This is a genomic window from Pantoea sp. VS1, from assembly GCF_002207995.1.
Lineage (GTDB): Bacteria > Pseudomonadota > Gammaproteobacteria > Enterobacterales > Enterobacteriaceae > Pantoea > Pantoea dispersa.
The window spans coordinates 1-51319 of sequence record NZ_NHZE01000108.1 but is presented as its reverse complement, the minus strand read 5'-3'; the positions used below and the strand labels follow the sequence as shown (position 1 = coordinate 51319).

Genomic DNA, 51319 nt, shown 5'->3' with positions numbered 1-51319 from the left:
CAAGGGCCTGGCTGAGGAGCATAAAAAAATCCGTAATCATCCATGAGAGATTACGGATTTTCACACAGCGACCGGATCGTTCAACCGATCATTTTTGTCTTAACTGATCGGCATTAGGCTAAATCAGCCGCCTTTTTTATTACCGACGTTATTAGCGACGCTCGTGGGTTAACACGGTGCGCGGCTGGGTACGCCGACCGACACCACCGAGGACCGCCGCCAGCACCGCCTCGATCAGCATCATGAAGAAGGCAAACCAGCTGGCTTTCGCCGTTGCCGCCGCGGCTTTCTCTGCGGCTTCACGCGCTTTCTGCTCCGCTTCCTGCTTCAGGTGCTGATATTTCTGCATCGCCTGTTGATAGCTCTGCTCAGTCTGATTAACGATCTGCTCCGCTTCCTGATCGCTTTTTCCGGTCCGCGCTTTAATAATGTTTTTCAGCGCATCACGGTCTGCAGCCTGCAGCGTATCGGCATGACGACTCAGTACACCACGGATCCAATTGGCAATATCATTGTCGGCATTCTGTGGATTCTGTGCCGTCTGTTTCGCCTGGTTTTGCGCATTATTCGCTTCGCTATTTACATCCTGCTGTAAATTTTCCGGCTGCAGTTCCGGTTTGCCGGTCTGACGCAGCGTGGTTTGCAATTCATTTTGCAAATCATCCAGATTGATATTATTTTCCTGCAGCTTCTCTTTCGCCATATTGGTCACCGATGGCGCTACCGCAGAAATACCGTTCCCCAGGGCATTAAAACCGGAGCCTAAAATATTAAAGGCGCCGCCGATAATACCGCTGGCAAGTGAAATCGCCAGCCACAGCGTAATCAGGGTACTGACACCAAACATCAGCAGACCGTGCAGCGCACCTTCGCGCTGAGCCAGCCGTCCGGCAACGTAGCTACCGACCGCCAGCGCAATCAGCATGCTGGCCCCGGTCCAAATCAGCGCCCCGGTCCCCAGATGTTCCAGCGGATTTTGTTCCTGCTGGGGATCGATGGTCGTGGCGCCGATCGCGGTTCCCAGCAGCCCCAGTAAAATATGAATGATTAATGCCGCAATCACCCCTGCAAATACGGCACTCCAGGAAATGCGTTTCAACGGTAAACCGCCGTGCGTTTCCACCACCGTTTCCGTGCTGCCATTATTAGTCCAGGTTTCAGGCATATTTATTTCCTCACAAACATTGACGATAAAGAGTAACGCATATAAGAGCACACCCTGTCCTTTTTGATATTATCTAGCGTAGACAGAGAAAACTCTTTTCACCAGATCGTCGGGCAAGAGAAATTAAAGTCTGCGTCGCGGGCAAAAAAAACGCAGCATATTCAGGGAATATGCTGCGCTTATTTTTTAAAGCGTATTAATTAAAAAGGACGCAGACCGCCACCGAAGCCGGGCGTAGCACTGTGCCATAAAATAAAGCCGGCCAGCAGCAACAGCAGGCTGCCAGCCAGCATCACGGCCGGCAACAACCACTGCGCAGTCCCTCTGCTGCTGACCCTGCCGAGGCGCACCGCCAGCACGCGCGAGCGCTGCACCAGCAAACCCAGCAGCGACACGGTGAGCGCGGTGCCCAGCGCCATGGTCAGCGCCGAGGCCACGCCCCAGCCATATACGCCAATCACTTTGGCAAACAACAGCATCATGATGGCACCGGAACAGGGCCGCAGCCCCATCGACAGCACCACCAGCGCCTGGGTTCTGCCGCTCACCGCACCGGCCAGCTGTTGCGCGCTCGGCAGGTGGGCATGACCGCAGCCGCAGTCAGCATGATGCTGATGATGTGGCCGTACCGCGCGAATCTGGAGCCCGGTCGCCGGACGGAACGCGCGGCGTAACCCCTGCAGCGCGCGCCAGCCCACCCAGACGCCGAGCGCCATCACCAGCAAATAGCTACCTTTCTCCAGCCAGTAACTGGTGAGATGCAGCTGGCGCGACGAGGTTTGCAGCACCACCAGCATCAGCGTCACCAGAGCAATCGCCACCGTGCCCTGCAACAGCGCCGCCAGCAGCGTCAGCTTCATGCTGGTTTTCAGCTGCGCCGGATGGGTAGCGAGAAAGGTGCTGATCACCACTTTGCCGTGGCCCGGCCCCAGCGCATGCAGCACGCCGTAGGCAAGGCTAAACAGCATCAGCGTGACACCGGCCTGCTGCGGCTGCTGCGCCACCTGTTGCAGGAGCTGCGTCATCTCACGGTGCAGAACCTTCTGCCACAATACGCTTTGCAGCAGAATCTGCGGCCAGTGCAGCCACAGCATCCCGCCCGCAGAAATCAGCAGCGCAGCCAGCAGCCACAGCGGCCACCAGCGACGGGAAGCGCCAGGCAGTGAAATCAACGACATGTCAGGGTTACCGTCTGGGCAAACTGCTGGCCGAGATCCATATCCTCGGGCGGTGCGTCAGCTTTATCCAGCGACAGCGCGTACTGTTTTAGCGAGTCATCCGGTTTGGGCGTGTGTAAGTCAAACTGGCAATGGGCTTTCACGGTCTCATCCATGGTGATGGCTTGCGGATTGTCATAATACATATCAACAAAGTAACTGGGATCGAAGGTCTGGATGCGGTATTGCCTGGCGCTTAACGACTGCGGTTCGCCGAACGGCACAATGAACTCCAGCACCGCTTTATTGCCCTTGCGCGACAGCTGATACTCCTGCGGCAGGTTGAGAAATTTCACCCGATTTTTATCCTGCCACACTTCGGTAAAATAGTGCTGGCCCAGCACATTGGCCATTACCTGTGCCGCCAGCTTTTTCCACACCACCTCGCCGGGTTTGGCGTTGCCGGCATCGTACAGCAGATCGGCGGAGGTGATCTCGTCCATGGTCCATACCATCTTCATCGCGCTGAGATGATTGTCCTTACCGAGCAGTTCGGTCTGCATATCAATAAAGCTGTGTGGATGCGCCCACACGGCGCCGTTGAACAACAGCGTAAAGCTAACGAGCGCAATTTTCATATGTTATAAAGTAACAAATTTTAAAGTCAGAAGGATACCGGGCCAGAAAAAACTGTGACCCGCCCTGAAGCTCTGAACAAAAGTCATGACAAAGGCCAGGGTCAGCGCGTGGAGTTGGCTATTCTTAGCTGAAAAATGACCTGCGGATAACACGATTGATGAGTTCAGCGCATTCTACTGCTCCCCTCTTCAGCCGCGCCCAGCGTCGTTGCCATCTGCTGTTGCTGCTGTTTCTGCCTGCTCCCGCGTTAACGCTTGAAAAGCTCTGCCAGTTGAATGGCGTGGACCCTGTTGTCGCCCGACAGGATATCGCGGATGTCGGAGATGAGATACAGCGCTTTCACCAGCTGGAATTACACCAGATGGTGGATGGCAGCTTTCGCATTCATGGCACGGAACTGGACCGGCGTCTGTGCCTGCTGCACTGGCTGCGCCGCGCGCTGCGCCTGTCGCAGGATTTCGTCTGCACGCATTTTGCGCCGGCACTGCGCCAGCGGCTGAAGGTGCTGAAAATCGAGAAAGCACTGTGGGATGAAACCAATCTGCAGGCGCTGATCCAGCACTGCAGCCTGCGACTGGCGCGCGATTTCACGCCGCGCGACCGGCTGTTTCTGCAAATCTTCATGAAATATGCGCTGTGTCAGCGTCAGACGGCGCTGTTCAGCGAGCGCCAGCGCGCCTGGCTGGCGGCGAAGATTGAACGTAGCGCAGCGGATGACGTGATCCATCACTGGCAGAAACGTTGCCATCTGGCACCGGACGTCAGCGAAACCGATTTCTGGACGCTGCTGTTCAGCCTGATTCACGCGCCCGACGGCAGCCAGCTGGCGGACAGTCAGGCACACAAGCTGATGGCCGCGGTGGAAGCGCTGATTGCCCGCTTTGAGCAACTGGCGCAGACGCGCATCAAAAATCAGCAGCAGCTGAAGCTACAGCTCTATACTCACCTGGCGCAGGCGCTGGATCGCAGCCACTTTGCTATCGGCATTGATAACAGCGTGGCGCTGGACGTGGCGCGTCTCTATCCGCGCCTGCTGCGCACCACGGCGCGCGCGCTGCAGCACTTCAGCAGCGATTTCGGCACGCAGTTTAGCGCGGAAGAAGTGAGCCTGGTGGCGGTGCAGTTTGGTGGCTGGCTGATGCAGGAGAGCGCGCTACAGGAGAAACAGGTGCTGTTACTGACCGGCGCTGACGCGGCGCTGGAACAGCTGCTGGAGCAGCAGCTGCGGGAAATGATGCTGCTGCCGATCAATATTACCTATCAGGATATGCTGCACTTTCAGCGTGAAGGCGCACCGCGCGATGTGGCGCTGGTGGTGACGCCCTACGCCACCGCCCTGCCGCTCTACTCGCCGCCGCTGATCCACGCTGAGCTGCCGCTGAGCGATCACCAGCAGCAGCGCATTCGTCAGCTGCTGGAGTCTTAAGCCGCGCGTGGCCGCAGGAACAGCGCCGGCAGCGCCACCAGCGCCATCACCCAGAACAGCTGGCCGTGCAGGTGAGTAAACAGCACGCCGCAAACCATCGTCATCACCGCGATGCCGCCGCCCATTGCCAGCGCCGAATAGAGCGACTGCAGACGAATCACCTCTGCGCCTTTACGCGCGGCGATAAAGCGCATCGCCGCCAGATGGCAGACGGTAAAGCTGCCGCAGTGCAGAATCTGCGCCACAATCAACAGCGGTAGCGCTGTGCTGGCACCCAGCAGCGTCCAGCGCACCAGCGCGCATACGCCGGACAGCAGCAGCAGATCGCGCGCGCTCCAGCGGCGAAACAGCCGGTTACTCAGGGCAAAAATCACGATTTCGGCCACCACGCCCAGCGACCACAGGTAGCCCACGACCGACGCGGAGTAGCCCGCTTCCTGCCACCAGATAGCACTGAAGCTGTAATACGCGGCGTGCGCGCCCTGCATTAGCGTTACGCACAGCATGAAGCGCCAGACGCTGTTTTCGCGCAGCAGGTCGCGCCACGCCGCCCAGCCACCGCTCGCGCCCTGGCGTAGCTCACCCTGCGGTCGGGTTTGTGGCGGCAGCAGCATGCCGGACAGCATCGCCAGCGCGCCTGCGCTCAGCAGCAGCAGAATCACCTGCGATGACCAGGCGCTGACCAGCATACCGGTAAGCGCCGAGCTGATAACAAACGCCAGCGAGCCCCACAGCCGTACCGGACCATAGGCCAGCCCGATTTGCTGTGTCCAGGTGGCCGCCAGCGCATCACTCAGCGGCACCAACGGCGAGAAGAACAGGTTAAAACCAATCATCACCAGCAGCAGCCATAGCCACTGACTGCCGAGCCAGAAACCGAGCGCGAACAGACAGGTCGCCAGCGCCAGCAGGCGCAGCGCAACAATCAGCTGCGCTGGATTTTTCACCTGCGAAGCAATCAACAGGCTGCCGGCAAAGCGCGCCACCATGCCACAGCCGAGCAGCAGGCCAATTTTTTCCGCATCCAGCCCGTTGCCTTTCAGCCACACGCTCCAGAACGGCAGATAGATGCCATAGCAGAAAAAGTAGGTGAAGTAGCTCAGTCCCAGCCACCTTGCCGATCCGATGGTCATGTTTCCTCCTGTTGACGCTCCGCCGTGCGCGGAATGGCCGTTACTTTCTCAAAGCCGCCTGCGAAAGGGAATAAAAAAAGGATGGCTTGCGCCATCCTTCTTCACACTGCGGGTTTAGCGCTTATCAGGCATAAACCGGCAGACGGGCACAGATATCCAGCACTTTCTGTTTGGTGCGCTCGATAGTGGCTTCGTCGTTGATGTTGTCGAGAACGTCAGCGATCCAGCCCGCCAGCTCGCGCACTTCCGCTTCTTTGAAGCCGCGACGGGTCACTGCTGGCGTACCGATACGCACACCGGAGGTCACAAACGGGCTCTTCGGATCGTTAGGTACGCTGTTTTTGTTCACGGTGATGTTAGCGCGGCCCAGAGCGGCATCCGCCTCTTTACCGGTCAGACCTTTGCTCACCAGATCGATCAGGAACAGGTGGTTGTAAGTACCGCCTGAGACGATGTTGTAACCGCGCTCCAGCAGCACTTCCACCATCGCTTTGGCGTTCTTCGCGACCTGCTGCTGATAAGCCTTGAACTCCGGCTCCATGGCTTCTTTGAACGCGACGGCTTTACCGGCGATAACATGCATCAGTGGGCCGCCCTGACCACCCGGGAACACCGCGGAGTTCAGTTTCTTGTACAGCTCTTCGTCGCCGTTTTTCGCCAGGATCAGGCCACCGCGCGGGCCGGCCAGCGTTTTGTGCGTGGTCGAGGTCACGATGTGCGCGTGCGGTACCGGGTTCGGATACACATCAGCAGCGATCAGACCGGCAACGTGGGCCATATCAACAAACAGCCAGGCGCCGATGCTGTCGGCGATTTCACGCATTTTGGCCCAGTCGCACACGCCAGAGTAAGCAGAGAAGCCGCCCACGATCATTTTTGGCTTGTGGGTCTGCGCCAGTTCGGCCAGCTCTTCGTAATTGATTTTGCCGGTTTCATCGATGCCGTAAGGGATAACGTTGTACAGCTTACCGGACAGGTTGACCGGCGAACCGTGGGTCAGGTGACCACCGTGTGCCAGGTTCATGCCCAGAATGGTGTCGCCCGGCTGCAGCAGCGCGGTGTACACCGCGAAGTTAGCCTGGGAGCCGGAGTGCGGCTGCACGTTAGCGTAATCCGCGCCGAACAGCGCTTTGGCGCGATCGATCGCCAGCTGCTCAACGATATCCACATATTCACATCCGCCGTAGTAGCGTTTGCCCGGATAGCCTTCGGCATATTTGTTGGTGAGCTGTGAACCTTGCGCCTGCATAACGCGTGGGCTGGTGTAGTTTTCCGAAGCAATCAGTTCAATGTGCTCTTCCTGACGCACCTTCTCCTGCTCCATAGCCTGCCACAACTCGGCATCATAATCGGCAATGTTCATATCACGCTTTAACATCCGCATCTCCTGACTCAGCAACTTTTTAACGGCAGTTTAAGCCCCGGCTGGGGGCGAAGGCCAACAGTGTAAACGGTTTTGCCAGGTGACGATAGCGCCAATCCCCTCTTTTTACGCAAACGATTGGCAAGGCGCTGGCACGGGATTTTTACGCTTTTTAGCCGGGGAAGAAAACCGGAGATTTGTTCATCAGCAGCGGGAAAATTTTTCAGCTTTGCGCGCCCGCCAGCAGATTGACACTCGTCACCCCAGACAAAACGGGGGATTTACAGTGCGCGGCAACAGGCATAACATGCATTTAAAATACATGTTTAAAATTACTCTGAGGATCAGCCCATGCTTGACGCGCAAACCATCGCCACCGTGAAATCTACCCTGCCCGCGATTGCTCAACTCGGCCCGCAGCTGACCGGTCACTTTTATCAGCGGATGCTGACGCAGCATCCCGAGCTGAAGAACGTGTTTAACATGAACAACCAGCGCAGCGGCAATCAGCGTGAAGCGCTGTTTAACGCGATCTGCGCGTACGGCAGCAACCTGGAAAATCTTGCGGTGCTGCTGCCGGCGGTGGAGAAAATTGCACAGAAGCATGCCAGCCTGAATATTCAGCCGGCGCAGTACGCGATTGTCGGGGAAAACCTGCTGGCGACGATTAAAGAGCTGCTCAATCCAGGCGATGAAGTACTGGCGGCGTGGGGCAAAGCCTATGGCGTGCTGGCTGAGGTGTTTATCCAGCGTGAAGCAGCGATTTACCGTGCGTCGGAAGAAAAGGTCGGCGGCTGGCGCGGCGCGCGCGATTTTCGTATCCGTGCGATTACCGCGCAGAGCTCGGTGATCAAAAGCATTGAGCTGGTGCCGAATGATGGAGAGCCGGTGGCGGACTTCCTGCCCGGCCAGTATCTGACCCTCAGTCTGCGCCCGGCGGACAGCGACTACATTCAGCACCGCCAGTATTCGCTGACGCATCTGCCGGATGGCAAAGCCTATCGCATTGCAGTGAAGCACGAAGCGCAGGGCAGCGTCTCCGGCTGGCTGCATCAGCATGCGAAGGTTGGCGATATCGTGCAGTGCGCCGCGCCGGCCGGGGATTTCTTCCTGCAGGCAGCAGCGCAGACGCCGGTGACGCTGATCTCAGCCGGCGTCGGGCAAACGCCGCTGTTAGCCATGCTGGCCAGCCTGGCGGAGCAGCAGCATCCGGCCGCAGTATGCTGGCTGCACGCCGCCGAAAACGGCGCGCAGCACGCGTTTGCTGATGAGGTCGCGGCGCTGGGTGCGCAACTGCCGCGCTTTAGCCGCCACGTCTGGTATCGCCAGCCGCAAGCTGACGACGCGGGACGTTACGACGCGCAGGGTCTGATGGATTTAGCCACCGTCTCAACCGCACTGACCCAGCCCGAGGGTCAGTTCTGGATTTGCGGCCCGCTGGCATTCATGCAGTTTGTTGCGCGCCAGCTGACCGACGCCGGCATCAGCGCCGACCGCATTCACTACGAAGTGTTCGGTCCGCACAAAGTGCTGTAAATGAAAAAGCCTGCACGCGGCAGGCTTTGTGTCTGGTGAGGAGCGAAGGGCTCAGATGGCCTCTTCGTCTTCCTCGCCGGTACGAATACGCACGACGCGCGCCACGTCAAAGACAAAGATTTTGCCGTCGCCGATTTTACCGGTCTGCGCGGTTTTCATGATGGTTTCTACGCAGGTATCGACGATATCATCGCCCACCACCATCTCGATTTTCACTTTTGGCAGAAAATCGACCATGTATTCGGCACCGCGATACAGCTCGGTGTGGCCTTTCTGACGTCCGAAGCCTTTCACTTCGCTGACCGTCATCCCGGTGATGCCCACTTCTGCTAAGGCTTCACGCACATCATCGAGTTTGAATGGTTTGATAATTGCATCGATCTTTTTCATCACAGATCCTTTTTTCGCTCCCTCCATGATGGACGGGTAACTATGAGTATAAGTGTTCCTGACGCTGCCGCAGCAAGCTACTCTTTAAATTCGCTGGCGTCCAGTTCGTGGCGCGACAGCAGCTTATAAAACTCGGTACGGTTGCGTCCAGCCAGACGCGCCGCATGCGTCACATTACCTTTGGTCATCTGCAGCAGTTTGCGCAGATAGTTAAGCTCAAACTGGTTGCGTGCTTCGACAAAGGTCGGTAGCGCCGTGTTCTCGCCAGCCAGCGCCTGCTCTACCAGCGCGTCACCAATTACCGGCGACGTAGTAAGCGCCACGCACTGCTCAATCACGTTAACCAGCTGGCGCACATTTCCCGGCCAGCTGGCACTCACCAGCCGTTTCATCGCATCGACCGAGAAGCTGCGCACAAACGGTTTGTGGCGATCGGCCGACTGGCGCAGCAGATGGTTGGCCAGCAGCGGGATGTCTTCGGCGCGTTCGTGCAGTGCCGGGATCCTGAGATTCACCACGTTGAGACGATAGTAGAGATCTTCGCGGAAGCTTTTCTTCTCCATCGCCTTCGGCAGATCGCGGTGCGTGGCAGAGATGATGCGCACGTTGATGTCGAGATCGCGGTTGCTGCCCAGCGGACGCACTTTGCGCTCCTGCAGCACGCGGAGAAGCTTCACCTGCAGCGCCTGCGGCATGTCGCCAATCTCATCGAGAAACAGCGTGCCGCCTTCCGCCGCCTGAAACAGCCCTTCGCGCGCACTTACGGCACCGGTGAAGGCGCCTTTGGCGTGGCCAAACAGCTCGGACTCCAGCAGCTGTTCCGGCAGCGCGCCGCAGTTGATGGCAATGAAAGGTTTGCCGGCGCGCGGACTGGCAGCATGAATCGCCTGCGCCAGCACCTCTTTACCGGTGCCGCTCTGGCCGTTAATCAATATACTGACGTCAGATTGCGCCACCATGTGCGCCTGCTCCAGCAGCCGCAGCATCAGCGGATTACGCGTGACAATCGCTTCGCGCCAGCCGTCATCGCTGACCGGCGCGCGCTGCGCCAGTGCTTCGTCAATCGCTTTGTATAGCGCATCGCGATCGACCGGTTTGGTCAGAAAGCTGAACACGCCCTGCTGCGTGGCGGCTACCGCGTCCGGAATCGAGCCGTGCGCGGTCAGGATGATGACCGGCAGTCCGGTATGGCGCTTCTGGATTTCAGCAAATAGCGCCAGGCCATCCATTTCATCCATGCGCAGATCGCTGATCACCAAATCGACTTTCTCTTTCTGCAGATGACGCAGGGCTTCCGGCCCGCTGGCCGCGGTCGCTACCTGATAGCCTTCACTGCTGAGACGCATACCGAGCAGCTTGAGTAAGCCCGGATCGTCATCCACCAGCAGTAAGCGTGCGGCCTGTTTCATGGTTACTGCTCCTCGCTTTGGGCATCGCTGGCACCGTGTGTGCTGTCGCCGCTGTCCGGTGCTTTACGTGATGACAGTTGACGCTCGATGTCAGTCAGTCGCTGCAGTTTACGCTGGGTATCGTCCAGCGTTTGCCGCAGTTGCGTTTGCTGCTGACGCAGGCGATCCAGTTCGGCGTCATTGCTTTGCTGCAGCGCGGCGTAGCGGCCGCGCGCCTCGCTCAGCTCCAGCTGCGCGGCCTGGTTACTGCGCCACAGCTGCAGCAGCGGACGCACCGCCGCCGGATAATCCGCGCTATAGCTGTCGAGCGTATCAACGTACTGACGGCGCTCCACCGGCGTCACGTTGCCGTTCGCCAGCAGGATGCCCTGCTTAAAGGCGCGCGCCCAGTTCTGTACCGGCCAGCGCCGCGCTTCCGCCCGCGCTTCGGCCGCCGACAGCCGCTCACCGCAGTCGATAGCGCGCTGCCAGTAAAGTGGATTGCTCATGGCCGCCGGTGCTTCAATCTGCCAGACATTCTGGCAATCGGTGGCCAGATAATCCGCCAGGCGCACGTCCGGCTCCGGCAGGTTCACCGCACCGCGCGGCGTACTGCTCTGGGGCGGCGCCTGACAGGCGCTCAGGCCGATGGCGATCAGTGCGCCGACGAGAAATCGGCTGGATGTGAGTTTCATTAATCAGGCATTCCCGGCGCTGGTAGTCAAAATGATACGAAAACAGACGTCCGCGTCCGTGCGCGTGACCAACTGTAAATCACCCTGCATCCTGCGCAGGCAATCTTTGGCGATGCTTAATCCCAGCCCGCTGCCTTTCACCGGCCCTTTGCGCTGCTGGCTCCCCTGATAAAAGGGCTCAAAGATCATCGCCTGCTCTTCAGCCGGAATCGGCGTGCCGGTGTTCGCCACCTCAATCCACACCTGGTTGCCCTTCTGCTGGCTCTGCAGCCAGATGTTACCGGATTCGCTACCGTAGTTCACGGCGTTCGAGTAGAGGTTATCAATCACCCGCTGCAACAGCGTCGGTTCCGCCAGACAATAGCGGGCCGGCAGATCGATATGCGTGTGCATCTGGCGCGCGCTGGCGGGCAGTGAGTGCACCCTGACGACGCTATCAATGATAGCGTCGATAGCCACCGGTTCCAGCCGCATTGGGCTGTCCGCCAGCCGGCGATTGTAGTCGAGCAGCTGTTCAATCAGCCGCTGCAGATGACGGCTGCTGGTGTCGAGAATGGCAACAACTTCCTGCTGTTCCGCATTGAGCGGGCCGGCAACCTGGTCGGCCAGCAGTTCGGTGCCTTCGCGCAGGCTGGCCAGCGGCGTTTTGAGCTCGTGCGACAGGTGGCGCAGGAACTCATGCCGCTGCGCTTCCAGCCAGCTAAGACGTTCGCTGAGCCAGACTATGCGCTGTCCCAGCGAGCGAATTTCGCGTGGCCCGCGAAAACTGACGCTATTGCCCAGCGTTTTGCCCTCGCCCAGCCGGTTAATCATGCGTTCGACGCGCTTAACCGGGCCGATAATCATGCCGGTGAACAGCAGTACCAGCACCAGACTGATTAAAAACAGTATCAGCGCCTGCCAGCCAAAAAACTGGCCGCGATCGGCAATTTCGCGCTGCAGTTGCAGGCCGCGTGAAAACACCACTTCACGCGTGGCCTGCACCATGCGGGTGTTGGCGGCGGAGAATGCTTCCAGCGCGCTCGCCGCCGGTGCCAGCAGATTGCCGTTATCACACTGCAGCTTTTCCAGCTGCGGCAGCGCGCTCTGCAATATTTTGAACGTTGGCAAATCGGGCAGGCTGGCGGCATGGCTGCTGAGCATCTGGCCGTAGCGGCTCCACTGCGTTTGATACAGGCGTGCCAGACTGGCATCGCCCAGCACGCAATACTGGCGATAGCTACGCTCCAGCTCCAGCGCCGTACGCGCCATCGCCTCGCTGCGACGCACGTCAGTGAAGGTGTTGCGGTTAGTGTCGGCCGCCTGATTACTCAGCGCTGACAGGCTTTCCCATGCCTGCCATGCCAGCACCAGCAGCGGCAGCAGCACCAGCAGAAAGGCCATTAAAACCAGTTGCCGCAGGGATCGGGGAAACAGACGCCATCTCTTCACAACCGCGCTTCCTTTGAGGTGAGTTGCAGGCATGCTAGCGAAGTCCGGCAAGGTTAGAAAGGCTGAAAACGAAAACGGCAGGCCTTTTGGCCTGCCGTGAGAGCGACGCCGCAGCATCGCCTGCAAAATAGGTGGAGCCTAACTCAACGTTGCGTCCGGTGCTTGATAACGTTGCAAAGCAAGCGATTATCGGTTGGGTGGACGGCAGGCTCCGTTTGGTGCGTCATTCGATATTTTATGAGCTCAACCGCAGTGCGGGGCAATCATAGACAGGAGAATGAGCAACGTAATGAGTATAGCAACTATCGTGCCAGAAAATAAATAGCCTTGTTAATCAGTATACTGCCAGCTCAGAGAGGGAATTAACGACGCTTTCGGACCGGCTGGTCTGGAAAAAGTGTCGCCGATTAGCAACGGCTTTAACGCGCTAACTTTGCACCTATAAAAAACAACGATTTAAATGTCACCTTTTGGCGACAACTCAGTCATGGGATTGTCGTCATTTTCCGACATGTCACAGATGTCAGGGAATCACAGCGGATCGACAGCGGTGCCCACGCGACAAAAAATAAAAAAGGCCGCGTTGAGCGGCCTTTGCACAGTGCCCGTGAATGGGCACCGGTAAGAGACAGAATTCAGGTTAACCCAGCTGCTTGCGCGCGTTGCGGAAAATGCGCATCCACGGGCTGTCTTCGCCCCACTCCGCCGGATGCCACGAATTGCTGACGGTGCGGAACACGCGCTCCGGATGCGGCATCATAATGGTGACGCGCCCGCTTTCGTTGGTTACGGCGGTGATGCCGTTCGGTGAGCCGTTCGGGTTTGCCGGATAGGTCTCGGTGACCTTGCCGAAGTTATCGACGAAGCGCAGCGCCACCAGCCCTTTCGCTTCCAGCTCAGCCAGATGCGCACCGTCACGCACTTCAACAAAACCTTCACCGTGCGAGACGGCAATCGGCATGCGAGAACCGACCATGCCGTCCAGCAGCAGTGACGGGCTGGCGGCCACTTCCACCAGGCTGAAGCGTGCTTCAAAGCGCTCGGACTGGTTACGCACAAAGCGTGGCCACAGCTCGCTGCCCGGAATCAGTTCACGCAGATTCGACATCATCTGGCAGCCGTTACACACGCCCAGCGCCAGCGTCTGCGGACGATGGAAGAAGTTTTCAAACTCGTCACGCACGCGGCTGTTGAACAGAATCGATTTCGCCCAGCCTTCGCCCGCACCCAGCACGTCGCCGTAGGAGAAGCCGCCACAGGCGACCAGCGCGTGGAATTCCTCCAGACCACGACGGCCCGCCAGCAGATCGCTCATGTGCACGTCAACCGCGGTGAAGCCTGCGCGGTGGAAGGCAGCAGCCATCTCAACGTGCGAGTTCACGCCCTGCTCGCGCAGCACGGCAACGCGCGGACGCGCGCCAGTGGCGATCATCGGTGCCGCCACATCCTCTTCCGGACGGAAGGTCAGCTGCACGTTCAGGCCAGGATCGTTATCGTCTTTCTTCGCTTCATGTTCCTGATCGGCACAGGCCGGGTTATCGCGCAGGCGCTGCATCTGCCAGGTGGTTTCAGCCCACCAGGTACGCAGGGTGGTACGGCTTTCGCTGTACACCGCGCTGTCGCCGGAGCGGATAACAAAACGGTCGCCCGGCAGCGCTTTACCGATGACGTGAACATTGCTGCTCAGGCCGTGATCGGCAAACACTTTTTCCACGGTCGCGCGGTCGGCAGCGTTAATCTGCAGTACGGCGCCCAGCTCTTCCGTAAACAGTGCTGCCAGCGCATCGCTGCCCAGCGCGGCGATATCCGCCTCAATACCGCAGTGGCCGGTGAAGGCCATCTCAGCCAGCGTGACCAGCAGACCGCCATCCGAGCGGTCGTGGTAAGCCAGCAGTTTCTGCTCGCTGACCAGCGTCTGAATTGCATTGAAGAAGCCGGCCAGCTGCGCGGCATCGCGCACGTCGGCCGGTTTGTCGCCCAGCTGACGATACACCTGTGACAGCGCCGTGGCGCCGAGGGTATTAGCACCGTTGCCGAGGTCCACCAGCAGCAGCAGGTTGTCGCCTTCCGGCTGCAGCTGTGGCGTCACGGTGCGACGCACATCTTCAACGCGTGCAAAAGCCGTAATGACCAGCGACAGCGGCGAGGTCATTTCGCGCTGTTCAGTGCCCTGCTGCCAGCGGGTTTTCATCGACATGGAGTCTTTACCCACCGGAATGGTGATTCCCAGCGCCGGGCACAGCTCTTCGCCCACCGCTTTTACCGCGGCGTACAGGCCAGCGTCTTCGCCCGGGTGACCGGCTGCAGCCATCCAGTTTGCCGACAGCTTCACGCGCTTCAGTGAACCGATCGCGGTCGCGGCCAGGTTGGTCAGCGCTTCGCCCACCGCCAGGCGACCGGACGCGGCGAAATCCAGCAGCGCTACCGGGGCACGTTCGCCCATGGCAAACGCTTCACCGTGGTAGCTGTCAAGGCTGGCGGTGGTCACGGCGCAGTTCGCCACCGGGATCTGCCACGGCCCGACCATTTGATCGCGCGCCACCATGCCGGTTACGCTGCGGTCACCGATGGTCACCAGGAAGGTTTTTTCCGCCACGGTTGGCAGGTGCAGCACGCGGTTTACCGCATCGGCAATGGTAATGCCGTCCCGCACCAGCGCATCACCTTTCGCCTGCTGGCTGGCCACGTCGCGCGTCATTTTTGGCGTTTTACCCAGCAGCACGTCGAGCGGCATGTCGATCGGTTTGTTATCGAAATGGCTGTCGGCAAGGTTCAGGTGCTGCTCCTCGGTCGCTTCACCAATCACCGCGTACGGCGCACGTTCGCGCTGGCACAGTTCATCGAACAGCGCCAGTTTGTCCGGCGCAACCGCCAGCACATAACGCTCCTGCGACTCGTTACACCACACTTCCAGCGGGCTCATGCCTGGCTCATCGCTGAGGATGTCGCGCAGGTTGAAGTTGCCGCCGCGGCCACCGTCGCTCACCAGCTCCGGCATGGCGTTAGACAGGCCACCGGCACCAACGTCGTGAATAAACAGAATCGGGTTGGCTTCGCCCAGCTGCCAGCAGCGGTCAATCACTTCCTGACAGCGACGCTCCATCTCCGGGTTGTCGCGCTGCACCGAGGCGAAGTCGAGATCGGCATCCGACTGGCCGGACGCCATCGAGGACGCCGCGCCGCCGCCAAGGCCGATATTCATCGCCGGACCGCCCAGCACGATCAGCTTCGCGCCAACCACGATCTCACCCTTCTGCACGTGATCGGCGCGGATGTTACCAATACCGCCGGCCAGCATGATCGGCTTGTGATAGCCGCGCAGTTCAACGCCGTTGTGGCTGTTGACCTGCTCTTCATAAGTACGGAAATAGCCGTTCAGCGCCGGGCGACCAAATTCGTTGTTAAACGCGGCGCCGCCTAACGGGCCTTCGGTCATGATATCCAGCGCGGTAACAATGCGATCCGGCTTGCCGAAATCCTCTTCCCACGGCTGTTCAAATCCGGGAATACGCAGGTTGGAAACCGAGAAGCCGACCAGACCCGCTTTCGGCTTCGCGCCACGTCCGGTGGCACCTTCGTCACGGATTTCCCCGCCGGAACCGGTGGCGGCACCTGGCCATGGCGAAATGGCCGTCGGGTGGTTGTGGGTTTCCACCTTCATCAGGATATGCGCGGCTTCCTGATGAAACTCGTATTCGCCCTGCTGCGCATCCGCATAGAAACGCCCGACCTCAGAGCCTTCCATCACCGCGGCATTGTCTTTATATGCCGACAGGACGTGTTCCGGATGCTGCTCAAAGGTGTTTTTAATCATTTTAAACAGCGACTTCGGCTGTTTTTCGCCGTCGATAATCCAGTCGGCGTTAAAAATCTTGTGACGACAGTGCTCGGAGTTCGCCTGAGCGAACATATAGAGCTCGATGTCGTTCGGATTGCGGCCCAGTCTGGTAAAGGCATCGAGCAGGTAATCAATTTCGTCATCGGCCAGCGCCAGGCCGAGCGTGCGGTTAGCCTGTTCCAGCGCCTCGCGCCCTCCGCCCAGCACGTCTACGCTTTTCAGCGGCTGCGGCTCATGATGCGCGAACAGCTGTTCTGCCGCGCTGAGCTCCGTGAACACGGTTTCCATCATGCGGTCGTGCAGCAGGCTGGCCAGCTGCTGCCACTGCGCGTCAGTCAGCTGCGGTGCCTGTACATAGAAGGCCAGACCGCGCTCCAGGCGCAATACCTGTGGCAGGTCGCAGTTGTGGGCGATATCGGTGGCTTTCGATGACCAGGGAGAAATGGTGCCGGGACGCGGCGTCACCAGCAACAGACGCCCTTGTGGCGCATGTTCGGCGAGAGAAGGACCGTATTTCAGCAGACGCTGCAGGCGGGCTTGCTGTTCCGCGCTGAGCGGTGCGCTGACATCGGCGAAATGGACGTACTCGGCGTAAATATCACTCACCGGCAGATGAGCGTCCTGAAAGCGGGTCAGCAGTTTGTTTACACGAAATGCCGACAGAGCGGGCGAACCACGCAGAATTTCCATCATTAAAGATCTCTCGTCTTCGAAGCGCCGGGCGACGCTTCATGGGGCGCAACAGGGAAAACGGGCGGTATTATAGAGAAATGGCACGGGTTACGAAACCGTTTGCGCAGAAAAACTGAGCCTCAGGATTTGCCTGAATTTTGCGCAAATCTTGCTATATAAGTTGCCCTGTTGCGCTTTGTTGCGCAAAATGCCCCTCGCTCTGGGAGTGCAAAACAACATAAATACTGCCTTTAAAAGACAGAGGCCTGTGAGCCATTACGAGACAACTATTTGAAACGCCTGAAATTAAATTATCTGTTTATCGGTCTGATCACCGTGCTGCTTGCGCTGGCGCTGTGGCCGTCCATCCCCTGGTACGGGGGCGGAAAAGACGCGTTATCACAGATCAAATCGCGGGGAGTGTTGCGCATCAGTACCGTCAACTCGCCGCTGACTTACTACACCATCAATAATGCACCAGCCGGTATGGACTACGAGCTGGCGAAGCGTTTCGCCGATTATCTTGGCGTGAAGCTGGAAGTCACGGTGCGGCCCAACCTCGGCGACCTGTTTGACGATCTCGACGACGGCAAAGCCGACCTGCTGGCCGCCGGGCTGATCTACAACAGCGAGCGCCTCAGCCGTTATCAGAGTGGCCCGAGCTACTATTCCGTGTCGCAGCAGCTGGTGTATCGCATCGACAAGCCGCGGCCCAAAAACCTTGGTGATCTGAAAGGCCGGCTGATTGTGCAGTCCGGTTCGGCCTATCTGTCAACGTTACGTTCCGCCAAAGCGGACAGCTATCCCGATCTCGACTGGGCCATTTCCACCGATATGGGCCAGAAAGCGCTGCTGGAAGCGGTTGCCGACGGCAAGCTTGACTATACCGTGGGGGATTCGGTGACCATCGGCCTGCTGCAGCGCATCCATCCACAGCTGGCGGTGGCGTTTGATATTACCGATGAAGAGCCGGTGACCTGGTATCTGCCGCGTAACGATGACGATAGCCTGAACGCCGCCATGCTCGACTTCTACAGTCAGATGGGGGAAGAAGGCACCATGGCGCGGCTGGAAGAGAAGTATCTCGGCCACGTCGGCACCTTTGATTATGTCGATACCCGCACCTTCCTGCGCGCAATTGATAACACGCTGCCGGATATCAAGCCGCTGTTTGAGAAGTACGCGTCCAGTATCGACTGGCGCCTGCTGGCGGCGATTTCCTATCAGGAGTCGCACTGGAATCCGCAGGCGACCTCGCCCACCGGCGTGCGCGGCATGATGATGCTGACGCGCAATACCGCTGACAGCCTCGACGTGAACGATCGTCTCGATCCGGAACAGAGCATTCGCGGCGGCAGCGAATACCTGCGGCGCATGATGGAAAAAGTGCCGGAGACCATTCCGGAAGATGAACGCATCTGGTTTGCGCTGGCGGCCTATAACATGGGCTACGCACATATGCTGGATGCACGCCGGCTGACGCTTAAACAGGGCGGCAATCCGGACAGCTGGGCCGACGTTAAGCTGCGCCTGCCGATGCTGAGCCAGAAGCGCTATTACGCGCAGACCACTTACGGCTATGCGCGCGGCCACGAAGCTTATAACTACGTTGAGAACATCCGTAAGTATCAGATCAGCCTGGTAGGCTATCTGCAGGAGCAGGATAAACGGCTGGCGCAGCAGTCGGCGCTGGAAGCGGAACTCGGTGCCGGTTATCCGGCTGTCGAACCGAAGATTGCGATGAACTAATCGGCGCGCAGCGCCTGCCGCTGCGCACGTTTCTGTTCGCGCCGCATACGGAAGAAGTCGCTCAGCAGCGTGGCGCACTCCTCGGCCAGCACGCCATGCGCAATCTCAATCTGATGATTCATGCCCGGATGGCCGATCACATCCAGCAGCGAACCGGCGGCACCGGTTTTCTCATCCTTCGCGCCATAGACCAGACGGGTAATCCGGCTGTGCACCATGGCACCGGCGCACATCACGCACGGCTCCAGCGTCACGTATAAGGTGGTGTCGAGCAGCCGGTAGTTATCAATCACTTTTCCGCCCTGACGCAGCGCCATAATCTCGGCATGCGCGGTGGGATCGCACTGGCTAATCGGCCGGTTCCAGCCCTCGCCAATCACTCTGTCGCCCTGCACCAGCACCGCACCGACCGGCACTTCGCCCTGCTCCCACGCACGCCGCGCCAGTTCAAGCGCGTGGCGCATCCAGTATTCATCAGTTTGTGGGTTCAACGGGCAACTCCTGCGGATTAACAAGGCGGCGCATTATAGACGGAATCCAGCTGCGATTCACTCCAGCTGTTGCAGTTCACCGCGCGGCGTCACGCGCCAGCGATGCTGGCAGAAAAACAGCAGCGGGTTATCCTGCTTGCTGTCGCTGTAGCCGCTGTACAGCTGCAGCGGCGTACCGATTTTTTCCTCGAGCTGCGCCACTTTTTCATGGCCGAGACAGCGCATGGCTAATACCCGGCCGCCACGGCCCGGCTTCATCTGGCTGGCGATCAGTTTCACCCGCGGCAGAAACGCGGAATCAAAATAGACCTGCTCCACCAGCGACTGCGGCGAGCCGGTAATCAGCCAGACATCGGCGTCTTCACTGCTGAGGTAGTCAGTCAGCCGCTGCTGCACCACCGGAAACGCGGTGACGCGCTCGCGAAACCAGCGGGCAAATTCGGCCTCACGCTGGCGCAGCGTGGCCTCACGATGGCCAAAGGTGATAGCCCACAGCAGCAGGCTCATCGGCCAGCGCGCGGCGCGGCCCTTTATCAGCATACCCATGCCGATGACCGGCAGCAGCGGCACCACCAGCACCAGATTGAGCGGCTGGCGGCGCAGCAGATAACGCATAAACGTGCCAAACATGTCCTGCTGATGCAGCGTGCCGTCCAGGTCAAAAAATACCACGCGGCGATGCGAACCCTTTGTCAAACCCGACTCCTTTTTCTAAACGCGGCGATACCTGCTCTACAGTGTAGCCAGCATCGCGCGCCGGGGCGAAAGCTGTCATTTTTAATTCCAGTGGCTACAATGCCATTTGAATAGTTTATTCTCTGCGTCGGCGCGATGTCATCTGACATTCCTGGCCAGACATTTCCTTCCGCGAGCGGCTAAGCTGTGTGCGGGACTATGGATTAAGGATCGGACATGAGTTCATTGCTGCGAATTCGCCAGCTCTACCCACGCCTGGCGCTGAACGAGCGTCGGCTGGCGGATTTTTTGCTGTCGCAGCCTGATCGGGCACGGCATCTGAGTTCACAAAAACTGGCGGAAGAGTCAGGCGTCAGCCAGTCGAGCGTGGTGAAGTTCGCCCAGAAACTGGGTTACAAAGGCTTTCCGGCGCTGAAGCTGGCGCTGAGTGAGTCGCTGGCCGACCGCGATGCCATCACCGTGCACAACCACATTCTGAGTGACGATCCGCTTAAAGTTGTCGGCGAAAAGCTGCTGACGGAAAAAATTTCGGCGATTCGCGCCACGCTGGATATCAACAGCGAAGAGAAACTCACGGAAACGCTGCAGCTGCTGAAGAACGCCAACCGCATTCTGCTGGTCGGCATTGGCGCCTCCGGGCTGGTTGCAAAAGATTTTTCGTGGAAGCTGATGAAGATTGGCATCAACGCCGTCGCCGAGCAGGACATGCACGCGCTGCTGGCCAGTGTTCAGGCGATGGCACCCGGCGATGTGCTGCTGGCAATCTCCTACACCGGCGAACGTCGCGAGATCAACCTCGCGGCGCAGGAAGCGGCGGCGATTGGCGCCGATGTGCTGGCGTTTACCGGCTTTACCCCGAATTCGCTGCAGCAGTGCGCCACGGTCTGCCTGTACACCGTCGCCGAGGAGCAGAGCACGCGCAGCGCGGCCATCTCCTCCACCAGCGCCCAGCTGGCGCTGACCGATTTGCTGTTTATGGCGCTGGTGCAGAACGATCCGGAACGCGCCTCCAGCCATATTCGTCACAGCGAGGAGCTGGTGAAAAAGCTGGTCTGATTGCCCCATGATCAGGGTATTCCCCACCCTGCCTTAGCCCGAAATTGATCATCGGGCGGGGCAATGCTTTTGTTGCCTGTCGTTATCCTTGTTTTGGCCCGATTAAACGCATTTTCAGCATCGGGCTTGCAGGATAATTTCCGATGTATATGATCAGGGCAAATTTACTCATCTCTCTCGTCATGCTGAAACTTATTTCCCGTTATGCAGGAATTGGCGTTATCAACACCGCGATTCACTGGACGGTGTTTGCGCTTATTCTCAAGCTGTTCGAGTCAGGCCAGGCTATTGCAAACTTTGGAGCATTCTGCATTGCGGTGACATTTTCCTTTTTTGCTAATGCCCGCTGGACCTTCTCTTCTGCAGCCACGCCCTTGCGTTACCTGCTTTATGTCAGCTTTATGGGAGGCATGGCGGCGCTGGTTGGCTGGATGGCCGACGCCTGCACGCTTTCCCCGGTGGTTACCCTGATACTCTTTTCCTTTATTAGCCTGGGTTGCGGCTTCATCTACTCTAATTACATCGTTTTCAGGGAAGTAAAATGAAATTGTCTCTCGTCGTGCCCGTCTTCAATGAAGAGGAAACCATTCCACTCTTTTATCAGGCGGTTCGTCATGAATTAGCCGGCTATCAGGTGGAAATTGTTTTTATCAATGACGGCAGTAGCGATGGCAGCGAAAACATCATCAATGCCCTGGCCATCTCGGATCCGCTGGTCATTGCGCTGTCATTTACCCGCAATTTCGGCAAAGAGCCCGCGTTGTTTGCCGGACTGGAGCATGCCACCGGCGACGCGGTTATCCCGATTGATGTTGATCTGCAGGATCCCATCGCCGTTATCCATCAACTGGTTGAACGCTGGCAAGCGGGTGCCGATGTGGTTCTGGCTAAACGGAAAGATCGCAGCGCCGATGGGCATGTCAAACGTAAAACAGCCGAGTGGTTTTATCACTTCCACAACCAAATCAGCTCGCCGAAAATAGAGGAAAACGTTGGCGATTTTCGTCTGCTGTCGCGCGAGACGGTAGAACATATAAAAAGCCTGCCGGAAAGGAATCTGTTCATGAAGGGCATTTTATCCTGGGTTGGCGGTAAAACAGCGATTGTGGAATATGATCGGGCTGAACGCGTCACAGGGGTGTCGAAATTTAATGGCTGGAAATTGTGGAATCTGGCATTAGAAGGATTAACCAGTTTTTCAACCTTCCCCTTACGCATCTGGAGTTACATCGGCGGTAGCGTCGCGTTACTCTCCTTTCTTTATGGATTCTGGATGATCATCGATAAACTGCTCTGGGGCAATCCGGTGGCGGGTTACCCTTCGTTGCTGGTTTCCATTCTGTTTTTGGGTGGAGTGCAACTTATCGGCATCGGTGTTCTGGGCGAATATATTGGCCGAATCTACATTGAGTCCAAACAAAGACCACGCTACGTAATTAAGAGCAGGAAATGAAAAAAACAGTTTTTGAGCGTCATCCCTCCGCCATGTATCTGATACTGGCCGTCGCTTTACTCATCGGTTATAGCCCGGTTTATTTATCAACATACGGATTTTCCGACGACTGGTTCTATTTATACGCATCCACTACCGATGCATTCAGTATTTTCAAATGGGATATCTTATCGGGCCGACCTTTTTATGGTGCTATCCGCTACTTCTTCGCTTTCCTGATCGATGACGTGCAGGATTTGACATATCTCAGGGTGCTTTCTTTATTCAGTCTGATTTTACTGGGTGGTTACATCATCCGTTTCCTTGAGCGTCGCAGCATTTTTGCCAGCGCGGTCCAGCGTCTGACGTTTGCCACGTTGATTTGTTTGCTGCCCTCATTTCAGGTTTTTGTCGGCTGGACAGTCTGCTTTCCTTATGTCCTGTCCGTGCTGCTGGCGGGCATCAGTTATTCAACGCTGGCGGAAAACAAAGGCCTGGGCCGGGTGCTACTGTCGGCTATTTGCCTGACGCTTTCCTTTGCGATTTACCAACCCGCAGCCATGAGCTTTTTATTCTTTGCCCTGCTCGATCTGGGCATGACCCGGAATAATTATCAGCGCAGCGCGGTGATCAAGCTGATGTTGATGCTGGGATTTGGCATGGTGATGGCACTGGTACTGGCGAAAGTTCTGCCGCTCGTGCTGTTCAATGAAGTACTGGCCAGAACCAATATCACCTTAGCGCCGCTGAAAAAAATCACCTGGTTTATCGCTGAGCCGCTCAGAAATGCGCTGTGCAACTTTGATACCGGGCGCTCGATTGTCAGCATTATCATCTCCTGCTCCCTGATCATCGTGGGCATTGTGAAGGCACCCGATTTCAAACCGCGTAAAGCTTTTCTGTTCCTGTTTTTCCTGGTCGCGGCGGGCATTCCTAATCTTTTGGTGAGTGAAGACTGGGCAGCCTATCGCACGGTTATCGCGCTGTCGTTAATCACTACCTCAGCCTTCATTGCTGGCTTATTCGTGATCTTTAATAAGCTGAAGATAACCACGTCTGCCAGTATCGTTTGCCTCGTTATTGCAGTGCTCTCATGCATGCTGAATATTCAGAAGGGCTTTTCTACGCCTCAGCAGCGCGAGTATCAGTTGTTAAGCAGCGCAATCACCGGGAACGTGCCTGCAGAATATTCTGGCCAGCTTTATTATCGTATCGATAGCGACAACTTACCTGCTGTCGCAAAATCCAAAAAATACGATGAGTTCGGTTCGCTTTCGCTGGGTATGCCATGGACCTTTGCCGGTATGGCCGACGCGATTAAAAAAGAGCACGCGATGAAGTTTTCTTTGCCAAAGGCGCCCGTTATCTACGGCAGCGATCAATGTCCAGGTAATTGTCTGACGCTGGATGCCACCCACGTGCTGGCACCGGTAAAATAAAGGCCAGCGCCGCCACTATTTCGCTTACCACGCAACGGCTCTGCTTACCGTTGCGTGGTTTACTGGCTATGGCGCGACATCAGATCGGCTGGCGGCTGAATACTACGCTAAGTCATTTTTTGAACGCCACCCGGCGTGATAATATGCGTGCCGCTCAGGGGATCGCCCCGCTGGTTTGCGCCTGCATCGATTGAAAAATCACACTGCAAAGCGCTATTTCAGCAGGCGTTTTACGCCGAAGAGCGGAACTAACCATGAAACATGCAATGAAAACAAGCAACTGATGAGCTTATGCCATGGCACTGATAATTACTGAGCGCTGCATTAACTGCGACATGTGCGAGCCTGAGTGCCCGAACCAGGCGATTAGCATGGGTGAATCGATCTATCAGATCGACGCTGACCGCTGCACCGAGTGCGTGGGTCATTATGATGAGCCGACCTGTCAGAGCGTCTGCCCGATTGATAACACTATTCTTTCAGACCCACAGCACGTGGAAAGTCGCGACGCGCTGTGGGAGAAATTTGTAATGCTGCACGCTTAATCTTCGATAATCACCGTAGCGCAGGCATAGTGTCGCTCGTCGGCCAGCGTGACGTGCACATGCTGCACGCCCAGCTGGCTGGCAATCACTTTGGCCTGTTCAAAGAAGCGCAGGCCAGGCTTCCCCAGCGCATCGTTGTACACTTCAAACTGATTGAACGCTAAGCCGCCGCGAATGCCGGTGCCGAAGGCTTTTGCCGCCGCCTCTTTCACCGCAAAACGTTTGGCCAGGAAGCGCACCGGCTGCTGATGCGCCTGATACTGCTGCCACTCAGCTTCGCTCAGCACGCGGCGCGCCAAACGATCGCCAGAGCGTTCAATCACGCCGGCGATACGCTCGATCTCGACGATATCGCTGCCCAGCCCCAGGATGGCCATTAGCGGCGCGCTTCCCGCATCAGCGCTTTCATGTCGCTAACCGCCGCTGCGAGACCGCTGAACAGCGCACGACCGATAATCGCGTGACCAATGTTCAGCTCATGCATTTCCGGCAGCGCAGCAATCGGCTGGACGTTGTGATACGTCAGACCGTGGCCAGCATTGACCTTCAGACCGCGGCTGGCGGCAAAGGTCGCAGCGCTGGCGATACGCGCCAGTTCGGCTTCGCGTGCCAGCCCTTCCGGTGCTTCAGCATAGGCGCCAGTGTGGATTTCAATGTAAGGCGCACCGCTGGCGACCGCCGCTTCAATCTGGCGCTGATCGGCATCAATAAACAGCGACACCAGAATGCCCGCCTCGCTCAGCTGTTTGACTGCCGCGTTGACCTTGTCCTGCTGACCGGCCACATCAAGGCCGCCTTCGGTGGTCACTTCCTGGCGCTTTTCCGGCACCAGGCAGACAAAATGCGGTTTGATGTCGCAGGCGATGCCCACCATTTCGTCGGTGACCGCCATCTCAAGATTCATGCGGGTATGAATGGTGTCGCGCAGGATCCGCACGTCGCGGTCAGTGATATGACGGCGGTCTTCACGCAGGTGCACGGTAATGCCGTCTGCGCCCGCCTGCTCCGCGACAAACGCAGCCTGTACCGGATCGGGATAGTTTGTGCCACGCGCGTTACGTACGGTGGCGATGTGATCGATGTTGACCCCTAACAGCAACTCAGCCATGACAATCCTTAAATGTGTTCAGTATGTTTGCAGTGTAACGCGCGGAGCCTGTCAGGTGCATCACCCGCGCTCGTCGTTTGCCACGTTCGGTCGTTTTTTCGGCACAAACTGACGGAACAGCTCCTGACTCTTCAGCGGCTTACCGCCCAGATAAGGTTTCAGCGCCATGCGCGTGAAGCGTTTGGCGGCACGCAGCGTGTCGGCGTCGGGAAATTCGCGCTCCCACAGCGCGCGCAGCTGGCGGCCGGTGAAACTGCGCTGATTGACCACCAGACTGGCGATAAAACCTTTCTCTTCGCGATAGCTGTAGGTCATGCTGTCGTCGACCGCCTCGCCGCTGCCGGCGCAGTGCAGAAAGTCGACGCCGTAGCCCAGATGGCCCAGCAGTGCCAGCTCAAAACGGCGCAGCGCTGGCTCGGGCGAACCGTTGGCCGCCGCCAGCGTCTGGATACAGGAGAGATAATCGAAGAACAGTTCGGAGAAGGGAATTTCCTGCTCCAGCACCCGCGACAGCAGCTCGTTAACATACAGGCCACAGTAGAGCGTGATGCCGCTGAGCGGCAGCGCCAGCGACACCGCTTCGGCGTTACGCAGGGTTTTGACTTCGCCACGGCCGCCCCAGCGCACCAGTAGCGGTGTAAAGGGTTGCAGTGCGCCTTTAAGCTGGGAACGGCGCGAGCGTGCGCCCTTGGCAAGGACGCGGACGCGTCCCTGACTTTCGCTGAACAGATCGAGCAGCAGGCTGGTTTCGCTGTAAGGGCGACTATGCAGCACAAAGGCGCGTTGCCAGCCTTCCATCAATTAGTCGTCTGTATAACCCAGGCTGCGCAGCGCACGTTCGTCGTCCGCCCAGCCCGATTTCACTTTAACCCACAGCTCGAGATGGACTTTCGCCTCGAACATCTCTTCCATGTCTTTACGCGCTTCGATACCGATGGTTTTGATTTTGGCACCTTTGTTGCCAATCACCATCTTCTTCTGCCCTTCGCGCTCGACCAGAATTAAACCGTTGATGTCATAGCCGCCGCGCTCGTTAGAGACGAACTGCTCGATCTCCACGGTAACCGAATACGGTAACTCTGCGCCGAGGAAGCGCATCAGTTTTTCACGGATGATTTCGGAGGCCATGAAACGCTGCGAGCGATCGGTGATGTAGTCTTCCGGGAAGTGGTGATCCGACAGCGGCAGGCGCTTGCGGGCAATCTCCGCAATCGCATCCACGTTTTTACCGGTTTCCGCGGAGATCGGCACGATCTCGAGGAAGTTCATCTGCTGGCTGAGGAACTGCAGGTGCGGCAGCAGGATGCTTTTATCCTGGATGTTGTCGACTTTGTTTACCGCCAGCACCACCGGCACTTTGCCGTCACGCAGCTTGTTCAGCACCATCTCATCGTCAGGTGTCCAGCGCGTGCCTTCCACCACAAAAATTACCAGCTCAACGTCACCGATGGAGCTGCTGGCAGCACGGTTCATCAGGCGGTTTATCGCCCGCTTCTCTTCCATGTGCAGGCCGGGTGTATCCACGTAGATCGCCTGATAAGCGCCTTCGGTATGAATACCCATGATGCGGTGGCGCGTGGTTTGCGGCTTGCGCGAGGTGATCGACACCTTCTGCCCCAGCAGCTGGTTCAGTAAGGTGGATTTGCCGACGTTAGGCCGGCCGACAATCGCGATAAAGCCGCTGTATGTTTCGAGTTCGCTCATTCGGGTCCTGATTGGGCAGCCTCACTGCTGAGGCTGCGAAATGACAATTTATTCGAGGCCGAGCTTGATTAACGCCTGTTCGGCGGCGGCCTGCTCTGCTTTACGGCGGCTGGAGCCCACGCCCACTACCGGTTCAGCCATCCCACTCACCTGACAGTGAATGGTGAATTCCTGATCGTGCGCTTCGCCACGCACCTGTACCACCAGATAAGACGGCAGCGGCAGATGACGGCCCTGCAGATACTCCTGCAGGCGCGTTTTCGGATCTTTTTGCTTATCGCCCGGGCTGATTTGCTCAAGGCGATTCTGGTACCAGTCGAGAATCAGCTTCTCGACCGTCTGAATGTTGCTATCGAGGAAGATGCCACCGATCAGCGCTTCCACGGTATCCGCGAGGATGGATTCCCGGCGGAACCCGCCGCTTTTCAGCTCGCCCGGCCCCAGACGCAGACATTCGCCCAGCTCAAACTCGCGCGCCATTTCGGCCAGCGTGTTGCCGCGTACCAGCGTGGCACGCATGCGGCTCATGTCGCCTTCGTCCACGCGCGGGAAGCGGTGATACAGCGCGTTGGCAATCACATAGCTGAGGATAGAATCGCCAAGAAATTCAAGACGCTCGTTATGTTTGCTGCTGGCGCTGCGGTGAGTCAGAGCCTGCTGCAGTAATTCCGGATGAGTAAAAGTGTAGCCCAGTTTGCGCTGCAGCTTGTTAATGAGGATGGGGTTCATGCGATTCCAGTTGTTCTGTGCGTCTGTGACTCTGCATACCAAACAGGGCTGAAGGTCCAGCACGTTCTGTTTGGTGTGCAGTGGCTCCCTGACTCGCAGGAAGCCAACCGTTTTTAAATCAGTGAATACCGCCAATGCGACTCAGTCGCACGCCGGTTGGCCACTGTCCTTCCTGTTTCTCAAAGCTCATCCAGATAGCAACCGCTTTGCCGACCAGATTCTTCTCGGGCACAAAGCCCCAGTAGCGGCTGTCGGCGCTGTTATCACGGTTATCGCCCATCATGAAGTATTGCCCCTGCGGCACAATCCACGTGGCCTGCGGCTGACCCGGCTGCTGATAATACATGCTCGCCTGGCTCTGCGCTTCGTTCACCAGCAGGATATCGTGCGTGACATTGCCCAGCGTCTCTTTGCGCGTGCCAAGACGCAGGCCGCCCCGCAGCGTTTCGCCCTGCGGCACCTGGTAGAAACCGTTGCCGGTTTCGTTACCATCAAAGCCGCTGAAGGTCTGGATGAAATCGCTCGGCTCAATGTTGGTATAGGTCACTGGCAGCGCCGTGTCACACTTGCCCGTGCCGCAGCCTGGGTTAATAGTCAGGGTTTTGCTGTAAGGATCAAACACCACTTTGTCGCCCGGCAGACCGATCACGCGCTTGATGTAATCCACGCTCGGATCCTTCGGGTATTTGAACACCGCGACATCTCCGCGCTGCGGGTGGCCGGTCGGGATCAGCGTGGTTTGCGTGATCGGATCTTTGATGCCGTAAGCAAATTTCTCCACCAGGATGAAGTCGCCAATCAGCAGCGTCGGCATCATCGAGCCAGAAGGAATCTGAAACGGTTCGAAGATAAACGAGCGCACGATCAGTACCACCGCCAGCACCGGGAACACCGACGCTGCGGTTTCAACCCAGCCCGGCTGCGCGGCCACTTTGGCCAGCGTTTTGCTGTCGAGCGAATTACCTGCCTGAGCCTGTGCCGCCGCCTGCTTTGCCCGGCGCGCCGGGGCCCACTTAAAGCGATCGATACACCAGATGATGCCGGTTAACAGAGTGGCAATCACCAGAATCAGGGCGAACATGTTAGCCATTAAAGTTCCTTATTTGCTGTCTTTACCGACATGCAGAATGGCAAGGAATGCTTCCTGCGGCAGCTCAACGTTGCCGACCTGCTTCATTCGCTTCTTACCTTCTTTCTGCTTCTGCAACAGCTTTTTCTTACGGCTGACGTCACCGCCATAGCATTTCGCCAGGACGTTTTTACGCAGCTGCTTCACTGTTGAGCGAGCGATAATGTGGTTGCCGATTGCTGCCTGAATCGCAATATCGAACTGCTGGCGCGGGATCAGATCTTTCATCTTCTCCACCAGCTCGCGGCCACGATACTGGGAGTTATCACGGTGCGTAATCAGCGCCAGCGCATCAACGCGTTCTGAGTTAATCAGGACGTCGACGCGCACCATGTCAGAGGTCTGGAAACGTTTGAAGTTATAGTCCAGCGACGCATAGCCGCGCGACGTTGATTTCAGACGGTCGAAGAAGTCGAGTACCACTTCCGCCATCGGAATCTCATAGGTCAGCGCAACCTGTTTGCCGTGGTAAACCATGTTAGTCTGCACTCCGCGTTTTTCGATACACAGCGTAATGACGTTGCCCAGAAACTCCTGCGGCAGCAGCATATGACACTCAGCGATCGGTTCGCGCAGTTCAGCAATATTATTCAGCGGCGGCAGCTTCGATGGGCTGTCGACGTACACCACTTCTCCGTCAGTGGTTTCCACTTCGTACACAACCGTTGGCGCGGTGGTGATCAGGTCGAGATCGTATTCACGCTCCAGACGCTCCTGGATGATCTCCATGTGCAGCAGGCCGAGGAAGCCACAGCGGAAGCCAAAGCCCAGCGCGGTGGAGCTCTCTGGCTCATAGAACAGCGAGGCGTCGTTCAAACTCAGCTTGCCTAATGCATCACGGAAAGCTTCGTAGTCATCGGAGCTTACCGGGAACAGACCGGCATACACCTGCGGCTTCACTTTTTTGAAGCCCGGCAGTGCTTTATCCGCTGGATTGCGCTGCAGCGTCAGGGTATCGCCCACCGGCGCGCCGAGGATGTCTTTGATGGCGCACACCAGCCAGCCTACCTCGCCACACTTCAGCTCGGTACGGTCAATTTGTTTTGGCGTGAAAATGCCGAGACGGTCAGCGTTGTACACCTGGCCGGTACTCATTACCTTCACTTTGTCACCTTTGCGCAGCGTGCCGTTCTTAATACGGATCAGCGACACCACACCGAGGTAGTTATCAAACCAGGAATCGATGATCAGCGCCTGCAGCGGGCCTTCCGCATCACCTTCCGGCGGCGGAATATCCCGCACCAGACGTTCCAGCACATCCGGTACGCCGACGCCGGTTTTCGCCGAGCAACGCACCGCATCCGCGGCGTCAATGCCGACGATATCTTCAATCTCTTCCGCCACGCGCTCCGGGTCGGCCGCAGGCAGGTCGATCTTGTTCAGTACCGGTACCACTTCCAGATCCATTTCCATGGCGGTGTAGCAGTTCGCCAGGGTCTGCGCTTCAACGCCCTGACCTGCATCAACCACCAGCAATGCCCCTTCACAGGCCGCCAGCGAGCGGGAAACTTCATAAGAGAAGTCAACATGGCCTGGGGTGTCGATAAAATTGAGCTGGTAAGTTTCACCGTTTGGCGCGTGGTAATCGAGCGTAACGCTCTGCGCTTTAATGGTGATGCCGCGCTCGCGCTCCAGATCCATCGAATCCAGAACCTGCGCCGCCATCTCACGATCGCTCAGGCCACCGCAAATCTGAATCAAACGGTCAGAGAGCGTTGATTTGCCGTGGTCAATGTGAGCGATAATGGAGAAATTTCGTATGTGCTTCATTTATATGAATATCTTCACGTAGAAAATCAGTTGAAAACGTGAGCACAGACACATTCAGGCAAGTGAGCTTTACCCGGAACCCTGTCAGCCTCATTAATGACGACGCATATTACACTGTTAACGCCGCGCGTTAAAGAATGGAACTGTGGGGAATCGCAACAGAATTCAGCGATTAAGACGAAATGAAAAGGCCGCGCAATACGCGGCCTGAACGGGGATCAACTGTGGTTTTCCACCCGTAGCGCATCAGGCGGGAGCGCAACGCTGAGAATCACCGGCTGGAACGCTTCGCGACCGCCAAACCGGCTGGAAACCCCTTTGGCAACAATAAAGCCGCCAACGCCACCCAGCAGCGCACCGCAGGCCGCCGCCAGATCGCTGTGGAACAGCATCTGGAACAGGCCCGCGACCAGGAACAGACCAAACAGTGGCGTCATATACACCAGCAACGCAGAACCGAGCAGGCTGCTTTCGCGAATGCCCAGCTCAATGCGCTGGCCCGGCTGTAGCGGCTCCGCACTGGCGATGGTCATCACATGGGCGTTTTTCGGTCCCAGCTGGTTGAGCGCATGGCTGCCGCAGCCTTTGCGCGCTGAACAACTGTTACAGGAGGTTTTCGCTTCTGAATGCAGAGTAGCGACGCCCTCTTTCCATGCCACTACGGTGGCCCATTCTCTCATCATTTTGTCGCACCTGAATCTATACTGTCCGCGATACGTTTGGCGGTGGTCGGCGGCAATTCGCCCACCACGGTAATTTCACGATTATCGCGCACTTCGGTCTGCACCGTACGACGCCCAGTGCGCAATGACTGTGGCGAACTGCTTTTATCGGCAGGCGTGATGTTAATAGCGAAGCTGAACAGGCCATCGCTGTACAGACGGGATTCTACGGTTTTGTTCATCGCCGGAATATCACGCCGGCTTTGCGAAATCAGCTTCATACCGGCCGGCAGCCAGCCAGGTTGCCAGCTGAGCTGCACTTTGTCGCCCGCCGGTAACGACAGCGACGGCGGCAGATTGGCTTTTTCCAGCCCCTGCATCAGATTGCGTACGCCTTCATCGACGGCAAAACTGATGACGCGGAACTGCTCCAGCGTCTCACCGTCGCGATCCAGCAAATCAATCCGCAGCGGCAACTTGGTATCGACGTCCAGCCACACCACGTAGCTGTAACGCGTGCCGTCACGCGACACGATGCGCACCACTTCGCACATCTGATCGGCCATGCGGGAACGCCCTACCGGAATAAAATCGTAGGCATCGCCGAGGCGCGAGAAGTCAGCAAACATCAGCGCCGGCAGCGCATCAATAATGTGGTTGCCCGGCAGTGAGAACGGATCGAGACCCGGTTCGAAATAGCTGATGTCGTTGCCGCGCTGGATCACCTCACGGCGCGGTCCGTCCATCTGTAACAGCTGAGCGAACACACGATTGTCGATGACCGCATGGCGGTAACGCAGGGATTCAATGCCCAGACGTGAGACATTGATATAGGCGAATTCGTAGTTGAGGTTCTGGCTGGCCTGCTCCATCTGCTGTAACAACGCCCCGGACGCAGATGTCTGCGCCGGGGCGGTAGATGACCAAAGCAGGCTGCCTGCCAGCAGGCTAACGGCACACCAAAGCTGCTTCATTACTGCTGTTGAGTTCCTAACGACTGAGTTCCGGGAACGTTAGCCTGCGCCTGTTGCGGCGCATTGCTTTCAAACTGCACCTGATCGGCATGCAGACGGCGTTGCAGTTCGTAATCCTGCAGCATGGCATTCACGCGGCGACGCTGCTCCTGCACCTGCTGATTTGAGCTGTTGGTGTCAAAAGCATCAGACGGCACGCCCAGGCTGACCGGTGACGCTTTACCCATCATCGGTAAGGTATTAAAGGCTGGCGCATCCGACGTTTCCGTCGCACTACCCGCTGGTGAGCTGTTGTAGTGCTGCACACCGACGATCACCGCCAGCGACACACAGGCCGCCACACCGATCTGCGTGACCTGAGCAACCCAACCGCCACCGCGACGCCAGAACGGCATTTTCTGCCAGCGCGACGGCTCCGGCTGTGCTTCCGGGATCAACGAAGTCACTTTGCGCACCGGCTCGTTTTCGATGGCGGCAGCAACGCGTGCGGAGATATCAAAATGCAGCACTTCGCCCACATCGCCCCGCAGGGTGTCGCGGATCAGATGGTAGCTCTCCCAGCTTTTTTGTAGATCTGCATCCTTCGATAACGACGCCAGCAGCTCGTTATCTAAAGTTTCACCATCCATTAAAGCGGAAAGTTTTTCTTTCTGCATGTTTTGGTACCCTTCCAGTAGCCGTTATCACTGACGTTGGATAAGCGGTTGAACTTTATTATCAATGGCTTCCCGGGCCCGGAAGATACGTGAACGTACGGTACCTACCGGACAATCCATGATGGCGGCGATCTCTTCGTAACTCAGACCATCCAGTTCCCGCAGGGTGATGGCCATACGCAGATCTTCAGGCAACGCCTCAATCGTCCGAAAAACAATTTGTTTCAGTTCGTCTGACAACATTAAGTTCTCAGGGTTCGAAATTTCTTTTAGCGCACCCGCACTTTCGAAATTTTCCGCGTCAATCGCGTCCACATCGCTGGACGGCGGCCGGCGCCCCTGAGCCACCAGATAATTCTTCGCGGTGTTGACCGCAATGCGGTACAGCCACGTGTAAAAGGCGCTATCACCCCGGAACGACTCCAGTGCGCGATACGCTTTAATGAAAGATTCCTGAACCACATCAGGCACATCGCCTGACGGGACATAACGTGAAACCAGGCTCGCCACTTTATGCTGGTATCGGATCACCAGTAAATTAAATGACTTTTGATCTCCTTTCTGAACCCGCTCAACGAGAACCTGATCCGTTAACTGCTCGCTCATCCGAGGTAATGTCTCCCCAAATCTCTTTTATGCGTAAGTGAACTGCCAGCACATCTCATTTATTGTGAGCAAGCATGCGCTTAGAGTCCCGTTCTGGCCTGAAGTTCACCACGACCTGATATTTTCTGTACCGGTGCCCTGACATCGTTGTTGTTGATGGTCTTTCAGTGTAGCGACTTACCGCACTGGTGGTGTCGTTGGCGGCACCGATAATCGCTGGCAGAGTACCCTATGACGCCGCATTTTTCACCTTTATTCCCTGAATTTTCAGCGTGTTTGGTATAAAAAACACTAATCGCTTATTTTCAGACATAACTTACTGAAATCGCATTACAATCTGATTATTGCGTCGAATTTCCCCGCGTTTTTTGTTCAAAATACTTCACACCAGCGGCGTCCGGGCTTATGCTCGGGGGACCTTTTGTTTAGTAAATTAAACATCATGAACCCCATTCCCGATCATAGCTGTGATGTACTGATTGTTGGCAGCGGCGCGGCCGGTTTATCTCTGGCGCTGCGGCTGGCACCGCATTATCAGGTAACGGTGCTGAGTAAAGCGCAGATTAGCGAAGGCTCCACGCTGTATGCACAGGGCGGGATTGCGGCGGTGTTTGATGAAAACGACAGCATTGAATCGCACGTCGAAGATACGCTGATTGCCGGTGCAGGCCTGTGCGATCGCGAGACGGTGAATTTTATCGCCAGCAATGCGCGCCCGTGCGTACAGTGGCTGATCGATAGCGGCGTGGCGTTTGATCGCGAGCCACAGGATAACGGCAATGCGCGCTATCACCTGACGCGCGAAGGCGGTCACAGCCATCGCCGTATCTTACACAGCGCCGACGCCACCGGGCGCGCGGTCGAAACCACGCTGGTCAGCCAGGCGCTCAGCCATCCCAATATTCGCGTTATTGAACGTGCCAACGCGGTGGATTTAATCCTCTCCGATAAAATTGGCCTGCCCGGAACGCGGCGCGTGGTGGGCGCATGGATCTGGAATCGCAATCGCGAACAGGTTGAAACCTGCCGCGCCCGCAGCGTGGTGCTGGCCACCGGCGGTGCGGCGAAGGTATATCAGTACACCACCAATCCGGATGTCGCTTCCGGCGACGGCATCGCGATGGCGTGGCGCGCCGGCTGCCGGGTGGCCAATCTGGAGTTCAATCAGTTTCACCCTACCTGCCTGTTTCATCCGCAGGCGCAAAACTTTTTGCTGACCGAAGCGCTGCGCGGCGAAGGTGCCTGGCTATTGCGCCCGGACGGTTCGCGCTTTATGCCGGATTTCGATGCGCGTGCCGAACTGGCACCGCGCGATATCGTGGCACGCGCGATCGATCACGAAATGAAGCGCCTGGGCGTCGACTGCATGTATCTCGACATCAGCCATCAGCCGGCCAGCTTTGTGCGTGCCCACTTTCCGATGATCTATGACAAGCTGCTGACGTTTGGCCTCGATCTGACACAGCAGCCGATTCCGATTGTGCCCGCCGCGCATTACACCTGCGGCGGCGTGATGGTGGATCAGCATGGTCGCACCGACGTCGACGGGCTGTATGCGATTGGTGAGGTCAGCTACACCGGCCTGCACGGCGCTAACCGCATGGCATCAAACTCGCTGCTGGAGTGTCTGGTGTATGGCTGGTCGGCGGCCGAAGATATTGTGCGCCGTCTGCCGCAGATGCGCGCCGTCGATCACCTGCCGGCGTGGGATGAAAGCCGCGTCGACGATGCCGATGAACGGGTGGTGATTCAGCACAACTGGCATGAGCTGCGGCTGTTAATGTGGGACTATATGGGCATCGTGCGTACCACCAAGCGGCTGGAGCGCGCCCTGCGCCGCATTACGCTGCTACAGCAGGAGATAGATGAATACTATGCGCATTTTCGCCTCTCCAACAATCTGCTGGAGCTGCGCAATCTGGTACAGGTGGCAGAGCTAATGGTGCGCTGTGCGCTGGCGCGCAAAGAGAGCCGCGGGCTGCACTTCACCCGCGACTATCCGCATACGCTGCCCGAGGCACAGCCTACCGTGCTGCAGCCGGTAGCCTAGCGGAACAGATAGAAATCGGTTACCAGGCTCAGCCAGTCCGCCGAATAGCTTTTATCTTCATCACGAATGGCGAGACGCTCCTGCACGAGTTCGCCTGCGGCAGGCGAAAAGCCCAGCACCAGCCGGTTCGGTGGTCGCTGCGCGTAAGGTGCTACATCATAGCGATAACGCAGATGCCAGCCTTCGGCGCGCGCCAGTGCAATCAGTTTTTCGCCGGCATCCGCGGGCAGCACCACGCAAAACAGCCCCTCTTCTTCAATCAGCTGTGCCGCACAGCGCAGCAGGGTGGGATGATCAAGCGTTGCCGTGCTGCGCGCGGTATCGCGCTCGACGCTGGCCGAGGCCATGCCCGGGGTGAAAAACGGCGGATTACTGACAATCAGCGAGTAGCGTTTTTCTGCCTGCTCACTCCAGCTGACGATGTCCTGCGCATGCACCGCGATGCGATGCGCCCACGGCGACGCGGCGACGTTCTCCTGCGCCTGCGCGGCGGCGCTGCGCTCCAGTTCGACGGCATCAATACTGACGTCATCCGCCGTGCGCTGCGCCAGCATCAGCGCAATCAGGCCGCTGCCGCAGCCAATATCCAGTATGCGCCGTACGCCTGCCACCGGCGCCCAGGCCCCGAGCAGCACCCCATCGGTGCCGACCTTCATGGCACAGCGATCGTGCGCGACAAAAAATTGCTTAAACGTGAATCCATCTTTTCTTAACATCGCCCGCGCTGGCGGTTGCGGCTGAGACATGCTTAACGACCATTGAATTTGCTCCTGCCGGAAGTGTAACGTGGTCGCGAAGTGAATTCACCTTCACCTGTGCAACACAAACAGATGAAGATTGTGGCTGAACTGTCTATAATCAGCGCCCCAAACTGAGGTAGACCATGACCGTAACCACATTCTCCGAACTCGAACTCGACGAAAGCCTGCTGGAAGCCCTGCAGGATAAAGGCTTCACGCGCCCGACTGCCATTCAGGCTGAGGCCATTCCTGCCGCGCTGGAAGGCCGTGACGTTCTGGGTTCGGCACCAACCGGAACGGGGAAAACCGCAGCCTACCTGCTGCCCGCTTTACAGCACCTGCTCGATTTCCCGCGTAAAAAATCAGGGCCGCCGCGCATTCTGATCCTCACGCCGACGCGTGAACTGGCGATGCAGGTTGCCGACCAGGCGCGCGAGCTGGCCAAACATACCCATCTCGATATCGCCACCATCACCGGCGGCGTGGCCTATATGAACCACGCGGAAGTGTTCAGTGAAAATCAGGACATCGTGGTCGCGACCACCGGCCGTCTGCTGCAGTACATCAAAGAAGAGAACTTTGACTGCCGCGCGGTAGAAACGCTGATTCTGGACGAAGCCGACCGCATGCTGGACATGGGTTTTGCGCAGGATATCGAGACCATTGCCGGTGAAACGCGCTGGCGCAAACAAACGCTGCTGTTCTCAGCCACGCTGGAAGGCGACAACATCAAAGATTTCGCCGAGCGCCTGCTGAACGATCCGGTAGCGATTGAAGCCGATCCAAGCAAAAGCGAGCGCAAAAAGATTCAGCAGTGGTATTACCGCGCCGACAATCTTGAGCACAAAACCAAACTGCTGGTGCATCTGCTGAAGCAGCCGGAAGTAAAGCGCGCCATCGTGTTCGTGCGTAAACGTGAGCGCCTGCATGAGCTGGTGACCTGGATGCACGAAGCCGGCCTGCGCAGCAGCTACCTCGAAGGCGAAATGGTGCAGGCTAACCGTAACGAAGCGATCAAACGCCTGAATGACGGTCGCGTTAACGTGCTGGTTGCGACCGATGTCGCCGCGCGCGGTATCGACATTGATAACGTCACCCACGTCATCAACTATGACTTACCGCGCACCGCCGATGTCTATCTGCACCGCATTGGCCGTACCGGCCGCGCCGGACGTAAAGGTACCGCGATCTCGCTGGTTGAGGCACATGACCATCCGCTGCTGGGTAAAATCAGCCGCTACGTCAACGAGCCACTGAAATCGCGCGTAATCGATGAGCTGCGTCCGGAAACGCGTGCACCGAGTGCTAAAGTCACCGGTAAACCGTCTAAAAAGGCGCTTGAGAAACGCAAAGAGAAGAAAGCGAAAGAAGAAGAGAAACCGCGCGTGAAGAAACGTCACCGCGATACTAAAAATATCGGTAAACGCCGTAAGCCAAGCGGCAGCAGCACACCGGAGAGCGGTGCGGAATAAAACAGCATCGCGGCAATTAAATCGCCTCCCTGAGGCGATTTTTTGCTTTCTGGTCTGCTGAAATCGCACTTTCGCGGCGTAAAATCTCTCAACCTGCCCTCTTCTCTCTTCAGGAAATAAAAAAAGCCGCGCCAGTAAGCACCGGCGCGGCCTGTATTGCTGTGTGCGTTTTCGTCAGCCGATCAATTACAGGCTTTCGGTAAAAGTACGGGTGATAACGTCACGCTGCTGTTCTGGCGTCAGCGCGTTAAAGCGCACCGCATAGCCCGACACGCGAATGGTCAGCTGCGGATATTTTTCCGGATGCTTCACCGCATCTTCCAGCGTTTCACGGCGCAGCACGTTAACGTTGAGGTGCTGACCGCCTTCAACGCGCACCTGCGGTTTCTGCTCCAGTGGAATTTCACGGTAAGCAATCTCGCCAAGGTCGCTGACTGCAACGACCTGATCTTCCGTGAAATCACCTTTTGCGCACAGGCAGCGGGCTTCGGCTTTCTCATTGTCCAGCAGCCAGAACGAATTCAGCAGCTGTGGATTTTGTGCCTGAGTAATTTGAATACCGGTAATCATAGAGGCCTCCAGGGCTTAGCGCTGCGGCAGGAGCACAGCGCGGTTCTTCGGGTTATGTGATGCTCTGGTATATCACCGCGCTGAACGGCTCGTTTTGACCTGTATCAATTTCGTCCGGCCAGGATTTTTGCCTCTACTCTAATAAATTGATTTATAACAACTTTTGTCATTAACTTTTTCTGCAATTGTTCAACTTATTTTTACCCTTCTGCTGCCCCGCCGGACACGCTAAGCTAAAGGCATCAATTTGCAGGGAGTCAATGATGGCTGAGAAGCTGACCTGGCACGATGTGCTGGCTGAAGAGAAAGAAAAACCTTACTTCGTGGAAACGCTAAAAGCGGTAGCCGAAGAGCGAGCAGCGGGCGTGACGGTCTATCCGCCGCAAAAGGACGTCTTCAACGCGTTCCGTCTCACCGAACTGGGCGATATTAAAGTGGTGATCCTCGGCCAGGATCCGTACCACGGCCCGAATCAGGCGCATGGCCTGGCGTTCTCGGTATTGCCGGGCGTGGCCATTCCGCCGTCGCTGCTGAATATGTACAAAGAGCTGGAACAGGACATTCCTGGCTTTCAGCGCCCGCAGCACGGCTTTCTTGAAAGCTGGGCGAAACAGGGTGTGCTGCTGCTGAATACGGTGTTAACCGTGGAAGCCGGCAAAGCGCATTCGCACGCGCGTTTCGGCTGGGAAACCTTCACCGACAACGTGATCAGCGCCATCAACACCCATCGCGAAGGGGTGATTTTCCTGCTGTGGGGATCGCACGCACAGAAGAAAGGCAGCATCATTGATGCGCAGCGTCATCACGTATTGAAAGCACCGCATCCTTCGCCGCTATCGGCGCATCGCGGCTTTTTTGGCTGTCAGCATTTTTCCAAAGCCAATGCGCTGCTGAGCCAGGCCGGCCAGACGCCCATTGACTGGAAGCCGGTGCTGCCCTGAAAACACAAACGGCCGCATCAGCGGCCGTTGTTGCACGGGAGCGGCTTAGCCTTTGGCTTTCGATACCGCAACCATTGCCGGACGCAGCAGGCGACCGTTGAGGGTGTAACCGCGCTGCATCACCATCAGCACGTGGTTTGGCGCCACTTCTTCAGACTCCATCATCGACATCGCCTGATGCACGTCCGGGTTGAACGGCACATTAGTTTCGCCCACCACTTCCACGCCGAACTTGCGCACCGCACCCAGCAGTGATTTCAGCGTCAGCTCGATGCCTTCAATCATCGAAGCCAGCTCGGTATTCTCTTTATCCGCCACTTCCAGCGCGCGCTCCAGGCTATCAATCACCGGCAGCAGTTCGTTGGCAAACTTTTCCAGCGCAAACTTGTGCGCTTTTTCCACGTCCATTTCGGCGCGGCGACGGATATTTTCAATCTCAGCCTGCGCGCGCAGCTGGGCGTCACGCACGCCACCCTGCGCCTGCGCTAATTCCGCTTCCAGCTGGGCGATACGCTCATCACGCGGATCCACCTCAGTTGCTGTCTCCGCTTCCGGCTGCTGTTGTTCCTGTTGAATTTCGTCTGAGACTTGCTCGTTTGGGGTGTTCTGTTCTTTACTACTCATGAATTTCTCCGCGTTTTGCACATTCATCTCGCTGGTTGGCTTATTATGGGGATCAGTTTGACGGTTTCAAGTGAACCCATCACATTGCCTGGCCGTTTTGGCTTATGAGGAACACCCGCTAAATGAACAAACACTTTAACTGCATTGGGATCGTCGGCCATCCGCGCCATCCCACTGCGTTAACCACCCATGAAATGCTCTGGCGCTGGCTGACTGACAAAGGCTATGACGTGATCGTGGAACAGCAAATCGCCCGCGAGCTTAATTTGCAGGATGTGCGTACCGGCAGCCTGGCGGACATCGGCCAGTACGCCGATCTGGCGGTGGTGGTTGGCGGCGATGGCAACATGCTGGGCGCCGCGCGCGTGCTGGCTCGTTACGACATCAAGGTGATTGGCATCAACCGCGGCAATCTCGGCTTCCTGACAGATCTCGATCCGGATAACGCGCAGCAGCAGCTGGATGACGTGCTGCAGGGCGACTACTTCGTGGAAAGCCGCTTTTTGCTGGAAGCGCAGGTATGCAAAGAAGAGTGTTCGCCGCGCATCGGCAGCGCCATCAATGAAGTGGTGCTGCATCCGGGAAAAGTGGCGCACATGATTGAATTTGAAGTCTATATCGACGAAGTGTTCGCCTTTTCCCAGCGCTCGGACGGGCTGATTATCTCCACGCCAACCGGTTCAACCGCTTATTCGCTTTCGGCGGGCGGGCCGATTTTAACGCCGTCGCTCGATGCGATTGCGCTGGTGCCGATGTTCCCGCACACGCTGTCGGCGCGTCCGCTGGTGATCAACAGTAGCAGCACCATTCGCCTGCGTTTTTCCTCGCTGCGCAGCGACCTGGAGATCAGCTGCGACAGCCAGATCGCCCTGCCGATTCAGGAAGGGGAAGATGTGCTGATTCGCCGCAGCGCCAATCACCTCAATTTAATTCATCCCAAAAATTATAATTATTTTAATACTTTAAGTTCAAAACTCGGATGGTCAAAAAAATTATTCTGAAAAGGCCCGCCGGCTACTTTACTGGATAAAAAACCAGTTTATACTGTATGAAAAACCATATCTGTTTTTACATACAGGTGATTGTATGCTGGCACAACTGACCATCAGTAATTTTGCAATCGTTCGTGAACTGGAGATCGACTTTCATCGGGGCATGACAGCGATCACCGGCGAAACCGGCGCAGGGAAATCCATAGCGATTGATGCGCTGGGCCTGTGCCTTGGCGGCCGTGCTGAAGCAGACATGGTGCGTCAGGGGGCCAGCCGCGCGGATATCTGCGCGCGCTTCCAGCTGAAAGCGTCACCCTCAGCCCAGCGCTGGCTGGCGGAGAACCAGCTCGACGACGGCAACGAATGTTTATTGCGCCGCGTGATCAGTGCCGATGGCCGCTCACGGGGCTTTATCAACGGCACGTCCGTACCGCTGTCGCAGCTGCGCGAACTCGGTCAGTTACTGATTCAAATCCACGGTCAGCATGCGCATCAGCTGCTGCTTAAAACCGATCACCAGAAACACCTGCTGGATGCCTACGCCGCGCACGACGATCGGCTGGCGGAGATGCGTCAGCACTATCAGCGCTGGCACCACAGCTGCCGCGCGCTGGCACAGCATCAGCAGCTGTCGCAGGAGCGTGAAGCCCGCCGCGAACTGCTGCAGTATCAGCTGAAAGAACTCAACGAATTTGCGCCGCAGCCAGGCGAGTTTGAGCAGATTGATGAAGAGTACAAGCGCCTGGCGAACAGCGGTCAGCTGCTGTCTACCAGCCAGCAGGCACTGCAAATTCTTGCCGACAGCGATGACACCAACCTGCAAAGCCTGCTCTACAGCGCGCGTAATATGCTGAGTGAGCTGGTCTCGCTGGACGATAAAGTCAGCGGCGTATTTAACCTGCTGGAAGAAGCCGCGATTCAGTTAAGTGAAGCCAGCGATGAGCTCCGCCACTACTGTGAACGGCTCGACCTCGATCCTAATCGCCTGTACGAGCTGGAGCAGCGTCTGTCGCGGCAGATTGCGCTGGCGCGTAAGCATCATGTTTCACCGGAAGCGCTGCCGGTGCTGTATCAGCAGTTGCTGGATGAAGCGGAACAGCTGTCGCAGCAGGAGAGCGATCAGGAAAGCCTGCAGAGCGACGTCGTGGCTCATCATCAGGCCGCGCTGGCCTGTGCCGAAGCCCTGCATCAGCAACGCGTTGCCTCGGCGCAGGAGCTGAGCCAGCTGATTACGCAAAGCATGCGCACCCTCGCCATGCCACACGGTGAGTTTGCCATCATGCTGGAATTCAATGCCGATCAACTGACGGCCGAAGGTGCCAGCCGTATTGATTTCCGTGTCACCACCAACCCGGGCCAGCCGCTGCAGCCGCTGGGTAAAGTGGCCTCAGGGGGTGAACTGTCACGTATTGCGCTGGCGATTCAGGTGATCACCGCACAGAAAATGGAAACTCCGGCGATGATTTTCGATGAGGTTGACGTCGGTATCAGCGGTCCGACGGCCGCTGTCGTTGGCCAGATGCTGCGCCAGCTGGGCGAATCGACTCAGGTGATGTGCGTGACTCACCTGCCGCAGGTGGCGGGCTGTGGTCATCAGCACTTCTTCGTCAGCAAAGAAACCGACGGTGCGATGACCGAAACCCACATGCAGCCGCTGGATAAGCGTGCGCGTCTGCAGGAACTGGCGCGCCTGCTTGGCGGCAGCGAAGTAACACGCAACACACTGGCGAACGCAAAAGAACTTTTAGCAGCCTGACACCGCACTTTTTTGCGGCCTGGTGGTCATATGCTTGCTCTGTAGAGGTTTCCAATAGCTCAAAGGTTTATTATCATCGGCAGTCATATCGCCATAATAAAGCCTGCCGTATGCAGAGTTCAGAATTTGATGGCAACAAAACTGCCTGATGAAAGGCGTTTGGCCCCAGAAAAGGAATGTATAGATGCGCTGTAAAACGCTGACTGCCGCGGCAGTGGTAATGTTGATGATGACCGCCGGATGTTCCACCCTTGAGCGCGTTGTGTATCGTCCGGATATCAATCAGGGGAATTACCTGGTCGCCAACGACGTTTCGAAGATTCACACCGGCATGACGCAGCAGCAGGTTGCCTACACGCTCGGTACGCCGATGATGCACGACCCGTTTGGCAGCAACGTCTGGTATTACGTGTTCCGTCAGGAGCCAGGTCATGAGAGCGTGAAGCAGCAGACGCTGACGCTGACCTTCGACAGCAACGGTACGCTGACCAACATCGATAACAAACCGCGCCTCACCGGCACTGAAGACTAAGTGAGCCGCAACAAAAAAGGCGCCTGAGCGCCTTTTTTAATGCCTGTACACTTACTTTTTCGTTGCCGCGCGCTCTGCCCGCTGCCGGCGCATCTCTTTTGGATCGGCAATCAGCGGGCGATAAATCTCTACCCGATCGCCATCCTGCAGCGTATCGCTCAGCTTGACCGGACGGCTGAAAATGCCGACCTTGTTGCTGCTCAGGTCGATATCTTTGCGCAGCGTCAGCAGTCCGGATGCCTGAATCGCCTGCTCAACCGTCGCGCCCTCTTCCAGGCTAACCTCACGCAGATACTGTTTATCCGGTAGCGCGTACACCACTTCAACGCTGATGTCAGCCACGGTAAACCTCTTTGGCGCGCTGGGTAAACGCCTGCACCATGCTGTTGGCCAGCTCTTTGAAGATGCGGCCAAACGCCATCTCGACCAGCATGTTGGTGAACTCAAAGTCGAGGCTGAGTTCAACCTTGCAGGCATCGTCGCCGAGCGAGATAAATTTCCAGCCGCCGGTCAGCTTGCGGAACGGCCCATCGACCAGCTGCATATGAATGCTCTGATTATCAGTCAGGGTGTTACGCGTGGTAAAGGTTTTACTGATGCCGGCTTTGGAGACATCCACCGCAGCGGTCATTTGGTTACCGCTGTTATCCAGCACGCGGCTGCCGGTACAGCCCGGAAGAAATTCAGGATAAGCATCCACATCATTCACGAGCCGGTACATCTGCTCAGCGCTATACGGGACCAGCGCTGAACGGCTAATCTGGGCCATAATGGTTCCTGTTGGTCACAAAACCGTTGAATTATACCATTTTAAGCTACCAAACAAAAATTTACGCCTTTGCCAGCTGTGCTAAAATAGTGTGTTTTTTACCGCCCCGCAGGACAGGGGATGCGCCCACAGACTGAGTGATGTAGACTACGCCGCACTATGACAAAGAAAAAAGCTCACAAACCCGGTTCAGCCACTATTGCCCTCAACAAACGCGCCCGCCATGAATACTTCATTGAAGAAGAGTTCGAGGCCGGCATGGCGTTGCAAGGATGGGAAGTCAAATCACTGCGCGCCGGTAAAGCCAACATCAGTGACAGCTATATTTTGCTGCGCGATGGCGAAGCCTATCTGTTCGGTTCCACTTTTCAGCCGCTGGCGGTGGCATCAAGCCACGTGGTGTGCGATCCCACGCGCAACCGCAAGCTGCTGTTGAACCAGCGTGAACTGGATTCCCTGTACGGCCGTGTTAACCGCGAAGGTTACACCGTGGTCGCGCTGTCGCTGTACTGGAAAAACGCCTGGGCCAAACTGAAGATTGGTGTGGCACGCGGTAAGAAAGAACACGACAAGCGCGCGGACATCAAAGATCGCGAGTGGAAGATGGACAAAGCACGAATTATGAAGAATGCCAGCCGTTAAGCACTGGAATCTTTTATAATTTTTTGCTAGAGTAAAAAGTCTTGGGGCTGATTCTGGATTCGACGGGATTCGCGAAACCCAAGGTGCATGCCGAGGTGCGGTAGGCCTCGCTAAAAAACCGCAAAAAAATAGTCGCAAACGACGAAAACTACGCTTTAGCAGCTTAATAACCTGCTTAGAGCCCTCTCTCCCTAGCCTCCGCTCTTAGGACGGGGATCAAGAGAGGTCAAACCTAAAAGAGATCGCGTGGATGCCCTGCCTGGGGTTGAAGCGTTAAAACTAATCAGGCTAGTTTGTTAGTGGCGTGTCTGTCCGCAGCTGGCAAGCGAATGTAAAGACCAGACTAAGCATGTAGTACCGAGGATGTAGGAATTTCGGACGCGGGTTCAACTCCCGCCAGCTCCACCAAAATTCTTTCGCGGCGATACCAGAATTGTCCGCTGGAGTCCTGAAAGCCCGCACGGCACAAGCCCTGCGGGCTTTTTTGTGTCATACGCGATTTCTTAAGAGTTGCTAGAGTCCACGCCTTATGACACCCTCTTTTGGGCCCACCAGTGTGGGTCCAAAATCAGAGGGTCCAAAAATGCCTAAGGTCGTCACAAAGCTAAATGATACCCAGATCAGGAACACCAAGCCCGGCGAGAAGGAAGTGAGTCTCTTCGACGGCGAAGGCTTGTTTGTGCGAATCTCAGCATCAGCAAAAGGTGGTAAGAAAAACTGGTATTTTAGATACACAGTACCGACCACCAGAAAACGCACAAAAATGAGCCTGGGTACTTACCCTCATCTCACCCTAGCTCAGGCCCGCTCTCTAAGAGACCAGTACCTCGCCCTTCTCGCCCAGCAGGTTGACCCACAGCAGCATAATGCTGAGAAAGCGAATGCTTTAAAAGCGGCTACTGAACATACATTGCAGGTAGTTGCAAAAAAATGGTTGGATGAGAAGAAAAGAACTTCAGGGATCACGAATGACCATGCAGAGGATATCTGGCGTAGCCTTGAACGAAACGTCTTTCCTGGACTAGGTAATGTTCCGATCAAGGAAATTCGTCCTAAACTCTTAAAGCAGCACTTAGACCCAATTGAGCAGCGTGGAATTCTTGAAACGTTAAGGCGTGTGATTTCCCGATTGAATGAAATTTTCCGCTGGGCAGCTACTGAGGAACTGATTGAGTTTAATCCTGCTGATAACCTCGCACAGCGTTTCACTAAGCCTAAAAAGCAAAATATGCCTGCATTACCTCCATCTGAATTACCCCGTTTCCTGGCAACGCTGAACAATGCTTCAGTACGTATGGAGACAAGGCTGCTGATTGAGTGGCAATTGTTAACATGGGTTCGTCCGGGCGAAGCCGTTCGAGCAAGGTGGGCAGACATCGATACAGACAACATGCTATGGACCATTCCTGCTGACTTTATGAAAATGAAAAAAACTCATAAGGTTCCTTTGAGCAAAGAGGCTTTGCGCATTCTTGATACAATGAGGCCGCTCAGTGGACATAGAGAGTGGATTTTCCCCAGCATTAAAGCACCACTTCAACATATGCATGAACAGACAGCTAATGCCGCTATTATTCGTATGGGATTTGGAGGCGAGCTTGTAGCTCATGGTATGCGTTCGATTGCGAGAACAGCAGCCGAGGAGTCTGGTAAGTTTAGATCTGAAGTCCTTGAAGCAGCGCTTGCCCACTCCAAGAAAGACGAAATTGTTGCAGCGTATAATCGCGCGGAGTATCTCGCCGAACGAAACGCACTTATGCAGTGGTGGAGTGATTATGTGCAATCTCAAAAGTTTAAAGCGATTGCTGCATAAGTAGCATTTTTATCACTTTATTTTTAATATATGTAATAGAAATACTTTTGAATCTAAATGTGATTTTTTTAGCTCGTCTTAATACAAACGACAATAACAACCGTCAGTAAAATTTCTGCCGGTTGTCATTAATGGAATGACTCAGATAATTTTACAGTAAGAATTCATCAAGACTTTTACCGTCATCAACAGCTTTTTTTATAGCTTTAGGCGTGCGCCCCTGCCCTGTCCAACTTTTCTCGTTACCATCTTCATCTTTGTACCTATATTTCGCAGGGCGAGGAGTACGACTGGATTTTCTCTTTTTGGTAGTTGAAGGTGGGTTCGAGTTGATAAGTAATTCCTGAGGATCAATCCCATCGGCTAAAAGTTGTTCGCGGATAGCAAGAAGTTTTGCTTTTCTCTCTTCTCGCTCTTTCAAGCCCGATTCTTCTTCATGACGCTTTTCTTCAACGATTGCTGTCAGTTTTTCAAGAATTTCTTCAAGAATTTCCAGAGAGGTTCCACGAGCTTGTGCTCTTAAGGTTCGGATACTACCCAAAAGTTTAAATTCTTCACTCATTGCAAAATTTCCCATATTAAAATTTATGAATTACTACAAATACATCACAGCCTGATTCTAGTCGAAGAATGCTAATAGTCACCTTTTAAAACCAAATTTGGTTAAAAAAAGACTAATTCATAAGCTTTTACTATAATTAAGTGTAGGAATTAATCTTTTTTAGTTATTTATCACCTTTCTTTAAGCGCAATAAGATTTAATATCATTCGCTTTAAGCTTTTATGTTTTGAAGTAATAATTATCTCCTCCACCCGTTAAACTGAGAAGCATATCTAAGATAGCGAGTAACTTTCAGTAAAGACTAATCACCATGCCTGACCAATATGGCATGCATTGAGCTTTTTACCCTATGGGCATTACGCCAGGCCCGAAGGTCACCAAGAAGATAATTGACTCGCTGGTTGCGGGCTTTGCTTCCAGAAGAATAGTACTGAACATAATGCGGACCATCTCCCTTCTGACGATAACGAGCCAGGGTTTTAACACTGACTCCCAGATAAAGCGCAGCTAAATCTACTCCAATAGTGGCATCATCCGGCATGTCATTGAACAAACGCCAGACCTCAGACATCTCTCTTAAAGTTTCAATAGCACTCATGATTGATTCCATAGTTATCAAAATTGGCGTATATTTTTAAAGCCAGTAATTTTTTTTCAAAAAACTATAAAAATCTACCTTTTAGCTACCTTCACAAATTCTTTAATTTCACGAGATAAATCATCCGGGCATTCTAATGGAAGCAAATGGCCACAATCATTGATAACCCTGAATGAATAAGGATTAAAGTAGACTAAAGTACTTCTGATTTGCTCTGTGATATTTGGGACACTCTTATCGTCATTGCCTATTATCAATTTAACGGGGAGCTTGACCTTATCAAAAACATCTTCAAAATTTTCCTGACTTCCACTATCTGCCCACTTATGGAATGCTTCACAATCAGCTCGCAAAATGTCTTCAATAGCGAGTTCTTCAAATGCCTGTTTTAGAGGCTGAGAACAGGATCCATTTACAAATGCTTTGGCTTCTTCTGCACTACCCGTCCATTCCTTCTGCTGCAGGTATTGCTGGACAGTCATAGGCTGTGGAGTGAGGGGCGAAGGAGCTACAAGCACAAGTCCACTGATTTTCTCTGGAGACTGCAAAGACATAACAGAGGCAATTTTTCCTGACATCGAATGTCCGATTAAAAACGGTGTTTTAATATTAATGTTTTCAATATTTTCCCATAAAGCTTCTGCCTGCGACTGGATACTCATATCTTCTAAAGACTCAGAGTCGCCAAAACCTGGCATATCAAAAGCAATGCAGTCATAGTCGTTTTTAACATTTTCAATCACAGGGTACCAGGTTTTCGCAGAACCACCCAGATAATGCATAAAAACCAGAGCAGGCCCCTCCTGCTTTCCCTGACGAGTAAAACTAAGCATTTGTAACCTCTTACAGAAACTGAATTTTATTTTTAATTTAACAGCTGAATTTTAGTCTAAACTCACAATGGCGCAATGTCTGGCTGCACATATAATCTGTTAAATAATATTAATCATAATTTTTCATGCGATTTATTTTAGGGAGCAGGCTCTTGGACAATGAAAATTACCTTCAGAATGTGTACACCAATCGTTCGCAGGAAACTATCCATGAATGGTTACTTGAACTGGAAAACAACTTTAACGAAAAGGATGTGGTTTTCTATCCTGAAAAACTGTTAGCACTGACAAGTGGCATTCAGCCCGAACTTAATCCGCAAATCAGAGTGCTGTTGTCTGATCTTAGATCACTGACAAATGTTGATCTTCTTGCAGAAGTTATGAGCGAAGAAAATTTTCACATGACATTTCTTGCCGTGACTCAATCCATCTACGAATCCTATGAAGATACTGCTGACATTGTCGATCTGATCGAGCGATTCAGCCTGATTATCAGAAACAGTACTCTTAACGTCAAAGAGCTTCAGCTTGTAGCACTTCCTAATCAGCTGTTACTGGCCGGAATTCCAGACAGCAACTCAATCAGCCTGCGACAAAATTTCTGGAACGATCTTATGAGTTCTGACTGGCAGTCAAAACTTCAGGACCGATATCCGGGAAAAGCTTTACCCCCAGATTTCTGGCATACAACAATAATGAGGTATAAATCGAAAAAACTGCCACCGCTTGTCAGGGAATACTTCCTATCGAATTCTGATATGAGGTATGGAGAAATTGAGGGAAAGATAAAACTGGTTCTTGCTCCATATAACTGGAACAACCCTTTGAATATTATTTAACCATAATCGGCTTTGAGCATGGTGAGGATCAGCTTTGAGATCCTCATCACATTAACAACAGATTTAGCTGTAATGTCCATATCTTGAGAGAGGGGCGCTCTAATCCTGACTGTATCCGCTGCGTAAGCTTAAGCACTATTACATGCTGTATGAGCGGAGCTTAATGATGTCTCATGTAAACCAGACCGTCACCTACGATGGTGACCATCAGTCAAAAGTCAGAAGAATGAATCTCTTTGTATCGATATCCGCTGCCCTCGCCGGGCTTCTGTTCGGACTGGATATCGGGGTTATCTCAGGTGCCCTGCCTTTCATAACTAAACAATTTCAGTTGACCAGTCACGAACAGGAATGGGTTGTCAGCAGTATGATGCTGGGAGCCGCGATTGGAGCTCTCTGCAACGGCTGGGTTTCAAATCGACTGGGAAGAAAGTACAGCCTTATGGCGGGAGCCATACTCTTCATCGTGGGTTCCCTTGGATCAGCCTTCGCCACAAGTGTTGAAGTTCTGCTTACATTCAGGGTTCTGCTCGGACTGGCCGTTGGTATTGCCTCCTACACTGCTCCCCTCTACCTGTCAGAGATGGCAACAGAGAATGTTCGTGGGAAAATGATTAGCCTCTATCAGCTCATGATTACCTTCGGTATTGTCGTGGCTTTCCTTTCGGATACTGCATTCAGTTATAGTGGCAACTGGCGGGCAATGCTGGGCGTTCTCGCTATACCAGCGGTGGTACTTTTTGTCATGGTTATTTTCCTGCCTAACAGTCCCCGCTGGCTGGCTTCAAAAGGTCTGCACGTTGAGGCGGAAGAAGTCCTGCGAATGCTTCGGGATACCTCTGAGAAGGCCCGTCAGGAACTAAATGAGATAAGGGAAAGCCTCCGTATGAAGCAGGGAGGGTTTGCTCTTTTCAGGAAGAACAGCAATGTGAGACGCGCCGTGTACCTCGGTATGCTGTTGCAGGGTATGCAACAGTTTACGGGTATGAACATCATCATGTATTACGCTCCTCAGATTTTTAAAATGGCTGGATTCCAGAGTACTCAGGAGCAAATGGTTGCGACCATAGTGGTTGGCCTGACCTTCATGTTTGCAACCTTCATTGCGGTTTTCACCGTTGATAAAACGGGAAGGAAGCCAATCTTGAAGATAGGATTCAGTGTAATGGCATTCGCCACTATGGTTCTGGGCTACTGCCTCATGAAAGCGGGTCAGGGAGAAATCAGTACCGGCCTGTCATGGGTGTCAGTAGGTATGACAATGTTGTGCATAGGCGGCTATGCAATGAGTGCTGCTCCGGTGGTCTGGATACTGTGTTCTGAGATACAGCCTCTGAAATGCCGGGACTTTGGGATTACCTGCTCAACGACGACTAACTGGGTTGCCAACATGATTATCGGAGCAACCTTCTTATCACTTCTGGGTAATATTGGGCCTGCAGGAACGTTCTGGCTGTATACCGGCTTCAACCTGGTCTTTATCGTGATAACTTTTCTCCTGGTCCCTGAAACCAAAGGGGTCACTCTTGAGCACATTGAAAAGAATCTGATGTCTGGCAAGAATCTCCGTGATTTGGGCCAGTAAATTTCATTAACTAATAAAAGCCAGTCACAATTGACTGGTTTTTTGCATTGCACTATGGCTTGCAGCGCACTGATTTAGTCAGGTTTAGGTCGAAAGATTATGTGTGAAAGATTATTTTTCATACTCAAAAATTGCATTTGTTACCTTCACTTTTCAAATTATTGGCGAAAATCACTTAATTCCTCATGATAATAAGTTAATTTATGCTGATAACATTAACTGTTTAATAAAAAAATGCATTATCATTAATTGATCAGGAGCGAAGATATGCAAACTGTTACTTAATTATTTACGGAATATTTTTATATTATGATTGAAATATCTAATAATCACCACTTTCACTAAAATGATAAAACAATAAAATTTAAATTTTAAGCACAATTTTTTATCGATATGGATAACTCAATCGCAACCCTTGATAA

General features: G+C 55.3%; 48 protein-coding genes, 1 other RNA gene and 1 pseudogene. 19 read left to right on the top strand and 31 right to left on the bottom strand.

Translation table 11 applies throughout. The features are described 5' to 3' along the window. Nucleotides 1-151 precede the first annotated feature (151 nt). From CBW22_RS24395 to CBW22_RS24385, 3 genes are all read right to left on the bottom strand, one after another. Nucleotides 152-1165, bottom strand: coding sequence for a YrzE family protein (locus tag CBW22_RS24395; RefSeq protein ID WP_088518112.1), 1014 nt, complete (start codon nucleotides 1163-1165; stop codon nucleotides 152-154). A gap of 200 nt (nucleotides 1166-1365) precedes the next feature. Next, nucleotides 1366-2343, bottom strand: coding sequence for a nickel/cobalt transporter (locus tag CBW22_RS24390; RefSeq protein ID WP_088518111.1), 978 nt, complete (start codon nucleotides 2341-2343; stop codon nucleotides 1366-1368). Further along, nucleotides 2334-2960 carry a DUF1007 family protein gene (locus CBW22_RS24385; protein ID WP_088518110.1) on the bottom strand — a complete coding sequence of 209 codons (627 nt, stop codon included), beginning with the start codon at nucleotides 2958-2960 and terminating at the stop codon, nucleotides 2334-2336. The genes CBW22_RS24390 and CBW22_RS24385 overlap by 10 nt, the downstream gene beginning before the upstream one ends. Before the next feature lie 158 nt (nucleotides 2961-3118). On the opposite strand from CBW22_RS24385, the gene csiE reads away from it, so the two are divergent. Then, on the top strand, nucleotides 3119-4387 hold the full coding sequence (gene csiE / locus CBW22_RS24380) for a stationary phase inducible protein CsiE (RefSeq protein ID WP_058770857.1): 1269 nt from the start codon (nucleotides 3119-3121) through the stop codon (nucleotides 4385-4387). On the opposite strand, the gene CBW22_RS24375 is transcribed toward csiE, so the two are convergent. Both CBW22_RS24375 and glyA read right to left on the bottom strand, forming a co-directional pair. Next, nucleotides 4384-5520 carry a 3-phenylpropionate MFS transporter gene (locus tag CBW22_RS24375; RefSeq protein WP_088518109.1) on the bottom strand — a complete coding sequence of 379 codons (1137 nt, stop codon included), beginning with the start codon at nucleotides 5518-5520 and terminating at the stop codon, nucleotides 4384-4386. The genes csiE and CBW22_RS24375 overlap by 4 nt on opposite strands. A gap of 124 nt (nucleotides 5521-5644) precedes the next feature. Beyond that, a complete protein-coding gene (gene glyA / locus CBW22_RS24370; protein ID WP_021506540.1) occupies nucleotides 5645-6898 on the bottom strand; it encodes a serine hydroxymethyltransferase in 1254 nt (417 codons plus the stop codon). Between the two features lie 336 nt (nucleotides 6899-7234). Here glyA and hmpA point away from each other — a divergent pair, with 336 nt between their 5' ends. Next, nucleotides 7235-8419: an NO-inducible flavohemoprotein gene (gene hmpA, locus CBW22_RS24365; protein WP_088518108.1), complete on the top strand. Its 1185-nt coding sequence runs from the start codon at nucleotides 7235-7237 to the stop codon at nucleotides 8417-8419. Nucleotides 8420-8470: 51 nt separating this feature from the next. Here the strand turns inward: hmpA and glnB are convergent, their stop codons facing one another. The 5 genes from glnB to purL all read right to left on the bottom strand — a co-directional run bounded on the left by glnB (nucleotide 8471) and on the right by purL (nucleotide 16854). Then, nucleotides 8471-8809 carry a nitrogen regulatory protein P-II gene (glnB, locus tag CBW22_RS24360; protein ID WP_007886217.1) on the bottom strand — a complete coding sequence of 113 codons (339 nt, stop codon included), beginning with the start codon at nucleotides 8807-8809 and terminating at the stop codon, nucleotides 8471-8473. Nucleotides 8810-8886: 77 nt separating this feature from the next. Further along, nucleotides 8887-10218: a two-component system response regulator GlrR gene (gene glrR / locus CBW22_RS24355; protein WP_058758284.1), complete on the bottom strand. Its 1332-nt coding sequence runs from the start codon at nucleotides 10216-10218 to the stop codon at nucleotides 8887-8889. Nucleotides 10219-10220: 2 nt separating this feature from the next. Further along, entirely contained in the window at nucleotides 10221-10892 is a 672-nt protein-coding gene (gene qseG / locus CBW22_RS24350) for a two-component system QseEF-associated lipoprotein QseG (protein ID WP_021506537.1), read from the bottom strand. Between the two features lie 3 nt (nucleotides 10893-10895). After that, nucleotides 10896-12323 (bottom strand): sensor histidine kinase, encoded by a 1428-nt coding sequence (locus tag CBW22_RS24345; protein ID WP_088518107.1) that lies wholly within the window; start codon nucleotides 12321-12323, stop codon nucleotides 10896-10898. A gap of 640 nt (nucleotides 12324-12963) precedes the next feature. Continuing rightward, on the bottom strand, nucleotides 12964-16854 hold the full coding sequence (purL, locus tag CBW22_RS24340; RefSeq protein WP_088518106.1) for a phosphoribosylformylglycinamidine synthase: 3891 nt from the start codon (nucleotides 16852-16854) through the stop codon (nucleotides 12964-12966). A 270-nt stretch (nucleotides 16855-17124) separates the two neighbouring features. On the opposite strand from purL, the gene mltF reads away from it, so the two are divergent. After that, nucleotides 17125-18582 carry a membrane-bound lytic murein transglycosylase MltF gene (mltF, locus tag CBW22_RS24335; protein ID WP_088518105.1) on the top strand — a complete coding sequence of 486 codons (1458 nt, stop codon included), beginning with the start codon at nucleotides 17125-17127 and terminating at the stop codon, nucleotides 18580-18582. Here the strand turns inward: mltF and tadA are convergent. Together tadA and yfhb are read right to left on the bottom strand one after the other, a co-directional pair. Next, on the bottom strand, nucleotides 18579-19073 hold the full coding sequence (gene tadA / locus CBW22_RS24330; RefSeq protein WP_071813580.1) for a tRNA adenosine(34) deaminase TadA: 495 nt from the start codon (nucleotides 19071-19073) through the stop codon (nucleotides 18579-18581). The genes mltF and tadA overlap by 4 nt on opposite strands. A gap of 57 nt (nucleotides 19074-19130) precedes the next feature. Then, nucleotides 19131-19769: a phosphatidylglycerophosphatase C gene (gene yfhb, locus CBW22_RS24325; RefSeq protein WP_010618503.1), complete on the bottom strand. Its 639-nt coding sequence runs from the start codon at nucleotides 19767-19769 to the stop codon at nucleotides 19131-19133. Between the two features lie 216 nt (nucleotides 19770-19985). On the opposite strand from yfhb, the gene CBW22_RS24320 reads away from it, so the two are divergent. The 5 genes from CBW22_RS24320 to CBW22_RS24300 all read left to right on the top strand — a co-directional run bounded on the left by CBW22_RS24320 (nucleotide 19986) and on the right by CBW22_RS24300 (nucleotide 24241). Further along, a complete protein-coding gene (locus CBW22_RS24320) occupies nucleotides 19986-20825 on the top strand; it encodes a MurR/RpiR family transcriptional regulator (protein WP_021506531.1) in 840 nt (279 codons plus the stop codon). A 182-nt stretch (nucleotides 20826-21007) separates the two neighbouring features. After that, a complete protein-coding gene (locus CBW22_RS24315; RefSeq protein WP_088518116.1) occupies nucleotides 21008-21370 on the top strand; it encodes a GtrA family protein in 363 nt (120 codons plus the stop codon). After that, on the top strand, nucleotides 21367-22278 hold the full coding sequence (locus tag CBW22_RS24310; protein ID WP_021506529.1) for a glycosyltransferase family 2 protein: 912 nt from the start codon (nucleotides 21367-21369) through the stop codon (nucleotides 22276-22278). The genes CBW22_RS24315 and CBW22_RS24310 overlap by 4 nt, the downstream gene beginning before the upstream one ends. Continuing rightward, nucleotides 22275-23696, top strand: coding sequence for a glucosyltransferase domain-containing protein (locus tag CBW22_RS24305; RefSeq protein ID WP_254919562.1), 1422 nt, complete (start codon nucleotides 22275-22277; stop codon nucleotides 23694-23696). The genes CBW22_RS24310 and CBW22_RS24305 overlap by 4 nt, the downstream gene beginning before the upstream one ends. Nucleotides 23697-23992: 296 nt before the next feature. Further along, nucleotides 23993-24241, top strand: a complete 249-nt coding sequence (locus CBW22_RS24300) for a YfhL family 4Fe-4S dicluster ferredoxin (RefSeq protein WP_088518104.1) — start codon at nucleotides 23993-23995, stop codon at nucleotides 24239-24241. Here the strand turns inward: CBW22_RS24300 and acpS are convergent. The 11 genes from acpS to rpoE all read right to left on the bottom strand — a co-directional run bounded on the left by acpS (nucleotide 24238) and on the right by rpoE (nucleotide 33579). After that, nucleotides 24238-24618, bottom strand: coding sequence for a holo-ACP synthase (gene acpS / locus CBW22_RS24295; protein ID WP_010617758.1), 381 nt, complete (start codon nucleotides 24616-24618; stop codon nucleotides 24238-24240). The genes CBW22_RS24300 and acpS overlap by 4 nt on opposite strands. After that, complete coding sequence (pdxJ, locus tag CBW22_RS24290; protein WP_088518103.1) at nucleotides 24618-25349, bottom strand: pyridoxine 5'-phosphate synthase; 732 nt, start codon at nucleotides 25347-25349, stop codon at nucleotides 24618-24620. The genes acpS and pdxJ overlap by 1 nt, the downstream gene beginning before the upstream one ends. Before the next feature lie 60 nt (nucleotides 25350-25409). Further along, nucleotides 25410-26147, bottom strand: a complete 738-nt coding sequence (gene recO, locus CBW22_RS24285) for a DNA repair protein RecO (protein ID WP_058775641.1) — start codon at nucleotides 26145-26147, stop codon at nucleotides 25410-25412. Between the two features lie 3 nt (nucleotides 26148-26150). Then, nucleotides 26151-27053, bottom strand: a complete 903-nt coding sequence (gene era, locus CBW22_RS24280) for a GTPase Era (protein ID WP_058758278.1) — start codon at nucleotides 27051-27053, stop codon at nucleotides 26151-26153. A 48-nt stretch (nucleotides 27054-27101) separates the two neighbouring features. Beyond that, nucleotides 27102-27782, bottom strand: a complete 681-nt coding sequence (gene rnc / locus CBW22_RS24275) for a ribonuclease III (protein ID WP_021506523.1) — start codon at nucleotides 27780-27782, stop codon at nucleotides 27102-27104. A 118-nt stretch (nucleotides 27783-27900) separates the two neighbouring features. Beyond that, complete coding sequence (gene lepB / locus CBW22_RS24270; RefSeq protein WP_021506522.1) at nucleotides 27901-28872, bottom strand: signal peptidase I; 972 nt, start codon at nucleotides 28870-28872, stop codon at nucleotides 27901-27903. A gap of 9 nt (nucleotides 28873-28881) precedes the next feature. Beyond that, a complete protein-coding gene (gene lepA, locus CBW22_RS24265) occupies nucleotides 28882-30681 on the bottom strand; it encodes a translation elongation factor 4 (RefSeq protein WP_058758277.1) in 1800 nt (599 codons plus the stop codon). Between the two features lie 218 nt (nucleotides 30682-30899). Then, nucleotides 30900-31364, bottom strand: a complete 465-nt coding sequence (gene rseC, locus CBW22_RS24260) for a SoxR-reducing system protein RseC (RefSeq protein WP_088518102.1) — start codon at nucleotides 31362-31364, stop codon at nucleotides 30900-30902. Further along, nucleotides 31361-32317 carry a sigma-E factor regulatory protein RseB gene (rseB, locus tag CBW22_RS24255; protein WP_031279374.1) on the bottom strand — a complete coding sequence of 319 codons (957 nt, stop codon included), beginning with the start codon at nucleotides 32315-32317 and terminating at the stop codon, nucleotides 31361-31363. The genes rseC and rseB overlap by 4 nt, the downstream gene beginning before the upstream one ends. Further along, on the bottom strand, nucleotides 32317-32973 hold the full coding sequence (gene rseA / locus CBW22_RS24250) for an anti-sigma-E factor RseA (RefSeq protein ID WP_021506518.1): 657 nt from the start codon (nucleotides 32971-32973) through the stop codon (nucleotides 32317-32319). Before rseA ends, rseB begins: the two co-directional genes overlap by 1 nt. Nucleotides 32974-33000: 27 nt before the next feature. After that, nucleotides 33001-33579 carry an RNA polymerase sigma factor RpoE gene (gene rpoE, locus CBW22_RS24245; protein ID WP_010617748.1) on the bottom strand — a complete coding sequence of 193 codons (579 nt, stop codon included), beginning with the start codon at nucleotides 33577-33579 and terminating at the stop codon, nucleotides 33001-33003. A 442-nt stretch (nucleotides 33580-34021) separates the two neighbouring features. On the opposite strand from rpoE, the gene nadB reads away from it, so the two are divergent. Continuing rightward, entirely contained in the window at nucleotides 34022-35629 is a 1608-nt protein-coding gene (gene nadB / locus CBW22_RS24240) for an L-aspartate oxidase (protein ID WP_088518101.1), read from the top strand. Here the strand turns inward: nadB and trmN are convergent. Next, nucleotides 35626-36375, bottom strand: a complete 750-nt coding sequence (gene trmN, locus CBW22_RS24235; RefSeq protein ID WP_088518100.1) for a tRNA(1)(Val) (adenine(37)-N(6))-methyltransferase TrmN — start codon at nucleotides 36373-36375, stop codon at nucleotides 35626-35628. The two genes, nadB and trmN, sit on opposite strands and share 4 nt — an antisense overlap. Nucleotides 36376-36512: 137 nt before the next feature. Between trmN and srmB the strand changes: the two genes are divergently transcribed. Next, entirely contained in the window at nucleotides 36513-37841 is a 1329-nt protein-coding gene (srmB, locus tag CBW22_RS24230; protein ID WP_021506515.1) for an ATP-dependent RNA helicase SrmB, read from the top strand. 186 nt (nucleotides 37842-38027) lie between these two features. Here the strand turns inward: srmB and grcA are convergent, their stop codons facing one another. Beyond that, nucleotides 38028-38411 (bottom strand): autonomous glycyl radical cofactor GrcA, encoded by a 384-nt coding sequence (gene grcA, locus CBW22_RS24225; RefSeq protein WP_021506514.1) that lies wholly within the window; start codon nucleotides 38409-38411, stop codon nucleotides 38028-38030. A 263-nt stretch (nucleotides 38412-38674) separates the two neighbouring features. On the opposite strand from grcA, the gene ung reads away from it, so the two are divergent. Beyond that, nucleotides 38675-39352 (top strand): uracil-DNA glycosylase, encoded by a 678-nt coding sequence (ung, locus tag CBW22_RS24220; RefSeq protein WP_088518099.1) that lies wholly within the window; start codon nucleotides 38675-38677, stop codon nucleotides 39350-39352. 45 nt (nucleotides 39353-39397) lie between these two features. On the opposite strand, the gene grpE is transcribed toward ung, so the two are convergent. Continuing rightward, complete coding sequence (gene grpE, locus CBW22_RS24215) at nucleotides 39398-39976, bottom strand: nucleotide exchange factor GrpE (protein ID WP_031279366.1); 579 nt, start codon at nucleotides 39974-39976, stop codon at nucleotides 39398-39400. 122 nt (nucleotides 39977-40098) lie between these two features. Between grpE and nadK the strand changes: the two genes are divergently transcribed. The 3 genes from nadK (at nucleotide 40099) to bamE (ending at nucleotide 43256) form a co-directional block, all read left to right on the top strand. Beyond that, nucleotides 40099-40977 (top strand): NAD(+) kinase, encoded by an 879-nt coding sequence (gene nadK / locus CBW22_RS24210; RefSeq protein WP_058758272.1) that lies wholly within the window; start codon nucleotides 40099-40101, stop codon nucleotides 40975-40977. An 85-nt stretch (nucleotides 40978-41062) separates the two neighbouring features. After that, nucleotides 41063-42724 carry a DNA repair protein RecN gene (gene recN, locus CBW22_RS24205; protein WP_058775634.1) on the top strand — a complete coding sequence of 554 codons (1662 nt, stop codon included), beginning with the start codon at nucleotides 41063-41065 and terminating at the stop codon, nucleotides 42722-42724. Between the two features lie 184 nt (nucleotides 42725-42908). Next, the gene (gene bamE, locus CBW22_RS24200; RefSeq protein ID WP_021506509.1) at nucleotides 42909-43256 is read left to right on the top strand and encodes an outer membrane protein assembly factor BamE; all 348 of its coding nucleotides are present in this window, start codon (nucleotides 42909-42911) and stop codon (nucleotides 43254-43256) included. A 51-nt stretch (nucleotides 43257-43307) separates the two neighbouring features. On the opposite strand, the gene CBW22_RS24195 is transcribed toward bamE, so the two are convergent. Together CBW22_RS24195 and CBW22_RS24190 are read right to left on the bottom strand one after the other, a co-directional pair. Then, the gene (locus CBW22_RS24195) at nucleotides 43308-43598 is read right to left on the bottom strand and encodes an RnfH family protein (RefSeq protein ID WP_021506508.1); all 291 of its coding nucleotides are present in this window, start codon (nucleotides 43596-43598) and stop codon (nucleotides 43308-43310) included. Further along, a complete protein-coding gene (locus CBW22_RS24190) occupies nucleotides 43591-44025 on the bottom strand; it encodes a type II toxin-antitoxin system RatA family toxin (protein WP_021506507.1) in 435 nt (144 codons plus the stop codon). The genes CBW22_RS24195 and CBW22_RS24190 overlap by 8 nt, the downstream gene beginning before the upstream one ends. Before the next feature lie 159 nt (nucleotides 44026-44184). Here CBW22_RS24190 and smpB point away from each other — a divergent pair, with 159 nt between their 5' ends. From smpB to CBW22_RS24175, 3 genes are all read left to right on the top strand, one after another. Then, entirely contained in the window at nucleotides 44185-44667 is a 483-nt protein-coding gene (smpB, locus tag CBW22_RS24185; RefSeq protein ID WP_021506506.1) for an SsrA-binding protein SmpB, read from the top strand. A gap of 43 nt (nucleotides 44668-44710) precedes the next feature. After that, nucleotides 44711-45075, top strand: a transfer-messenger RNA (tmRNA) gene (ssrA, locus tag CBW22_RS24180). Between the two features lie 175 nt (nucleotides 45076-45250). Beyond that, a complete protein-coding gene (locus CBW22_RS24175; RefSeq protein ID WP_176428185.1) occupies nucleotides 45251-46480 on the top strand; it encodes an integrase domain-containing protein in 1230 nt (409 codons plus the stop codon). A 151-nt stretch (nucleotides 46481-46631) separates the two neighbouring features. Here CBW22_RS24175 and CBW22_RS24170 read toward each other — a convergent pair whose 3' ends face one another. From CBW22_RS24170 to CBW22_RS24160, 3 genes and pseudogenes are all read right to left on the bottom strand, one after another. Continuing rightward, nucleotides 46632-47042: an H-NS family histone-like protein gene (locus CBW22_RS24170; protein WP_088518114.1), complete on the bottom strand. Its 411-nt coding sequence runs from the start codon at nucleotides 47040-47042 to the stop codon at nucleotides 46632-46634. 313 nt (nucleotides 47043-47355) lie between these two features. After that, nucleotides 47356-47640, bottom strand: a pseudogene (locus CBW22_RS24165) (hypothetical protein); the annotation flags it as partial. A 74-nt stretch (nucleotides 47641-47714) separates the two neighbouring features. Continuing rightward, nucleotides 47715-48473 carry an alpha/beta fold hydrolase gene (locus CBW22_RS24160; RefSeq protein ID WP_088518097.1) on the bottom strand — a complete coding sequence of 253 codons (759 nt, stop codon included), beginning with the start codon at nucleotides 48471-48473 and terminating at the stop codon, nucleotides 47715-47717. A 152-nt stretch (nucleotides 48474-48625) separates the two neighbouring features. On the opposite strand from CBW22_RS24160, the gene CBW22_RS24155 reads away from it, so the two are divergent. Both CBW22_RS24155 and CBW22_RS24150 read left to right on the top strand, forming a co-directional pair. Further along, nucleotides 48626-49312, top strand: a complete 687-nt coding sequence (locus CBW22_RS24155; RefSeq protein WP_141097368.1) for a hypothetical protein — start codon at nucleotides 48626-48628, stop codon at nucleotides 49310-49312. A 166-nt stretch (nucleotides 49313-49478) separates the two neighbouring features. Then, nucleotides 49479-50897: a sugar porter family MFS transporter gene (locus CBW22_RS24150; protein WP_176428186.1), complete on the top strand. Its 1419-nt coding sequence runs from the start codon at nucleotides 49479-49481 to the stop codon at nucleotides 50895-50897. Nucleotides 50898-51319: the final 422 nt, after the last annotated feature.

Excerpts from the sequence above, each read along its gene's own strand:
- CBW22_RS24395 (WP_088518112.1), bottom strand. The coding sequence starts at position 1,165 with ATGCCTGAAACCTGGACTAATAATGGCAGCACGGAAACGGTGGTGGAA.
- CBW22_RS24390 (WP_088518111.1), bottom strand. The coding sequence starts at position 2,343 with ATGTCGTTGATTTCACTGCCTGGCGCTTCCCGTCGCTGGTGGCCGCTG.
- CBW22_RS24385 (WP_088518110.1), bottom strand. The coding sequence starts at position 2,960 with ATGAAAATTGCGCTCGTTAGCTTTACGCTGTTGTTCAACGGCGCCGTG.
- csiE (WP_058770857.1), top strand. The coding sequence starts at position 3,119 with ATGAGTTCAGCGCATTCTACTGCTCCCCTCTTCAGCCGCGCCCAGCGT.
- CBW22_RS24375 (WP_088518109.1), bottom strand. The coding sequence starts at position 5,520 with ATGACCATCGGATCGGCAAGGTGGCTGGGACTGAGCTACTTCACCTAC.
- glyA (WP_021506540.1), bottom strand. The coding sequence starts at position 6,898 with ATGTTAAAGCGTGATATGAACATTGCCGATTATGATGCCGAGTTGTGG.
- hmpA (WP_088518108.1), top strand. The coding sequence starts at position 7,235 with ATGCTTGACGCGCAAACCATCGCCACCGTGAAATCTACCCTGCCCGCG.
- glnB (WP_007886217.1), bottom strand. The coding sequence starts at position 8,809 with ATGAAAAAGATCGATGCAATTATCAAACCATTCAAACTCGATGATGTG.
- glrR (WP_058758284.1), bottom strand. The coding sequence starts at position 10,218 with ATGAAACAGGCCGCACGCTTACTGCTGGTGGATGACGATCCGGGCTTA.
- qseG (WP_021506537.1), bottom strand. The coding sequence starts at position 10,892 with ATGAAACTCACATCCAGCCGATTTCTCGTCGGCGCACTGATCGCCATC.
- purL (WP_088518106.1), bottom strand. The coding sequence starts at position 16,854 with ATGATGGAAATTCTGCGTGGTTCGCCCGCTCTGTCGGCATTTCGTGTA.
- CBW22_RS24320 (WP_021506531.1), top strand. The coding sequence starts at position 19,986 with ATGAGTTCATTGCTGCGAATTCGCCAGCTCTACCCACGCCTGGCGCTG.
- CBW22_RS24315 (WP_088518116.1), top strand. The coding sequence starts at position 21,008 with ATGCTGAAACTTATTTCCCGTTATGCAGGAATTGGCGTTATCAACACC.
- CBW22_RS24310 (WP_021506529.1), top strand. The coding sequence starts at position 21,367 with ATGAAATTGTCTCTCGTCGTGCCCGTCTTCAATGAAGAGGAAACCATT.
- CBW22_RS24305 (WP_254919562.1), top strand. The coding sequence starts at position 22,275 with ATGAAAAAAACAGTTTTTGAGCGTCATCCCTCCGCCATGTATCTGATA.
- CBW22_RS24300 (WP_088518104.1), top strand. The coding sequence starts at position 23,993 with ATGGCACTGATAATTACTGAGCGCTGCATTAACTGCGACATGTGCGAG.
- acpS (WP_010617758.1), bottom strand. The coding sequence starts at position 24,618 with ATGGCCATCCTGGGGCTGGGCAGCGATATCGTCGAGATCGAGCGTATC.
- pdxJ (WP_088518103.1), bottom strand. The coding sequence starts at position 25,349 with ATGGCTGAGTTGCTGTTAGGGGTCAACATCGATCACATCGCCACCGTA.
- recO (WP_058775641.1), bottom strand. The coding sequence starts at position 26,147 with ATGGAAGGCTGGCAACGCGCCTTTGTGCTGCATAGTCGCCCTTACAGC.
- era (WP_058758278.1), bottom strand. The coding sequence starts at position 27,053 with ATGAGCGAACTCGAAACATACAGCGGCTTTATCGCGATTGTCGGCCGG.
- rnc (WP_021506523.1), bottom strand. The coding sequence starts at position 27,782 with ATGAACCCCATCCTCATTAACAAGCTGCAGCGCAAACTGGGCTACACT.
- lepB (WP_021506522.1), bottom strand. The coding sequence starts at position 28,872 with ATGGCTAACATGTTCGCCCTGATTCTGGTGATTGCCACTCTGTTAACC.
- lepA (WP_058758277.1), bottom strand. The coding sequence starts at position 30,681 with ATGAAGCACATACGAAATTTCTCCATTATCGCTCACATTGACCACGGC.
- rseC (WP_088518102.1), bottom strand. The coding sequence starts at position 31,364 with ATGATGAGAGAATGGGCCACCGTAGTGGCATGGAAAGAGGGCGTCGCT.
- rseB (WP_031279374.1), bottom strand. The coding sequence starts at position 32,317 with ATGAAGCAGCTTTGGTGTGCCGTTAGCCTGCTGGCAGGCAGCCTGCTT.
- rseA (WP_021506518.1), bottom strand. The coding sequence starts at position 32,973 with ATGCAGAAAGAAAAACTTTCCGCTTTAATGGATGGTGAAACTTTAGAT.
- rpoE (WP_010617748.1), bottom strand. The coding sequence starts at position 33,579 with ATGAGCGAGCAGTTAACGGATCAGGTTCTCGTTGAGCGGGTTCAGAAA.
- nadB (WP_088518101.1), top strand. The coding sequence starts at position 34,022 with ATGAACCCCATTCCCGATCATAGCTGTGATGTACTGATTGTTGGCAGC.
- trmN (WP_088518100.1), bottom strand. The coding sequence starts at position 36,375 with ATGTCTCAGCCGCAACCGCCAGCGCGGGCGATGTTAAGAAAAGATGGA.
- srmB (WP_021506515.1), top strand. The coding sequence starts at position 36,513 with ATGACCGTAACCACATTCTCCGAACTCGAACTCGACGAAAGCCTGCTG.
- grcA (WP_021506514.1), bottom strand. The coding sequence starts at position 38,411 with ATGATTACCGGTATTCAAATTACTCAGGCACAAAATCCACAGCTGCTG.
- ung (WP_088518099.1), top strand. The coding sequence starts at position 38,675 with ATGGCTGAGAAGCTGACCTGGCACGATGTGCTGGCTGAAGAGAAAGAA.
- grpE (WP_031279366.1), bottom strand. The coding sequence starts at position 39,976 with ATGAGTAGTAAAGAACAGAACACCCCAAACGAGCAAGTCTCAGACGAA.
- nadK (WP_058758272.1), top strand. The coding sequence starts at position 40,099 with ATGAACAAACACTTTAACTGCATTGGGATCGTCGGCCATCCGCGCCAT.
- recN (WP_058775634.1), top strand. The coding sequence starts at position 41,063 with ATGCTGGCACAACTGACCATCAGTAATTTTGCAATCGTTCGTGAACTG.
- bamE (WP_021506509.1), top strand. The coding sequence starts at position 42,909 with ATGCGCTGTAAAACGCTGACTGCCGCGGCAGTGGTAATGTTGATGATG.
- CBW22_RS24190 (WP_021506507.1), bottom strand. The coding sequence starts at position 44,025 with ATGGCCCAGATTAGCCGTTCAGCGCTGGTCCCGTATAGCGCTGAGCAG.
- smpB (WP_021506506.1), top strand. The coding sequence starts at position 44,185 with ATGACAAAGAAAAAAGCTCACAAACCCGGTTCAGCCACTATTGCCCTC.
- CBW22_RS24175 (WP_176428185.1), top strand. The coding sequence starts at position 45,251 with ATGCCTAAGGTCGTCACAAAGCTAAATGATACCCAGATCAGGAACACC.
- CBW22_RS24170 (WP_088518114.1), bottom strand. The coding sequence starts at position 47,042 with ATGAGTGAAGAATTTAAACTTTTGGGTAGTATCCGAACCTTAAGAGCA.
- CBW22_RS24160 (WP_088518097.1), bottom strand. The coding sequence starts at position 48,473 with ATGCTTAGTTTTACTCGTCAGGGAAAGCAGGAGGGGCCTGCTCTGGTT.
- CBW22_RS24150 (WP_176428186.1), top strand. The coding sequence starts at position 49,479 with ATGTCTCATGTAAACCAGACCGTCACCTACGATGGTGACCATCAGTCA.